The 51,432-nt window shown below is 70.9% G+C and carries 53 protein-coding genes (1 of these 53 cut by a window edge); 28 read left to right on the top strand and 25 right to left on the bottom strand.

All coding sequences use genetic code 11. From position 1 onward, the window contains the following. Positions 1-255: 255 nt before the first annotated feature. Both ACYSUO_RS24030 and ACYSUO_RS24025 read right to left on the bottom strand, forming a co-directional pair. On the bottom strand, positions 256-762 hold the full coding sequence (locus ACYSUO_RS24030; RefSeq protein WP_461778305.1) for a flavin reductase family protein: 507 nt from the start codon (positions 760-762) through the stop codon (positions 256-258). Positions 763-998: 236 nt separating this feature from the next. Further along, positions 999-1,334, bottom strand: coding sequence for a TlpA family protein disulfide reductase (locus ACYSUO_RS24025; protein WP_461778304.1), 336 nt, complete (start codon positions 1,332-1,334; stop codon positions 999-1,001). A 170-nt stretch (positions 1,335-1,504) separates the two neighbouring features. Between ACYSUO_RS24025 and ACYSUO_RS24020 the strand changes: the two genes are divergently transcribed. Next, positions 1,505-2,233: a lysophospholipid acyltransferase family protein gene (locus tag ACYSUO_RS24020; RefSeq protein WP_422405676.1), complete on the top strand. Its 729-nt coding sequence runs from the start codon at positions 1,505-1,507 to the stop codon at positions 2,231-2,233. Between the two features lies 1 nt (position 2,234). Here the strand turns inward: ACYSUO_RS24020 and ACYSUO_RS24015 are convergent, their stop codons facing one another. The 6 genes from ACYSUO_RS24015 to ACYSUO_RS23990 all read right to left on the bottom strand — a co-directional run bounded on the left by ACYSUO_RS24015 (position 2,235) and on the right by ACYSUO_RS23990 (position 8,500). Beyond that, on the bottom strand, positions 2,235-2,834 hold the full coding sequence (locus tag ACYSUO_RS24015) for a transglutaminase domain-containing protein (RefSeq protein ID WP_461778303.1): 600 nt from the start codon (positions 2,832-2,834) through the stop codon (positions 2,235-2,237). Positions 2,835-2,912: 78 nt separating this feature from the next. After that, a complete protein-coding gene (locus ACYSUO_RS24010; RefSeq protein ID WP_461778302.1) occupies positions 2,913-3,983 on the bottom strand; it encodes a threonine aldolase family protein in 1,071 nt (356 codons plus the stop codon). Next, the gene (locus ACYSUO_RS24005) at positions 3,980-4,741 is read right to left on the bottom strand and encodes an SDR family NAD(P)-dependent oxidoreductase (protein WP_461778301.1); all 762 of its coding nucleotides are present in this window, start codon (positions 4,739-4,741) and stop codon (positions 3,980-3,982) included. Before ACYSUO_RS24005 ends, ACYSUO_RS24010 begins: the two co-directional genes overlap by 4 nt. A 32-nt stretch (positions 4,742-4,773) precedes the next feature. Then, complete coding sequence (locus ACYSUO_RS24000; RefSeq protein WP_461778300.1) at positions 4,774-6,183, bottom strand: DUF6421 family protein; 1,410 nt, start codon at positions 6,181-6,183, stop codon at positions 4,774-4,776. A gap of 81 nt (positions 6,184-6,264) precedes the next feature. Further along, positions 6,265-7,287 (bottom strand): alpha/beta hydrolase, encoded by a 1,023-nt coding sequence (locus ACYSUO_RS23995; RefSeq protein ID WP_461778299.1) that lies wholly within the window; start codon positions 7,285-7,287, stop codon positions 6,265-6,267. Positions 7,288-7,369: 82 nt separating this feature from the next. Next, on the bottom strand, positions 7,370-8,500 hold the full coding sequence (locus tag ACYSUO_RS23990; protein ID WP_461778298.1) for an LLM class flavin-dependent oxidoreductase: 1,131 nt from the start codon (positions 8,498-8,500) through the stop codon (positions 7,370-7,372). 169 nt (positions 8,501-8,669) lie between these two features. Between ACYSUO_RS23990 and ACYSUO_RS23985 the strand changes: the two genes are divergently transcribed. The 4 genes from ACYSUO_RS23985 to ACYSUO_RS23970 all read left to right on the top strand — a co-directional run bounded on the left by ACYSUO_RS23985 (position 8,670) and on the right by ACYSUO_RS23970 (position 10,801). Then, positions 8,670-9,197, top strand: coding sequence for a nitrobindin family protein (locus tag ACYSUO_RS23985; RefSeq protein WP_461778297.1), 528 nt, complete (start codon positions 8,670-8,672; stop codon positions 9,195-9,197). A 40-nt stretch (positions 9,198-9,237) separates the two neighbouring features. Then, positions 9,238-9,852 carry a PadR family transcriptional regulator gene (locus tag ACYSUO_RS23980; RefSeq protein ID WP_461778296.1) on the top strand — a complete coding sequence of 205 codons (615 nt, stop codon included), beginning with the start codon at positions 9,238-9,240 and terminating at the stop codon, positions 9,850-9,852. Positions 9,853-9,929: 77 nt separating this feature from the next. Continuing rightward, positions 9,930-10,055 carry a hypothetical protein gene (locus tag ACYSUO_RS23975; RefSeq protein WP_403714593.1) on the top strand — a complete coding sequence of 42 codons (126 nt, stop codon included), beginning with the start codon at positions 9,930-9,932 and terminating at the stop codon, positions 10,053-10,055. A gap of 62 nt (positions 10,056-10,117) precedes the next feature. Further along, positions 10,118-10,801, top strand: coding sequence for a glycerophosphodiester phosphodiesterase (locus ACYSUO_RS23970; RefSeq protein WP_461778295.1), 684 nt, complete (start codon positions 10,118-10,120; stop codon positions 10,799-10,801). Between the two features lie 9 nt (positions 10,802-10,810). Here the strand turns inward: ACYSUO_RS23970 and ACYSUO_RS23965 are convergent, their stop codons facing one another. After that, positions 10,811-11,344 carry a GNAT family N-acetyltransferase gene (locus ACYSUO_RS23965; RefSeq protein WP_461778294.1) on the bottom strand — a complete coding sequence of 178 codons (534 nt, stop codon included), beginning with the start codon at positions 11,342-11,344 and terminating at the stop codon, positions 10,811-10,813. Positions 11,345-11,424: 80 nt separating this feature from the next. Here ACYSUO_RS23965 and ACYSUO_RS23960 point away from each other — a divergent pair, with 80 nt between their 5' ends. The 3 genes from ACYSUO_RS23960 to ACYSUO_RS23950 all read left to right on the top strand — a co-directional run bounded on the left by ACYSUO_RS23960 (position 11,425) and on the right by ACYSUO_RS23950 (position 15,026). Beyond that, positions 11,425-11,817, top strand: coding sequence for a VOC family protein (locus ACYSUO_RS23960; RefSeq protein ID WP_461778293.1), 393 nt, complete (start codon positions 11,425-11,427; stop codon positions 11,815-11,817). 253 nt (positions 11,818-12,070) lie between these two features. Then, positions 12,071-13,501: an NAD(P)/FAD-dependent oxidoreductase gene (locus ACYSUO_RS23955; RefSeq protein WP_461778292.1), complete on the top strand. Its 1,431-nt coding sequence runs from the start codon at positions 12,071-12,073 to the stop codon at positions 13,499-13,501. A 226-nt stretch (positions 13,502-13,727) separates the two neighbouring features. Next, positions 13,728-15,026 (top strand): hypothetical protein, encoded by a 1,299-nt coding sequence (locus ACYSUO_RS23950; RefSeq protein ID WP_461778291.1) that lies wholly within the window; start codon positions 13,728-13,730, stop codon positions 15,024-15,026. 78 nt (positions 15,027-15,104) lie between these two features. On the opposite strand, the gene ACYSUO_RS23945 is transcribed toward ACYSUO_RS23950, so the two are convergent. Then, on the bottom strand, positions 15,105-16,502 hold the full coding sequence (locus ACYSUO_RS23945; protein ID WP_461778290.1) for an MFS transporter: 1,398 nt from the start codon (positions 16,500-16,502) through the stop codon (positions 15,105-15,107). A gap of 489 nt (positions 16,503-16,991) precedes the next feature. On the opposite strand from ACYSUO_RS23945, the gene ACYSUO_RS23940 reads away from it, so the two are divergent. From ACYSUO_RS23940 to ACYSUO_RS23930, 3 genes are read left to right on the top strand one after another with little or no spacing between them, the layout of a single operon-like run. Further along, entirely contained in the window at positions 16,992-18,107 is a 1,116-nt protein-coding gene (locus ACYSUO_RS23940) for a Gfo/Idh/MocA family protein (RefSeq protein WP_461778289.1), read from the top strand. Beyond that, a complete protein-coding gene (locus ACYSUO_RS23935) occupies positions 18,104-19,045 on the top strand; it encodes a DUF6807 domain-containing protein (RefSeq protein ID WP_461778288.1) in 942 nt (313 codons plus the stop codon). Before ACYSUO_RS23940 ends, ACYSUO_RS23935 begins: the two co-directional genes overlap by 4 nt. Beyond that, positions 19,039-19,794, top strand: a complete 756-nt coding sequence (locus ACYSUO_RS23930; RefSeq protein ID WP_461778287.1) for a cupin domain-containing protein — start codon at positions 19,039-19,041, stop codon at positions 19,792-19,794. The genes ACYSUO_RS23935 and ACYSUO_RS23930 overlap by 7 nt, the downstream gene beginning before the upstream one ends. Before the next feature lie 62 nt (positions 19,795-19,856). Here the strand turns inward: ACYSUO_RS23930 and ACYSUO_RS23925 are convergent, their stop codons facing one another. Then, positions 19,857-20,393: a MarR family winged helix-turn-helix transcriptional regulator gene (locus ACYSUO_RS23925; RefSeq protein ID WP_461778286.1), complete on the bottom strand. Its 537-nt coding sequence runs from the start codon at positions 20,391-20,393 to the stop codon at positions 19,857-19,859. A gap of 56 nt (positions 20,394-20,449) precedes the next feature. Continuing rightward, positions 20,450-22,126: an FUSC family protein gene (locus ACYSUO_RS23920; RefSeq protein WP_461778285.1), complete on the bottom strand. Its 1,677-nt coding sequence runs from the start codon at positions 22,124-22,126 to the stop codon at positions 20,450-20,452. A gap of 209 nt (positions 22,127-22,335) precedes the next feature. Here ACYSUO_RS23920 and ACYSUO_RS23915 point away from each other — a divergent pair, with 209 nt between their 5' ends. The 5 genes from ACYSUO_RS23915 (at position 22,336) to ACYSUO_RS23895 (ending at position 26,441) form a co-directional block, all read left to right on the top strand. After that, positions 22,336-22,902 (top strand): DUF5134 domain-containing protein, encoded by a 567-nt coding sequence (locus ACYSUO_RS23915; protein WP_461778284.1) that lies wholly within the window; start codon positions 22,336-22,338, stop codon positions 22,900-22,902. A gap of 96 nt (positions 22,903-22,998) precedes the next feature. Then, entirely contained in the window at positions 22,999-23,934 is a 936-nt protein-coding gene (locus ACYSUO_RS23910; RefSeq protein ID WP_461778283.1) for a M56 family metallopeptidase, read from the top strand. Between the two features lie 110 nt (positions 23,935-24,044). Next, positions 24,045-24,725 carry a phosphatase PAP2 family protein gene (locus ACYSUO_RS23905; protein ID WP_461778282.1) on the top strand — a complete coding sequence of 227 codons (681 nt, stop codon included), beginning with the start codon at positions 24,045-24,047 and terminating at the stop codon, positions 24,723-24,725. A gap of 65 nt (positions 24,726-24,790) precedes the next feature. After that, complete coding sequence (locus ACYSUO_RS23900; RefSeq protein ID WP_461778281.1) at positions 24,791-25,486, top strand: HAD family hydrolase; 696 nt, start codon at positions 24,791-24,793, stop codon at positions 25,484-25,486. 238 nt (positions 25,487-25,724) lie between these two features. Next, the gene (locus ACYSUO_RS23895; RefSeq protein ID WP_461778280.1) at positions 25,725-26,441 is read left to right on the top strand and encodes a TetR/AcrR family transcriptional regulator; all 717 of its coding nucleotides are present in this window, start codon (positions 25,725-25,727) and stop codon (positions 26,439-26,441) included. Here ACYSUO_RS23895 and ACYSUO_RS23890 read toward each other — a convergent pair. Further along, positions 26,429-27,928 (bottom strand): LVIVD repeat-containing protein, encoded by a 1,500-nt coding sequence (locus ACYSUO_RS23890; protein ID WP_461778279.1) that lies wholly within the window; start codon positions 27,926-27,928, stop codon positions 26,429-26,431. The genes ACYSUO_RS23895 and ACYSUO_RS23890 overlap by 13 nt on opposite strands. Before the next feature lie 108 nt (positions 27,929-28,036). On the opposite strand from ACYSUO_RS23890, the gene ACYSUO_RS23885 reads away from it, so the two are divergent. From ACYSUO_RS23885 to ACYSUO_RS23875, 3 genes are all read left to right on the top strand, one after another. Continuing rightward, entirely contained in the window at positions 28,037-28,681 is a 645-nt protein-coding gene (locus ACYSUO_RS23885) for a DUF305 domain-containing protein (protein WP_461778278.1), read from the top strand. A gap of 80 nt (positions 28,682-28,761) precedes the next feature. Then, entirely contained in the window at positions 28,762-30,108 is a 1,347-nt protein-coding gene (locus tag ACYSUO_RS23880) for a ferredoxin--NADP reductase domain-containing protein (protein ID WP_461778277.1), read from the top strand. An 87-nt stretch (positions 30,109-30,195) separates the two neighbouring features. Beyond that, positions 30,196-31,581, top strand: coding sequence for a nucleobase:cation symporter-2 family protein (locus ACYSUO_RS23875; RefSeq protein WP_461778276.1), 1,386 nt, complete (start codon positions 30,196-30,198; stop codon positions 31,579-31,581). On the opposite strand, the gene ACYSUO_RS23870 is transcribed toward ACYSUO_RS23875, so the two are convergent. Then, positions 31,501-31,875 (bottom strand): ArsR/SmtB family transcription factor, encoded by a 375-nt coding sequence (locus ACYSUO_RS23870; RefSeq protein WP_461778275.1) that lies wholly within the window; start codon positions 31,873-31,875, stop codon positions 31,501-31,503. The genes ACYSUO_RS23875 and ACYSUO_RS23870 overlap by 81 nt on opposite strands. Before the next feature lie 199 nt (positions 31,876-32,074). Here ACYSUO_RS23870 and ACYSUO_RS23865 point away from each other — a divergent pair, with 199 nt between their 5' ends. Beyond that, entirely contained in the window at positions 32,075-33,157 is a 1,083-nt protein-coding gene (locus ACYSUO_RS23865) for an NADH:flavin oxidoreductase/NADH oxidase (RefSeq protein ID WP_461778274.1), read from the top strand. Positions 33,158-33,208: 51 nt separating this feature from the next. Here the strand turns inward: ACYSUO_RS23865 and aztD are convergent, their stop codons facing one another. From aztD to aztB, 4 genes are read right to left on the bottom strand one after another with little or no spacing between them, the layout of a single operon-like run. Then, complete coding sequence (aztD, locus tag ACYSUO_RS23860) at positions 33,209-34,408, bottom strand: zinc metallochaperone AztD (RefSeq protein WP_461778273.1); 1,200 nt, start codon at positions 34,406-34,408, stop codon at positions 33,209-33,211. A 34-nt stretch (positions 34,409-34,442) separates the two neighbouring features. Next, entirely contained in the window at positions 34,443-35,408 is a 966-nt protein-coding gene (aztC, locus tag ACYSUO_RS23855; RefSeq protein ID WP_461778272.1) for a zinc ABC transporter substrate-binding protein AztC, read from the bottom strand. Then, entirely contained in the window at positions 35,405-36,631 is a 1,227-nt protein-coding gene (locus ACYSUO_RS23850; protein WP_461778271.1) for a PQQ-binding-like beta-propeller repeat protein, read from the bottom strand. The genes aztC and ACYSUO_RS23850 overlap by 4 nt, the downstream gene beginning before the upstream one ends. Beyond that, the gene (gene aztB, locus ACYSUO_RS23845; protein WP_461778270.1) at positions 36,628-37,521 is read right to left on the bottom strand and encodes a zinc ABC transporter permease AztB; all 894 of its coding nucleotides are present in this window, start codon (positions 37,519-37,521) and stop codon (positions 36,628-36,630) included. Before aztB ends, ACYSUO_RS23850 begins: the two co-directional genes overlap by 4 nt. Before the next feature lie 14 nt (positions 37,522-37,535). Between aztB and aztA the strand changes: the two genes are divergently transcribed. After that, the gene (gene aztA, locus ACYSUO_RS23840; protein WP_461778269.1) at positions 37,536-38,279 is read left to right on the top strand and encodes a zinc ABC transporter ATP-binding protein AztA; all 744 of its coding nucleotides are present in this window, start codon (positions 37,536-37,538) and stop codon (positions 38,277-38,279) included. Positions 38,280-38,294: 15 nt separating this feature from the next. On the opposite strand, the gene ACYSUO_RS23835 is transcribed toward aztA, so the two are convergent. Then, entirely contained in the window at positions 38,295-38,795 is a 501-nt protein-coding gene (locus ACYSUO_RS23835; RefSeq protein WP_461778268.1) for a nuclear transport factor 2 family protein, read from the bottom strand. 30 nt (positions 38,796-38,825) lie between these two features. Continuing rightward, a complete protein-coding gene (locus ACYSUO_RS23830) occupies positions 38,826-39,638 on the bottom strand; it encodes a helix-turn-helix domain-containing protein (protein ID WP_461778267.1) in 813 nt (270 codons plus the stop codon). 118 nt (positions 39,639-39,756) lie between these two features. Here ACYSUO_RS23830 and ACYSUO_RS23825 point away from each other — a divergent pair, with 118 nt between their 5' ends. Both ACYSUO_RS23825 and ACYSUO_RS23820 read left to right on the top strand, forming a co-directional pair. Then, positions 39,757-40,116: a nuclear transport factor 2 family protein gene (locus ACYSUO_RS23825; protein ID WP_461778266.1), complete on the top strand. Its 360-nt coding sequence runs from the start codon at positions 39,757-39,759 to the stop codon at positions 40,114-40,116. A 27-nt stretch (positions 40,117-40,143) separates the two neighbouring features. Beyond that, on the top strand, positions 40,144-40,536 hold the full coding sequence (locus ACYSUO_RS23820; RefSeq protein ID WP_461778265.1) for a hypothetical protein: 393 nt from the start codon (positions 40,144-40,146) through the stop codon (positions 40,534-40,536). Positions 40,537-40,547: 11 nt separating this feature from the next. Here ACYSUO_RS23820 and ACYSUO_RS23815 read toward each other — a convergent pair whose 3' ends face one another. The 3 genes from ACYSUO_RS23815 to ACYSUO_RS23805 all read right to left on the bottom strand — a co-directional run bounded on the left by ACYSUO_RS23815 (position 40,548) and on the right by ACYSUO_RS23805 (position 43,086). After that, on the bottom strand, positions 40,548-41,312 hold the full coding sequence (locus ACYSUO_RS23815) for an amino acid ABC transporter ATP-binding protein (RefSeq protein ID WP_461778308.1): 765 nt from the start codon (positions 41,310-41,312) through the stop codon (positions 40,548-40,550). Positions 41,313-41,401: 89 nt separating this feature from the next. After that, entirely contained in the window at positions 41,402-42,190 is a 789-nt protein-coding gene (locus tag ACYSUO_RS23810) for an amino acid ABC transporter permease (protein WP_461778307.1), read from the bottom strand. A gap of 62 nt (positions 42,191-42,252) precedes the next feature. Further along, a complete protein-coding gene (locus tag ACYSUO_RS23805; RefSeq protein WP_461778264.1) occupies positions 42,253-43,086 on the bottom strand; it encodes a transporter substrate-binding domain-containing protein in 834 nt (277 codons plus the stop codon). 215 nt (positions 43,087-43,301) lie between these two features. Here ACYSUO_RS23805 and ACYSUO_RS23800 point away from each other — a divergent pair, with 215 nt between their 5' ends. The 4 genes from ACYSUO_RS23800 (at position 43,302) to ACYSUO_RS23785 (ending at position 46,966) form a co-directional block, all read left to right on the top strand. Further along, complete coding sequence (locus tag ACYSUO_RS23800; RefSeq protein WP_461778263.1) at positions 43,302-44,231, top strand: LysR family transcriptional regulator; 930 nt, start codon at positions 43,302-43,304, stop codon at positions 44,229-44,231. A gap of 36 nt (positions 44,232-44,267) precedes the next feature. After that, positions 44,268-44,723 (top strand): Rrf2 family transcriptional regulator, encoded by a 456-nt coding sequence (locus ACYSUO_RS23795; protein ID WP_461778262.1) that lies wholly within the window; start codon positions 44,268-44,270, stop codon positions 44,721-44,723. Positions 44,724-44,812: 89 nt separating this feature from the next. Continuing rightward, the gene (locus ACYSUO_RS23790; protein WP_461778261.1) at positions 44,813-46,009 is read left to right on the top strand and encodes a globin domain-containing protein; all 1,197 of its coding nucleotides are present in this window, start codon (positions 44,813-44,815) and stop codon (positions 46,007-46,009) included. A gap of 126 nt (positions 46,010-46,135) precedes the next feature. After that, the gene (locus ACYSUO_RS23785; RefSeq protein ID WP_461778260.1) at positions 46,136-46,966 is read left to right on the top strand and encodes a transporter substrate-binding domain-containing protein; all 831 of its coding nucleotides are present in this window, start codon (positions 46,136-46,138) and stop codon (positions 46,964-46,966) included. A gap of 12 nt (positions 46,967-46,978) precedes the next feature. Here the strand turns inward: ACYSUO_RS23785 and ACYSUO_RS23780 are convergent, their stop codons facing one another. Both ACYSUO_RS23780 and ACYSUO_RS23775 read right to left on the bottom strand, forming a co-directional pair. Then, a complete protein-coding gene (locus tag ACYSUO_RS23780; protein ID WP_461778259.1) occupies positions 46,979-48,544 on the bottom strand; it encodes a M81 family metallopeptidase in 1,566 nt (521 codons plus the stop codon). Next, positions 48,541-49,728, bottom strand: coding sequence for an ROK family protein (locus tag ACYSUO_RS23775; protein ID WP_461778258.1), 1,188 nt, complete (start codon positions 49,726-49,728; stop codon positions 48,541-48,543). Before ACYSUO_RS23775 ends, ACYSUO_RS23780 begins: the two co-directional genes overlap by 4 nt. A 263-nt stretch (positions 49,729-49,991) precedes the next feature. On the opposite strand from ACYSUO_RS23775, the gene ACYSUO_RS23770 reads away from it, so the two are divergent. After that, positions 49,992-51,432, top strand: the 5' portion of a protein-coding gene (locus ACYSUO_RS23770) for a peptide ABC transporter substrate-binding protein (protein ID WP_461778257.1). The gene runs 410 nt beyond the window's last position; 1,441 of the gene's 1,851 nt are visible here — the first part of the coding sequence; the start codon lies at positions 49,992-49,994; the stop codon falls past the right edge of the window.

Below are 51,432 nucleotides of genomic sequence, written 5' to 3'. Positions count from 1 at the left end.
GCTCTCCTACTGCAATCGTCTTTATCTGGGCGGCTGTCTTGCTACCAGCTGTACTGGCCACGCCTTTGCTGTACTGCTGCGGCTGAAAACGCCTTCTCGCAGGCAGCATATGCGCCTTGTGCGGACTCTTCCGGTCGGGGCGGCCCGCGCTCCGAACAAAAGGTTACTCGCCAGTACACCCAGCTTATGCCCACTAAGCAAGCGCTTTGAACTGTGACCTTGCCAACGCTGTGTAACCGCGCCGCACAGGAACTTTCAGTCGCGCAGCCCGTTGAAGCGGCCCTGGTGGTAGAGCAGCGGACGGCCGGCGCCCGCCGGGTCGCCGCAGAGCGCTTCCGCGAGCACGATCTGGTGGTCCCCCGCGGGCACCCGCGCGATGACCTTGCAGACGAGCCAGGCGAGCACGCCGTCGAGGATCGGCACGCCCTGGGGCCCCTCGAACCAGCGGGTGGGCTCGCCGAAGCGGTCGGCGCCGCTCTTCGCGAACGTCGCGGCGAGGTCGGCCTGGTGCTCGCCGAGTATGTGCACGCCGACGTGCTCGGCCTTGGCGACGGTGGGCCAGCTCGACGAGCCGAGGCCGATGCCGAACGAGACGACGGGGGGCGTCGCGGAGACCGAGGTGAGGGAGGTGGCGGTGAAGCCGACGGGGGCCGCACCGGGCGCGGTGACCACCGCGACGCCTGCCGCGTGCTGTCGGAAGACGGAGCGGAACAGGTCGGGGGTGGCTGCCTGGGCGGTGCGCAGGTCGGGCGTGGCCGTCATGGAGTTGTCCTTCTGGCAGGAGGGTTCGAGCAAGGGGCCGTGGCTGCGTCAGACACGCGGACAGCGGGCGCTCGAACAGCGAGCCAGGTCGACATGGACCCGCTCGACGAGAAGGAGTTCCGAAGGCATACGGTCACCCTGACGATACGTGGCGCGTGCAGTCAAGTGCGTTCCGTCATCTGGGAGATGCGTCACGCGGCGCCCACCGCCCCTCACGCGCGGCGACCATCGGCACGTCAGACCGCTTCGCCCAGCGCCGCGATCACGTCCGCCTTGCGCGGCTGCCCCGCCGCCCGGCGCACCTCGCGGCCGCGCGCGTCCAGAACGAGGACGGTCGGCGTCTTGAGGACGCCCACGTCGCGCACGAGGTCGAGGCGGGCCTCGGCGTCGATCTCCACATGGGAGACGCCGGGCACCATCGCGGCGACCTCGTCGAGGACCCGGCGGGTGGCCCGGCAGGGGGCGCAGAACGCGCTGGAGAACTGCACGAGCGTCGCCCGCTCCCCCAGCTCCTCACCCAACTGCTCGGCGTCCCACGTCTGTTCACCGACCGTCACCTGCTCCTCCTCCATTCCGCTGCTTTGTGTGCAGCGATTTCCGGCCGTTCCCGTATTCCCGGCACGTGACAAGGATCTCGTACGGTGCGGGAACCAGGACTGGTCACCCGGCCGTTGATGGGGCACGATCTGCGCAAGCCGGAAAACCTACGGCCGCGTAACTTACTGAAGGGCCAACCCCCTCCATGGCAGAGCTCGTCTACCCTCCGGTCATCGGCGCCGCCCGCACGATGTTCAAGGCGCTCGACCTGAAGATCGACCTCAAGGGCTCGGAAAACATTCCGCGTACCGGTGGAGCAGTCCTGGTCAGCAACCACATCAGCTACCTGGACTTCATCTTCGACGGCCTGGCGGCCCTGCCGCAGAAGCGTCTCGTCCGCTTCATGGCCAAGGAGTCGGTCTTCCGGCACAAGATCTCCGGCCCGCTGATGCGCGGCATGAAGCACATCCCGGTGGACCGCTCCCAGGGTGAGCACGCCTACCAGCACGCGCTGCGGTCGCTGCGCTCGGGCGAAATCATCGGCGTCTTCCCGGAGGCGACGATCTCGGAGTCGTTCACCCTCAAGAGCTTCAAGACGGGCGCCGTACGCCTGGCCCAGGAGGCCGGCGTTCCGCTGATCCCGATGGCGCTGTGGGGCACGCAGCGGCTGTGGACCAAGGGCCGTCCGAAGAACTTCAAGCGGCAGCACATCCCGATCACGGTCCGCGTCGGTGAGGCCATGGAGGCGCCGAGCGACCAGTACGCGGGAGCGATCACGCGCCGTCTGCGCACGCGCATGCAGGAGCTGCTGGAGGCCGCGCAGCGCGCCTACCCGGTGCGCCCCAAGGGGCCCGACGACACGTGGTGGATGCCGGCGCACCTGGGCGGCACCGCCCCGACCCCGGAAGAGGTCAAGGCCGCCGAAGCCGGCTGAGTCACGCCGGGAGCGCGTCCGGAAGGCGCTCCCACAGATGCGGACGGTCCGGCGCGCCGCGCAGCGCGTCGAGCACCGCCGGGTGCGGCGCGTCGTGGAGCGCCGGATAGTCCGCCTCCCCGGCCCCGACGTCCGGTATCCACGCCAACCGCTCCCCGTCCAGGGAGAATTGGGCGTCGACGCCCGGCTTGTTCCCCCGGCAGTCCTGCCGGTGCCACGCACCGCGCAGCCGTACCGCCACGAGGCCGTGCACGCACCAGCCCGTGCCCGCGTCGTGCGTCAGTCGCTGGTAGCAGAGCGCGGTCGGGATGTCCTCGGCCCGCAGCAGCGCCGCCAGCGCGTGCGCCTTCGCGTGGCAGATTCCGGTGCCCTTCTCCAGGACGTCCGACGCACGCCAGGTGACGCGCGGGTCCCCGCTGTCGGCGGAGTGCGGAATGGCGTCCCGTACGTATTCGTAGGCGGCCCGAGCGTATGCATATGAATCGGGGACGTCGCGCGCGAGGCGAGCCGCCGCCTCCCGTACGAGCGGATGATGGTGGTCGATGACGTCGTCGGCCGCCAAGTACGCGGACAGATCGGGGTTCTGCTGGATCAGCTGCATGGCACGCGAGCATAGGAATGCGGCCGACCGTAAGTCAATAGATTTACGGTCGGCCGCATACCTATGCGGGTTCGGTGGCTACCGGGCCATCTCCTCCTTGAGAGCCGCGACGAAGGAGTCGATGTCCTCCTCGCGCGTGTCGAAGGCGCACATCCAGCGCACGTCGCCGGCCGCCTCGTCCCAGAAGTAGAAGCGGTACTTCTTCATCAACCGCTCGGAGACGTCGTGCGGGAGGCGGGCGAACACGCCGTTGGCCTGCACCGGGTAGAGGATCTCGACGCCGTCGACGACGCGGGCGCCCTCGGCGAGGCGCTGGGCCATCTCGTTCGCGTGCCGGGCGTTGCGCAGCCACAGGTCCTTGGCGAACAGCGCCTCCAACTGCACCGAGATGAAGCGCATCTTGGAGGCCAGCTGCATGGACAGCTTGCGCAGGTGCTTCATGTGGCGCACGCGGTCCTGGTTGATGACGACGACGGCCTCGCCGAACAGCGCGCCGTTCTTGGTGCCGCCCAGCGACAGGATGTCGACGCCGACCGCGTTCGTGAACGTCCGCATGGGGACGTCGAGGGACGCTGCCGCGTTGGATATCCGGGAGCCGTCGAGGTGCACCGTCATGCCGCGCTCGTGGGCGTGCTCGCAGATCGCGCGGATCTCGTCGGGCGTGTAGAGCGTGCCCAGTTCGGTGGACTGCGTGATCGAGACGACCTGCGGCATCGCCCGGTGCTCGTCGTCCCAGCCGTACGCCTGCCGGTCGATCAGCTCGGGCGTGAGCTTGCCGTCCGGGGTCGGCACGGTGAGCAGCTTCAGGCCGCCCATCCGCTCGGGGGCGCCGCCCTCGTCCACGTGGATGTGCGCGGACTCGGCGCAGATCACCGCGCCCCAGCGGTCGGTGACCGCCTGGAGCGCGACGACGTTGGCGCCCGTGCCGTTGAACACCGGGAACGCCTCGGCGGTCGGACCGAAGTGGCTGCGGATGATCTGCTGGAGATGGTCCGTGTACTCGTCCCCGCCGTACGCGACCTGGTGTCCGCCGTTGGCGAGGGCGAGCGCCGCCATCACCTCCGGATGGCCTCCCGCGTAGTTGTCGCTGGCGAACCCTTGCGTGGTGGGGTCGTGATGCCGACGGGCATCGGTCTTTGCAGGGTTCACGGCTTCTCGGTCAGCCACAGACGGGTCCCGTTCAGTTCGGCGGCGGGCCGCTCCCAGACGCCGGTGATGGCCTCGGCCAGCTCCGTGACGTCCGTGAAGCCCGCGAACTTCGCGTTGGGGCGTTCGGCGCGCATCGCGTCGTGCACCAGCGCCTTGACCACCAGGATCGCAGCCGCCTGCTGCGGGCCGGCCTCGCCCCCCGCCTTGCGGAAGGAGTCGCCGAGCGCGAGCGTCCACGCCTCGGCGGCGGCCTTGGACGCGGCGTACGCGGCGTTGCCCGCGGTCGGCTTGGAGGCGCCCGCCGCGCTGATGAGCAGGTAGCGGCCGCGGTCGCTGCGGGACAGCCCGTCGTGGAACGCGAGGGACGTGTGCTGCACCGTGCGGATCAGGAGCTTTTCGAGCAGGTCCCAGTCGGCGAGGTCGGTGTCGGCGAAGGTCGCGCCGCCGCGCCAGCCGCCCACCAGGTGCACGAGGCCGTCGACGCGGCCGAAGTCCTTCTCGATGCGCCCCGCCCAGTCACGGGTGGCGTGCAGATCGAGCAGGTCGACGTTGTCGCCGATGACGGTGGCGCCGCCGTGCGCGTAGCGCGCCTCGTCGACGGCCGCCACGAGGCGCTCGGCGTCCGCGTCGGCCCCGATGACGGTGGCGCCCGCCTCCGCGAGCCGCTTGAGGGTGGCCTTGCCGGCCGGTCCGGCCGCTCCGGCCACCGCGATCACCGCACCGTCCAGCGTGTCCCTGGTCCCGTTGGTGTCGGTCATGACAGTCGCCTCCTGCTGCTGTTCGCCGTGGCTCACGCGGCCACCTTCTCGGCACGCTCCGCGGTGATCCCCTTCGTGGAAGCGATCACGGTCTTCAGCTTCTTGGAGAGGGCCTCATAAAACATGCTGAGCGGAAACTCGTCGGGAAGCACCTCGTCCACGAGTTTGCGCGGCGGCAGGGACGTGTCCAGGGCGTCGGGCCCCTTCGCCCAGGTGGAGCCCGGGTGCGGGGACAGATACGTGGACACCAGGTCGTATGCGGCGAACCAGTGCACCAGCTTCGGGCGGTCGATGCCGTCGCGGTACAGCTTCTCGATCTCGCCGCACAGCTGGTTGGTCACCTCGGGGGCGCGCTTCCAGTCGATGTGCAGCTTGTTGTCCGTCCAGCGCACCACGTCGTGCTTGTGCAGGTACGCGAAGAGCAGCTGGCCGCCGAGGCCGTCGTAGTTCTTGACGCGGTCGCCGGTGACCGGGAAGCGGAACATCCGGTCGAAGAGCACGGCGTACTGCACGTCGCGCGCCTGCGGGACGCCGTCGGCCTCCAGCTTCACGGCCTCCTTGAAGGCGGTGAGGTCGCAGCGCAGCTCTTCGAGGCCGTACATCCAGAACGGCTGGCGCTGCTTGATCATGAACGGGTCGAAGGGCAGGTCGCCGTGGCTGTGCGTACGGTCGTGGACCATGTCCCACAGGACGAACGCCTGCTGGCAGCGGTCCTGGTCGCCGACCATCGCCTCGATGTCCGCGGGCAGTTCGACGCCCAGGATGTCGACGGCGGCCTCGGTGACGCGGCGGAAGCGGGCCGCCTCGCGGTCGCAGAAGATGCCGCCCCAGGAGAAGCGCTCGGGCGCCTCGCGCACGGCGATCGTCTCCGGGAAGAGCACCGCCGAGTTCGTGTCGTACCCGGAGGTGAAGTCCTCGAAGGTGATGCCGCAGAACAGCGGGTTGTCGTAACGGGTCGCCTCCAGCTCGGCGAGCCAGTCCGGCCACACCATGCGCAGCACGACGGCTTCCAGATTGCGGTCCGGATTGCCGTTCTGCGTGTACATCGGGAAGACCACCAGGTGCTGGAGCCCGTCCCGGCGCTGCGCGGCGGGCTGGAAGGCGAGCAGCGAGTCCAGGAAGTCCGGGACCTCGAAGCCGCCCTCCGCCCAGCGGCGCAGGTCGCGCACGAGCGCCTCGTGGTACGCGGCGTCGTGCGGCAGCAGCGGGGCGAGCTCCTCGACCGCGGCTATGACACGGCCGACGATCCGCTCGGCGTCGGCCTTCGCCGGGGCGCCCTCGGCCTCGAAGTCGATCGACCCGTCCTTGCTCTGCAAGTGCCGGAACTCCTCCACGGCGTCCTTGAGCAAGGGCCAAGCCGGGTGTTCCACCACCCTGGGTCCGACCACCTGGACCGGAGAATCCGTCCCCTCCGCGCCAGCCTGCACAAGAATTTCCGTCATGTCCCAACCTCCACGGGAGAACCTCGCGTAAGAACACCGTATGCGCGCGAGGTTCTCGACCACAAGAGGGGTCTCGGGAAATTATCCTGCGTTACCCCCTTGATCACCGCTGTTTTTCCTGTGACGGGCGGTAGCCGCAATCACCTCTGCCGCGCCTGCCAAGGCCTGCCGGGAGTCCTCGAGGAGTTCGGGGAACCCGAAGAATCCGTGGAACATCCGCGGGAAATGGCCCTCCGTGACCGCGACGCCCGCGTCCCGCAGCGCCTTCCCGTACGCCCGGCCCTCGTCGCACAGCGGGTCGCAGCCGGCGGTGACGATGTGCGCGGCGGGCAGCCCGGCGAGGCTCTCCGCAAGGAGCGGCGATACGCGGGGGTGGGCGGGGTCCCCGTCCGCACCCAGGTACTGCTCGCGGAACCAGCCGCAGTGGGCGGCGGTGAGGAAGTAGCCCTCGGCGTTGGCGTCAAAAGAGCCGGACTTCTGGCGGGCGTCGGTGGCCGGGTAGACCAGGACCTGGCGCGCGATGTCGGGGCCGTCCTCGTCGCGCGCGATCTGCGCGACGACCGCGGCGAGATTTCCGCCCGCGCTGTCGCCCGCCACGGTCAACGCGCTTGGATCGGCGCCCAGTTCGGCCGCGTGGTCGGCGACCCAGCACACGGCGGCGTACGCGTCCTCGACGGCGGCGGGGAACGGGGCCTCGGGCGCCAGCCGGTAGTCGACCGATACGACGACGGCGCCCGCGTCGCGGCACAGCCGGCGGGCGGTGTGATCGTGGCTGTCGAGGTCGCAGATGACCCAGCCGCCGCCGTGGAAGAAGACGACGACGGGGCGGGGTTCCGGCGCCGCGTCCGGCTCCGGCTCCGCGTCCGGTTCCGGCAGGTACACGCGCACGGGTATCGCGGGCGCACCCGGCGGCCCGGGTATCTCCCGGTCCTCGACGGCTCCCACCACGGGCGTGGGGAACGGCGACTCGGGGGCGGCGGCGAGGATCCTGCGGGCCTCGACGGCATCGGTGACGGCACCCCCGAGGTCGGGGAACGCGGCGGCGATGGCGTCGACGAGGGGCCGGGCCTCGGGGGCGAGGCGGTCGACCGGGTCGGGGGTCATGGGCGACTCCTGGGTCGGTGTGGCGGTGGTGAGGGTGGTTGCGGTGCGGGGTGGCCGACGGATTCCTGCCCAGCGGCGGGCGTCACGCACCGTCCTCGCCGCGGAAGTGCGGGATGACCTTCTCGCCCCACTGCCGCAGCGTCTCCATGCACGCCTCCTGCGGCACCGTGCCCATCTGGATCAGGCACATGATCTCGTCGGCGCCCGCGTCGCGGAGGCGCTCGACGTAGGCGATGGCGTCGTCGGCGGTGCCGTACGCGTGGTCGGCGTTGAAGGTGGCCGTGGCGGTGGGGCGGACGGGGATGTGGTGCTCGTGGAGGCGGGCGACCACCTGCTCGGCGGCCCTGCGCATCTCCGCCGCCTCGTCGGCGCCCTCCACGACAGCCTCGTCGGGGATGCCCGCGCCGCCGTACCAGTGCCCGATGGACTGCGCGAAGAAGCGCTGGCCACGGATGCCGATGCTGCGCGCCGTCCCCCGGTCGTCGAGCACGATCGTCGGGCAGAGCACGGAGAAGTGGTCGTTGACGACCGAGGACACGAGGCGCTCCGGGGTACGGGCCGCGACCGCCGCGTCGTAGGCGCCCCGCATGTCGGCGATCGCCTCCGGGCCCGCGAACCCCATCACGAGGGCACCGACGCCGAGTTCGGCGGCCTGGCGCAGCGTCTCCGTACGGCTGCACGCGAGGAACAGCGGCGGGTGCGGGGTCTGCGCGGGGCGGGGCAGGATCGGGTGCGGATCGATGTCGAGGAGCGGGCCGTGGTGCTCCAACTCGTCCTTCTCCCACGCCTTCCCGATGATCCGCAGCGCCTCCTCGACCTCCTGCGTGGTCCGCTCCTTGTCGACCCCGCACAGCGACGTCTCCTGTGTGGTGCCGCCGCGCCCCGCCCCCAGGTCGAGCCGGCCGCCGGACAACAGGTCGAGCATCGCGGCGCGTTCGGCCACGCGCGCGGGGTGGTTGAAGTTGAACGGCATGCACACCACGCCGTGGCCGACGCGGATGCGGGAGGTGCGCGCCGCGACCCAGGTCAGGAAGATCTCCGGCGCGGACATGTGCGCGTACCACTTGAGGGAGTGGTGCTCGACCGCCCAGATCCGGTCGAAGCCCATCTCCTCGGCGAACACGGCCTGTTCGACGCTGTCGCGCAGCAGTTGGTGCTCGCGCTCGACGGTGGGGTCGGCGAGCTGGGCCTCGAAGATGACGCTGAACTTCACGGTGCCTCCCGAGCTGTCGGCGGTTTCGGTGTCATTGGCGGCATGGGCGCCGTATGACTAATAGCTATATGACGGGCCGTCAGAGAAAGGAAGGGGCACGACGCTCCGCACCGGCGGTCCGGGCACGCTCTACGCTTCCCCGGTAACCCCCTAGCCTCAGGAGCCACCCGTGTTCGACCCCGCGCCCGCACCCTCGTACCCGTACGAGGAGACCCCCGAGCCGCACCCGCTGCTCGCGCCCGTCCTCGGCCTCCTCGGCAGCTGGCACGGCCGGGGGCGGGGCGAATACCCCACCCTGGACGGCGACTTCACGTACGCGCAGGAGGTCACGTTCAGCCACGACGGCAGGCCGTTTCTGCGGTACGAGGCGCGGGCCTGGCTGATCGACGCCGATGACGCCCCCGTGCGGCCCGCCGCCCGGGAGAGCGGCTGGTGGCGGATTCAGCCCGAGGGCCGCGTCGAGGCGCTGATCACGCAGCCCACGGGGATCGCGGAGGTCATGGTCGGCGCCGCCGCCGACGGGACGGTCGAGCTCGCCACGCACACCGTGGGCCTCACGCCGACGGCCAAGCACGTCGAGGCGACGGGACGCCGTTACGCGCTCACCGACGACGACACCCTCACGTTCACCCACAACCTCGCGGCCGTCGGCCAACCGCTCCAGCACCATCTTTCGGCCCAGTTGCGCCGGAAGTAGCTCTTGCGCCCGTGACCTCCGCTGACTTCAATGCGGAGCCATGCCGACCTCGCCGCTGCCGCCGACCGCCTGGGCCGTACTCGGGCTGCTGTCCTTCCCGCCCGGCGAGCGGACCGGGTACGAGCTGAAGAAGTGGGCGGACGCGTCGCTGCGCTTCTTCTACGGCTCCCCCGCCTTCAGCCAGATCTACGCGGAGCTGCGCAGGCTGGAGCGGCTCGGCTACGCCACATCCAGGCGCTCGGGCCCGGAGGAGCCGCGCACCAAGCGCACGTACGCCATCACGCGCGCGGGCAGGGACGCGCTCGCCGCGTGGGCGGCCGACGACCGGGACCCGGCCGCCGTGTCGCTGCGGCACCCGGTGCTGCTGCGCGTATGGCTGGGGCATCTCGCCGCCCCGGGGCGGCTGCGCACGCTCGTCGAGGAGCATGTGGCGCGCACCGAGGGCGAGTTGAAGGAGCTGCGGGACGCACTCGCGCGGGCGGAGGGCGTGGAGGCGTGGGCGCACCCGCAGATCGCGCTGCGCTGGAGCGAGCGGCACCTCGCGGCCGAAGTCGAGCTCGCCCGGGGCATGTTGGCGGACCTGGACGCGCTGCCCGCCGCGCCGCGCGCGGTCCCAGAAGTCAACGCCGAGGGAGACGCGCCCACCACCGGGTGAGCGGACTCGCTCCGAGGGCGACCTGCCCGGTAGGACGGTCGGCACCCCTGTCCGTACCGCCCGGAGGCGCATCCGCCATGAGTACCCGTGCCGTCCTCGTCGCCGCCGTGATCACTGGACTGATCCTCGGTGTGGTGGGCACCAGAACCCACGACTCCGGTCCTTCTCGCAGGCACGGTTCCCTGACGCAGACGGCCCGTTAGTGTACGAGTCTGTCGCGTCCGCGCGGCAGCACAGAGCCGCAGCAGACGGAGGCGAGACGACCTTGAACTTCCTCACCATCGGGCATCGCGGAGCCATGGGTCTCGAACCCGAGAACACCCTGAGGTCCTTCGTCGCCGCCGAGCGCGGGGGACTCGACATCATCGAACTCGACCTGCACCTGAGCAAGGACGGCGCGCTCGTCGTCATGCACGACGCCGACGTCGACCGGACCACGAACGGCCACGGGCCGATCGCCGAGAAGACCCTCGACGAGATCCGCGGCCTCGACGCCGGGCGCGGCGAGCGCGTGCCGGTCTTCGAGGAGGTGCTCGACGCGGTCGGTACCCCGCTCCAGGCCGAGATCAAGGACACGGCGGCGGCGCGGGCGCTGGCCGAGGTGATGCTGCGCCGCGATCTGGTGCACCGGGTCGAGGTGATCTCGTTCCACGACGAGGCGATCACCGAGATCGCCCGGCTCGTGCCGGGCGTGCGCACGGCGCTCGTCGCCAGCCGCTACGGCACCGGTGTCGTCGAGCGGGCCGTCACGGCGGGGGCGACGACGCTGGTGCTGAACATCCGGCGGCTGACGCAGGAGATCGTCGAGCACGCCCGCAAGGCCGACCTGCGGATCATCGGCTGGGTCGTGAACACCCAGGACGATCTGCGGCTCGTGCGGGCGCTCGGCCTCGACGGCGCGACCACGGACTACCCGGAGATCAAGCGCACGGGCCGCTTCACCGCGTGACCTCTGTGCCTACGCGAGCGGCTTGACGAGCAGTTCGAACCTCAGGTCGTCGCGCTGCGGGATGCCGAAGCGCTCGTCGCCGTACGGGAAGGGGCTGAACTGTCCCGTACGGCGGTAGCCGCGGCGCTCGTACCAGGCGATGAGCTCCTCGCGGGCGTCGATCACCGTCATGTGCATCTCGCTGACGCCCCACGTCTCGCGGACCGTGCGCTCGGCCTCCGTGATGATCGTCTTGCCGAGGCCCGCGCCCTGCTGGGCGGGGCTGACGGCGAACATGCCGAAGTAGGCGTGCTCCCCGCGGTGCTCCAGCTGGCAGCAGGCGACGACCGCGCCGTCCCGCTCGACCGTGAGCAGCCGGCTGTCGGGGTCCTCGATGACCTCGAGCACGCCCTGCGGGTCGGTCCGCTGCCCCTGAAGGATGTCCGCCTCCGTGGTCCAGCCGGTCCTGCTGGAGTCCCCCCGGTAGGCCGACTCGATGAGGGCGACGAGTACGTCGACGTCCTCGGGCCCGGCGTCACGGAAGACGAGGTCGACGGTGGTCATGGGGCGGGCCTCCAGGGTGCGGGACGACGGGCGTGCGGGACGCCGTCGAGGTTAACGCGAGGGCACTACGCTGCGTCGGCATGGTTCACGTACTGAGCAGCAGGGTCCTGATCCGGCCGACCGATCCCGAGCGGTCGCGGGCGTTCTACGGGGAGGCGCTGGGCCTCGCGGTGTACCGGGAGTTCGGCACCGGGCCCGAGCGGGGCACCGTGTATTTCCTGGGCGGCGGTTTCCTGGAGGTGGCGGGCCGCTCCGCGGAGCCTCCGGTGCCGAGCCTCAAGCTGTGGATGCAGGTGGCCGATGTGCACGCGGCGCACGAGGAGCTGGCCGGGCAGGGCGTCACGGTGGTCCGGGAGCCGGTCAAAGAGCCGTGGGGCCTCGTCGAAATGTGGATCACGGACCCGGACGGCCACGAGATCGTCCTCGTAGAGGTGCCGCAGGAGCATCCGATCCGGTACCGGCCGGGGATCTGAGCCGCCCCTTGGATGCCCTCCTCGGATGCCCTCCTCGCCCGAACGGCCTAGGCCGTGGAGCCCCGCCCAGGGGGTCGTTCGGGTGCGGTGGGGCGCGGCTCGGGTGTCTCGTACAGTCCCTCCGATCGCATGCGGTGGCCCGGCCGGGGAAGCAGGATGGCGTGAGTTCGTGATTCGGGAGTGCCGAATCCGGATACGCAGGGATCGACGACGCCCACCGGTCCTACGCAGCCCACCCCAGGAGAGATCCGACATGACCACTCCGCGGAACACCAGCGCTTCCCGTACGTCGTCCGTCCCCCGGATCCTGATCATCGGCGCGGGATTCGCCGGGATGGAGTGCGCGCACAAGCTGGAGAAGGAGCTCAAGCCCGGCGAGGCGGTGCTGCGGCTCATCAGCCCCACCGCGCATCAGCTGTACCTGCCACTGCTTCCGCACGTGGCCTCCGGCGTGCTCACCCCGCAGTCCGTGGCGGTGCCGCTGCGCAGGATGCTGCGGCGCACCCAGATCGTGCCGGGCGGCGCGATCGGCGTGGACCCGCAGGCGAAGGCCGTCGTCGTACGGAAGATAAACGGCGAGGTCAGCGTCGAGCACTACGACTACCTGGTGCTCACGCCGGGCAGCGTGACGCGCCAGTTCGACATCCCGGGCCTGGACAAGTACGCGGTCGGCGTGAAGACGCTCGCCGAGGCGGCCTGGATCCGCGACCACGTGATCACGCAGCTGGACCTGGCGGCGGCCAGCTCCGACCCCGCCGAGCGCGAGGCGCGGCTCCAGTTCGTGGTGGTCGGCGGCGGCTACGCGGGCACGGAGACGGCCGCGTATCTGCAACGGCTCACGACCGCCGCGGTCAAGCGCTATCCGGGGCTCGACCCGAAGCTCATCAAGTGGCACCTGGTCGATGTGGCGCCCAAGCTCATGCCGGAGCTGGGTGAGCGGCTCGGCGACAAGGCGATGGACATCCTGGAGCGGCGCGGGCTGAACGTCTCGCTCGGGGTGTCGGTGGCCAGCGTCACCGAGGACACGGTGACGCTCACCGACGGGCGCGAGCTGCCCTGCCACACGCTGATCTGGACGGCCGGCGTCGCGCCCAGCCCGCTCGTGGCGACCCTCGGTTCGGAGACCAACCGCGGCCGGCTCGTGGTGACGCCCGAGCTGACCGTGCCAGGGCTCGACGGGGTGTTCGCCCTCGGCGACGCGGCCGCCGTCCCGGACCTCGTCAAGGGCGGCGACGCGATGTGCCCGCCGACCGCGCAGCACGCGATGCGGCAGGGCTGGGCGGCGGCCCGCAACATCCTCGCCTCGGTGCGCGGCAACCCGCTGACGCCCTACCGTCACAAGGACCTCGGCCTCGTCGTCGACCTGGGCGGCATCCAGGCCGTGTCGAAGCCGCTGGGCATCCAACTGACCGGGCTCCCCGCCCAGGTCGTGGCGCGCGGCTACCACATCGGCGCGCTGCGCACCCTGACGGCACGGTTCCGTACGGCGGCCAACTGGGCCCTCAACGCGGTCGCCGGCGACGACTTCGTCCGCACCGGCTTCCAGCGCCACCGCCCCGCGACACTCAGGGACTTCGAGATGACCGACGCGTACCTCTCCCCCGAGGAACTGCAAGAGGTGATCGCGGCACGGGTGGACGGCCGCTCGATGTCCCCCGAAAAGCCGGAACTCCCGATCACCTGACGTCAACGGGGTGCACGTCCCCGCTTCTGTTGGCCCCCTGGGCAGCCCCGGTCTCGGGGCTGCCCACGTTTTGGACCGGCCGTCAACGTTGGGGAGTTGGCTGCCCAGCGACGTGCGATCTCGAGCCCCAAGATCACGTTACACTCCCCCGCTCGCCCAGCTCGGGTGATCGTGAATTGTCATGGGGCCGCGATGCCGGCGCCGTGCGAAGGGGAGGTGTGACGTCGTGGGTGCCATCGTGTTCGGCCTGGCCATCTGGGTGCTCATCATGGTTGTGACGTCACTGTGGCAACGGTGGCGGCGCAACCGAGAGTTGAGCAAGTACGCCGAGCTGACCTCGCGACTGGGGTGGCAGCACGTCAAGGAGCCCTCGAACGGCGAAGCCGACCGGTTCCTGGGGGACGCGCCGTTTCCGGTCGGGTCCAGGAAGGGGGTGGTCTTCCAGGACTACTGCTACGGCCCCTACCGCGGGCGCGACGCGGCGGCGGTCGAGGGGCGTGTCATCTCCACCTCCATGGCCCACGGCGACATGGGCGACGGCTCCAGCGACGACAGCAGCAGCTCGACGTACGCCGTGTGGTCGGCCCAACTCCCGCACTCTGTCGGCGCGTTCATGGTGCAGCACACCGGGGCGCTGCGGCGGAAGTTCGGGGCCGGTGACGATGCGCTCATCGGGCACCCGGAGTTCGACGAGCGGTTCACCGTGCGGACGCTACAGCCGTCCGTCGCCGCCGCCGCGTTGAACGGGCCGCTCGCCGAGTTCCTGCTGGGCGACCCGCGGGCCGCGAAGTATCCGCTGCGGTTCACCGACACGGACGTGATCAGCTGGGACAAGGACGAGCAGTCGCCGAAGGAGATCGAGCCGGCGCTTGAGTTCCTGAGCGATGTCGCCGATCTGGTGGCCGCTCAGCAGCCCGTCGGTGGCGGGCAGTTGGGGCAGCGGGTCGGTGTCGGTGCCGCGGGGCCCGCGTGGGGGCCGGCGGGTGCCGGTGGCGCCCAGGTCACGGGTGGCGGCTCCGCGGTCGCGGGCGGCGACGCGGCCGCCACCGAGGAGCTGATCGCTCTGGTGCAGCAGCAGATCGCGTACTCCGGTGCGCCGTACCGGATCGAGCCCACGCAGTCGTGGTTCAACATCGTGCCGGAGCTGGCAGACCCTCGCTGGCAGGGGTGCGACGAGGTGCGGGTGTGGCGGGTGACGCCGGACGCGGACAAGCGCAGGATCACGGTCTCCTACGACTGTCACCCGCTCGACCCCGACGGGGGCATGGGCCCCAGGTCCCGGAGCGGACAGGCTGACTGGAAGGCTTTCGAGCGCGCGACGAACGCCGGGGCCACGGCGCTGGACCCGAGCCCGCACAACAAGGACTTCGGCGTCGCCGTCGTCGCGCAGGTCGGCACCAAGGCGGGGTGGCGGGGGCCACGCAACGACGCCTGGCTCGGATACATCCTGATCGGCGTCATCGCCGTGGCCGTGCTCGGCGCGCTCGCGGCAGGTCTCGCCGTGCTGCTGGGCGTGGCGCACTGACGGACCGAAGCTCGACGAAACGCTCGGCCGGGGTTTCCCGGCCGAGCGTTTCGCGCAGGCGGCGGTCGAACCGCCGCCTCACTTCCCCGCGGCGCGCAGCTCCTCGTACTCCTCCCGGGACAGCGGCTTCGCGTCCGGGCTGCCGAGCCGGTCCAGCGGGATCCGGTACGTCTCCGGGGACTTCCACGTCGCGATCGAGGCGATGACCGTGATGACGAGGCAGAGCGTGCCGATGGTGAGCGGCACGTTCGAGGAGCCGGGCGGCGCCACCAGCGTGAAGATCGTCGGCAGGAAGGCGACGATCGCCAGGCCGATGTTCTGCGCCAGCGCGAACCCGGTGACGCGGCGGGCCGCCGGGAACAGCTCCTGGAAGAAGCAGGCGAACGTGGCGTTCCAGGACTGGTAGGCGACGCCCCAGGAGAGCACCGCGAGCGCGAAGGTCAGCGGCACGTTGTTGGCGCTGACCGCCCACAGGTACGGGTAGCAGAGCAGGCCCGCCACCAGACCGCCCCCGATCATGATGGGGCGGCGGCCGAACCGGTCGGAGAGGTGGCCGAAGACCGGGACGACGAACATGCCCGCCACGTTCGCGGCGATCTGGATCCAGAGGTAGACGCTCGTGCTCATGCCGACGCCGTAGCCGGACTGCGTCGCGTAGGCGCCGCCGAACACCGAGACCGTGACGCCGATGACGTTGACGAGCGTCATGCACACCGCGCGGAGGATCTCCCGCCAGTTCTCCCGGAACGCCTCGACGAGCGGCACCTTGTGTGCCTCGGGCCCCGTCTCCTGCTGCTCCTCGAAGGTCCGGGTCTCCTCGACGCGTCGCCGGATCAGGAAGCCGGCGATGACGACCACGGCGCTGAGCACGAACGGGATGCGCCAGCCCCAGGACTTGAAGGCCTCGTCGGACAGCAGCATCGACATGGGCAGGAAGATCGCGGCACCGAGGATCTGCCCGGCGACGGTCCCGTGCAGGGCGAAGCTCGCGAGGAAGCCGCGCCTGCCGTGCGGAGCGTGCTCGATGATCATCGCGCTCGCCCCGCTCAACTCCCCCGCCACGGCGAAGCCCTGCACGAGGCGGACGAGGGTGAGGAGGATCGGGGCGATGATGCCGACCTGGCTGTACGTGGGCAGCAGCGCCACCACGAACGTGGAGACGCCCATCAGGAGCATGGCCAGGACCAGGACGTTCTTGCGGCCCTTCTTGTCTCCCCAGTGGCCGAGCACCGCCGCGCCGATGGGGCGCGCGACGTAGCCCACGGCGTAGGTGCCCAGGGACGCGAGTACGGCGATCGTCGCGTTGCCCTCCGGGAAGAAGATCCCCGGGAAGACGAGCGCCGCCGCCTGGGCGTAGATGAACCAGTCGTAGTACTCGAGGGCACTGCCGATCCAGCCGCTCGCCGCGGCCTTCCTCGACATCGCCCGCCCGGTGGCGGGCGCGTCCGCGGTACGCGACTCCTTTGACGCGGTCACGCTCATGGCTCTCCTAGGTGTGATCCGGCCACCGCACTCAGTAGAAAGCGCTTGCACGGCGTACCACCGCAGCCGTGTTTGAAACGCTCCATTAATGGCGGCTCGCCCGCGGTGACGTCGCCACTGGACGCGAGGCACGTGGTGTCCGCACTCGACAGCGGCAGGCGGTAGACCCGCAGGCGAGTCCATACGAACCCGACGTGGTCACCTGTGTCAATGGCCTCCCGAGGCTTTCCCACCGCGAGGCGGAAAGCGACTGATACGTTTCAACACCTCGGGCCATGGATGGAATTGCCACCGTCGGTACCCCTGGGCGCCCCCGGCAACGCGGGACCGGGGGCTGCGGTCGCGGGGCTCCGCCCCGGACCCCGCGCCTCAATCGCCGGCGGGGCTTCAATACCGGCCCCCTTGTCCGGACCCACGCCCCCCGCTTAGGGTCGTCCGCAACGGAAAGCGCTTTCCCCCGATAGCTCTCCGCGAGGAACCCGCATGCCAAGCCCCTCCCGCCAGGGATCCCGTCTGCGTGCCGCCGTCGTCGGCACGGGCGCGATCGTCACCGGTAGCCACCTGCCCGCCCTCACCTCCCTGCGCGACCGCGTCGAACTCGTCGCCGCCGTCGACGTGGACCAGGACCGACTCGACGGATTCCGCGCCCAGGCCGCCGAGGCCGGTTTCGCGGACGTCTCCGTGCACACCGACCTGACCGCGATGCTCGAAGAGGCGAGGCCCGATCTCGTCCTCATCGGCACCCCGCCGGTGTTCCACCGCGAACAGACCGTCGCGGCGCTGAAGTCCGGCGCCTGGGTGCTGTGCGAGAAGCCGCTCACCCTCTCCCTCGCCGAGTACGACGAGATCGCCGCCGCCGAGGAGGCCAGCGGCGCCTACGCGTCCGTCGTCTTCCAGCACCGCTACGGCTCGGGCGCCGTGCACGCCCGCTCGCTGCTCACCGAGGGCACGCTCGGCCGCCCGCTCGTCGCCCACTGCCAGACGACCTGGTACCGCAACACCGCGTACTACGAGGTCCCGTGGCGCGGTAAGTGGGTCAGCGAGGGCGGCGGCCCCGTGATGGGCCACGGCATCCACCAGTACGACCTGATGCTGCACCTGCTCGGCGAGTGGACCGAGATCCGGGCGATGGCGGCCCGCCTGGTGCACGACACGGAGAGCGAGGACGTGTCGACCGCGCTCGTCCGCTTCAAGGACGGCGCCCTCGCTACGGTCGTCAACTCCGTGCTCTCGCCCGACGAGACGAGCCGCATCCGCATCGACTGCGAGAAGGCCACCGTCGAGCTGACCCACCTGTACGGGCACGGCAACGACGACTGGCGCTACACCCCGGCCCCCGGCGCCGAGCAGCCGCCCGCGCCCACCGCCGACGTACCCAGCTCGCACACCGCGCAGCTGACCGCGCTGCTCGACGCGTACGACGCCGGCACCCGCCCGCCCGGCAGCGGCCAAAGCGCCCGCAGCACACTGGAGTTCGCCGCCGCGCTGTACAAGTCGGCGTTCACCGGTGCCACGGTCGCGGCCGGTGAGATCGGCCCCGGCGACCCGTTCTACGCCGCGATGCACGGAGACCACCCGGATTGGAGCCCGAAGCAGTGAGCAGCGCCGAGAATTCGCTCGAGGTCGTCCACACCCACGGCGACCGCGTCGTGGTGCGCTCCGCCGCGACCGGTACGGACCTCTTCTCCTACGTCTACAAGCCGGATCCGGACGCCTTCGAGGCCCGCAAGCCGTACGTGCATCCGCTGCGCACCCTGTCCGGCAACCTGGTGTCGGGCTACCGGCCCAACGACCACCGGTGGCACAAGGGCCTGCAGATGACGGCGAGCCACCTATCGGGGCAGAACTTCTGGGGCGGCAACTGCTACGTCCACGGCGAGGGTTACCTCCCGCTGCACGACCGCATCGGGTCGATGCGGCACGACGGCTTCGACGCCGTCGAGGCCGGTGCCGACGAGCTGAACCTCACCGAGCGCCTGACCTGGATCGAGAACGGCGGCGACGAGTGGGCCCGTGAGAAGCGCGGGGTGCGGGTGCACTCCGTGGATCCGGAGTCCGGTTCGTACTCGGTCGACTGGTCGATCGAGCTGACGAACACCCGCGCCGACGGCGAGGCCCTGCGTTTCGGCTCGCCGACCACGGCGGGGCGCGAGATGGCCGGATACACGGGTCTGCAGTGGCGCGGGCCGCGCGACTTCACGGGCGGCAAGGTCTTCGGGCCCCAAGGGGACGCCTCCGACAGTGAGTTGATGGGGACTCAGGGGCCGTGGCTGGCGTTCACGGGCGAGCACGACGACGTCGACGCGCACTCGACGCTGGTGTTCGAGCACGCTCCGGAGAACGGGGACGCGATCCACGCCTCGCACTGGTTCGTGCGCTCGCAGCCGATTCCGACGGTCGCGTTCTCCTGGGCGTTCTTCGAGGAGTTCGCGCTGCCGGCGGGTGAGACGTTCCGCTACCGGTATCGGATCGTGGTCGCCGACGGCGCGTGGGACAAGGAGCGGGTCGCCGCCCGTCTGAAGGAGCTCCCGTGGTGAGCCCGGACGCCTCGGGCCTCGACCGGCCGCTGCCCGGCGGGATCGGCCTCTCCCACATCTCCGCGTACGACTGGCAGGCGGCGGACGGCGTCTGCGGCGGCAGCCCGCATCTGCACCTGGTGTGCACGGAGGCGTACGTCGTGACGGGCGGGCGCGGCGCGGTGCAGACGCTGAGCCCGGACGGCTACCGGGACACGCCCCTGGAGGCCGGTTCGCTCGCGTGGTTCGAGCCGGGCACGGTGCACCGCATGGTGCAGGGCGAGGATCTGCGGATCACGGTCCTGATGCAGAACAGCGGGCTGCCGGAGGCGGGCGACGCGGTGTTCACGTTCCCGCCTGAGTACCTGGCGGACCCGGAGAAGTACGCGGCCGCGGCGGCGCTTCCCGCCCCGGCGGGTCCCGAGGCGGAGGCGGCCGCGCGCCGTCGCCGGGACCTCGCGGTCGAGGGCTACCTGCCGCTGCGCGAGGCCCTCGCGGCGGGCGACGCGGAGCCGCTGCGCGCGTTCCAGCGGGCGGCCGCGGCCCTGGTCCGCCCGCGCGTGGCCGCGTGGCGCGAGCTGTGGCGCACCGGCGCCCTGGCCGCGGCCGAGCGCACGGGCGCCCAGCTCGACGCCCTGGAGAAGGGCGACGCGGACGCCTATCTGTCCGCGTCGACCACGCACACGTCCACGCCGACGCGCCACGGCGGCTTGGGCATGTGCGGCCGGCGCGAGGAGTACGGCATCGAGGGGGCGACGGTGCCGCGCTGAGTGCGCCGCACGCATGCGAAGGGCCGCCGGTGGGACACACCTCCCCGGCGGCCCTGGTCGCTCTAGTGGGGACCGCTCCCCAGTCGCCCCTCCAGCTGAAGCAGCAACTCCCCCAGCAGAGCGCTGAGTTGCGCGTCCTTGCCCTCACCAAGACCCGAAAGGACCGCCCCCTCGTACGCGAGTTGACTCGGCAGGATCTCGTCGACGAGGGTCCGGCCCTCCTCCGTCAGGCTGAGGTGGGAGACGCGGCGGTCGCGGGTGTCGCCGCGGCGGGAGACGAAGCCGCGTTCCTGGAGCTGCTTGAGGCGCTTGGTGACGGCGGCGCCGGAGGCGAAGGTCTCGCGGGCGAGGTCGCCGGGGGTCAGTTCGCGGCCGGTCCTGCGCAGCGTACCCAGCAGGTCGAACTCGGCCCTGGTCAGGCCCGCGTGCCGCAGCGGTGCGTCCTCGGCCTGCTGGAGCAGCGCGGCGCACCGGTTGATGCGCCCGATGATCTCCATGGGGCCTGTGTCGATGTCGGGGTGCACGGTCTGCCACTGCCGTACGACGGACGACACGATGTCGAGCGGCCCCGTTGCCGCCGCGCCTTGCTGCGTGCTCATTCCTGCCTGACCGGACCTTCCTCATGGGCCGAACGCTGTGCGTCCGCCACTATCCGCTACTGCTGGGCGCCCACACCACTCGGGGAGGCGGCGACGCCCGCCTCTGCGGCCTGCCGGCGCACCGTGGCCGCGAGAGCCCGGTGCCCGGACTGTTCGGCGGCGAGCACCCGCTCCTCGGGCAGGGCGCGCTGCCACCATTCGCCGGCCGCGGTGTCGGCTGCGGCGCGTAGTTCGACGAGTGCGGCGGTGAGGCCGCGGCGGGCCGTCTCCAGCGCGGCGTGACCGGGGGCGGGCAGCGCGAGGGTGCGCTCGGCGGTCTCGCGGGCGGTGTCGCTCGCGGCGAGCGCCTGCTCGATGCCGTCCGTGGCGCGCCGGTTGGTGACGACGATGGCCGCGACGACGCCGAGCACGGCACCGACGAGGGTGTCGATGACGCGGTCACCGATCAGCTCGCCGGGCTCCTGGTAGCGGGCGAACTCGGTGACCAGCAGCGCCATCGGCGTGACGCAGAGGCTGCCCAGCCAGTAGTTGCGGGTGATGAGCGCCTCCGCCCCGAAGGCGCAGGCGAGGCAGCACAGCACGAGGGCGAGCCGGCTGGCGTGGGCGAGCGGGACGACGGCGGCGAAGACGAGGACACCGGCGATGTTGCCGACGACGCGCTGGATGCCGCGGTTCCAGGACAGCGTGAGGTTGGCCTGGTAGATCGATGCGGCGGTGACGAGGGCCCAGTAGGGGCGGCCGACGCCGAGGGCCAGCGAACCGTATCCGGCGAGGGCGCAGCCGACGAACGTACGCAGAACGATGGGCAGCAGCGGGGAGCCGGGGCCGATCCGCCGCCACAGCGAGGGCTTGCCGCCCGCGAGCTCGGCCTCGATGCCGAGGAGTTCGTCGTCCATCCCGGCGATGCGCGCGGGCCGCGGCACCGAGCCCGCGCCGCGCAGACCGCCCGCCCAGGCGCGCAGCAGGTCGGCGTCGGTGTCGCCGGGTGCCGCGATGGCGACCTCGGCGCGCAGCACGAGCCGCTCAAGGGCGCGCCGCACCTCCGTGCGGGCCCCGGTGGCGAGCAGCGACTGCCACGCGGCGTGCACGGCGGCGGCCGCCGCACCCCGGGCGGGCGCGTGCTGGGGGCGCTCGACGTACGCGGCGGCGGCGTTCAGCGCGCGGGCGGTGGCGCGGCGCTCGGGCCCGTGGGGCCGGACGAGGGCGGGGGCCATGCCCACGATCCAGGACACGGCACCGGCGGCGAGCGTCAGCGCGAGGTGGCCCGGCACCTGCCCGAGCTGCTGCGGCGCGAACAGCGTCGCGGAGCTGATGAACGTGAAGATCAGGTGTCCCGGCGGGCCGATCCGGGTGGCGTCGCACAGGCCCTTCTGCGCGGCGGCGAGCAGCGCGCCGATGGCGACGAGGACGGCCGCGGACGAGATGAGCGAGGCGGAGACCATCGCCACCGCGACGCTCGCGAGCATCCCGACGACCACCCACGCGAGGGCACGCGCGCGTGCCGCATACGGGAGGTTGTGCCCGTACAGGGCGCACAGGCTGCCCGCCATCGTGTACATCGCCAGATCGAGCCGGCCCAGGGCGAGCAGCGCCATGTTCGGTATCGCGGTGGCGACGACCACGCTGGTCGCGGGCTTGAGCCAGACGTCGGACGGCTTGTTGAGACGCAGCACTCCGGCGAGCGGGAGGCGATGGACGGCGGGGGCGCGAGGTGACGGTGGTGTGCTGCTCATAAGGAAACTTTAGCAGGTGTTTTACCTGTAAATGATTCCACGTGATCGGTCGTACAGGAGAGCCCGCAGGGGCACGCACCCCACCCGCGCGACCACCCGTGCTCCCCTGCGCCGCCATACGCCCCCGCCCGCCCGGGCATCTCCTGGACGGGACACCGACGACGAGACGTGACGACGAGACGGATCAGACGGACAAGATGGGGGACCCCGTGCACGGACCGCTCTCGGCCGCCTGGCTGCTGGTCGCGCTGTGCGCGGCGACCGGCGCGTACTGCCTGCTGCGCCTGCGCAGCGACGTCGAGGAGCAGCGCCGCACGGCCGGCGGCGAGGCCCTGATGGGATTCGGGATGGCATTGATGGCCGTCCCGGCCGCGGTACTCACGCCGCCGCACTGGGCGTGGCTGCTGTACGCGACCGTGTTCGGGGCCGCCGCGCTCCGCGCCCTGTGGGCCTCCCGGACGGGCACCCATCATCTGCACCACCTGGTGGGCACCTTCGCCATGGCCTACATGGCGGTCGCGATGGCCGTCCGCCCGGAGACGCACGCGCACCACGGCGGCGCGGGCGCCCCGGCGCTCACGGGCGCCCTCCTCCTCTACTTCACGGTCTACGTCCTGTGGTCGGGCGCCCGCCTCGTTCCCGCCACGACGACCGCGACGGCCGGGACGGCCGGGACGGGACCGGTGGCCGCCGGCTGGGGCGACCGCCCGGAACTGGCGCGGGCATGCCGACTCTCGATGGGGATCGGGATGCTCGCGATGCTGCTGACGATGTAGCGCGCCAATCCGCGCCGATCAACGAAACCGTGGCGTGCGTCACTTGACGCCCCAGGCCATACCCGTGGGTAGCGCTCGCCTCATAGGGTGACGCCCATGACGGTCCCCGTAGCACTGTTGCTGCTCGGCGCCCTTGCCGCCCTGATCGCGCCGAGGCTGCTCGCGCGCGCGAACTGGACGGAGCGGGAGCCGATCGTCGCGCTGTGGGCGTGGCAGTGCGTGGTGGCGGGCGTACTGCTGTGCTGTGCCCTGTCCATGACGTTGAGCGCGGCGGCCGCCTGGAGCGCCGTGCGCGGCCATGTGTTCGCGGCTGCGCCGCACGGGGTCGTGGATGCCTACGCGCTGCGTGCGGCGGGACCGTGGGCGGCGACCGTCGCCGTGACGCTCGCCCTCGGCGGGGCGTGGACGGCGGCGATGCTGGTGCGCGAGGTGCGCGGCGCGCGGGCGAGGCGGCGCGCGAGGCGGGTCGAACTCCTGGAGCGCGCACCGCTGTTGCCGGGCGAGGAGCCGGGCCCCGACCGCCTCGTCATCCTGGAGGGCAAGCGCCCCGACGCGTGGTGGATGTCGGGCACGACGCCCCAACTGATCATCACCACCGCGGCGTTGCAGCGCCTGAAGGGGCGCCAACTGGACGCGGTGCTCGCGCACGAGATGGGTCACGCGCGGTGGCGGCACGACTGGCTGCTGCACTGCTCGGGCGCGCTGGCCTCCGGTTTTCCGCAGGTTCCGGTGTTCGCCTCGTTCCGGGACGAGATGCACCGGCTCGTGGAGCTGGCGGCGGACGACGTCGCCTCGCGCCGCTTCGGGCGCATGAGCATCGCGCTCGCGCTGGTGGAACTCAACGAGGACCGTGGCGTCTTCGGCCCCTGCCCGACGCCGCACGCACAGGTCCCGCAGCGTGTGCACCGGCTGCTCGCGCCGCCCTCGCGCCTGACGCCCGCGCACCGGCTGCGCCTCACGGCGGCCGCCGCCCTGATCCCGCTGGTCCCTCTCCTGGTCACGTTCGTCCCCGCGCTGCGGGCGCTGGGATAGCGGGACAGCGGGATTGCGGGATTGCGGGACAGCGGGGTTGCGGGACAGCACCACGCCGATCCGTCCACCGGGATGGCCCGCGCGGCGCCCGATGGGCGAGGATCTTTCCCATGCACCCGGTACGGCTCGACTCTCCGCCCCGACGCCCCCGACCCGTCCTCGCGCTCGCCACCGCACTGGCCCTGTCCTGTGTGCTCCTGATCGTTCTGGTGGCGACCCGGTGGAGCCCGCTGATGGGCCTCGACCGCGACATCGCCCGCTCGCTGCACGGCCGGGCCCTCGCCGAGCCCGGCGTCACGCAGGTCAACCGCGTGTTGACCGACTGGGTGTGGGACCCCTGGACCATGCGGCTCCTGTGCGCGGTGATCGTGCTAGGCCTCGTCTGGCGGCTGCGGGACTGGCTGCTCGCGGGCTGGGTGGCGGCCACCTGCCTGGTCGGCACGCTGCTCCAACAGGGCCTGAAGGCGTCCGTCGACCGACCACGCCCGGTGTGGCGCGACCCGGTGGACTCGGCGCACTACGCGGCATTCCCCTCGGGACACGCGATGACGGCGACCGTGGTCTGCGCGCTCGTCCTGTGGCTGCTGCGGCGGTACGGGGCCGGGCACACGCTGTGGCGCACTGTGCTCGCGCTCGCCGTGGTGTCGGTGCTCGGCGTCGGACTGACCCGCCTGTGGCTGGGGGTGCACTGGCCGTCGGACGTGCTGGCCGGCTGGCTGCTCGGGGCGCTGACGGTGACGCTGTCCACGGCGGCGTACGGCAAGTGGGCGGCGCCCAACGCCCGCGCCTGACCCGTGTGTTCCTTGACGCGTGAGTTCCTTGACCCGCGCGTTCGGCGCGCCGGAGGATCGACGGCATGACGATCAAAGCCGTGCTGTTCGACTTCTCCGGGACGCTCTTCCGCATCGAGTCCACCGAATCCTGGCTGCGCGCCGTGCTCGACGAGCGCGAACTCACGCTGCCAGACACGGAGTTCACGCGTGCGGCCGAGGGCCTGGAGGCCGCGGGGGCGTTGCCGGGCGGCAGCACGCATCCGGTGAACGTCCCCGAACACCTCGCCGAACTCGTCGCCGTCCGTGACGTCGACGCCACGCGGCACCGCGCCGCGTACACGGGCCTGGCCCGCCAGGTGCCGCTGCCCGACGAGCGGCTCTACGACGCCCTGTACGACCGGCACATGACGCCCGCCGCCTGGCGGCCCTACCCGGACACCCGCGAGGTGCTCACCGGGCTGCGCGAGCGCGGCGTCCCGGTGGCCGTGATCAGCAACATCGGCTGGGATCCGCGCCCCGTGTTCGCCGGGCACGGCCTCGACGGGTTCGTCGACGCGTACGTCCTGTCGTACCGGCACGGCGTCACGAAACCGCATCCGCGGCTGTTCACGGCGGCCTGCGAGGAGTTGGGCGTGGCGCCCGGTGACGCGCTGATGGTGGGCGACGACCGGCACGCGGACGGCGGGGCCGCGGAGCTGGGCTGCGCGGTGCACTTCGTGGACCACCTGCCGACCGGGGCCCGACCGAACGGGCTGCGACCGGTACTCGGCCTGATCTGAGCCGCCTTCACCTGACGCGACCGTACATACGCGGCCTTCCCTGACGCGGTCGCCCCTGACGCAGCGGCACCTGACACGACGGCACCTGACGCCCCCGCACATGACCCAGCCGTATTCGGACGATCCCCCGCGTCGCCCGAATACGGCCGGCCCTCCCGCGCACACCTCGCCCAACAGGCCGGTGGCCGGGAAGCGCTGAGTATAGTTGGCTCAGAGCCAGTCAACGCAGGAGTCAAGAATGTCCCCCCGCAGCGCATCGGTCAATGAGGAGTTGCGCCGACGTTCCCGCGAACGGCTCCTGCAGGCGACGTTGGAGCTCGTCGGGGAGCGCGGGTACGACGCGACGACGCTCGGCGACATCGCGGACCGCGCCCGTTCGGCGCGCGGTCTGGTCTCCTATTACTTCCCCGGGAAGCGGCAGTTGTTGCAGTCCGCCGTGCACCGGCTGATGCACCGCACGCTTGAGGAAACACTGGAGCGGGAGCCGCGGCCCGGACTGGACGACGGGGACGAGCGGCTTGCCCGCGCCATCGACGCGATTCTCGGCCTCGCCCGCGATCAACCCGTCCTCATGCGCACGCACATGGCGGGGATCCTTCAGGCCGAGGGCTTTGTGCAGTGTCCTGAGCAGCAGCGGCTCGCGGCGCTGCTGCGCGACACCGTCGTGCGGCACGGGACGCTCGACGTCGACACGGACTATCCGCTGCTGCGCGCCCTGTTGATGGGCGCCGTGTTCTCGCTCCTGGTGCCCGGCGTGCCGATGCCGATGACGGCGCTGCGCGCCGAGCTGTTCCGCCGCTACGGCCTGGAGTGGCAGTGGGGCTTCCCGCCGGACGACGAGGATGACGCGTCGTCCGACGAGGGCCCCGCTCACAGCAGACCGGCCGATTTCTCGCGGTACTTCGAGCCGCTGTCACCGGCCGTGGGCGGCGAGCGGACCAGTCAGCCGAAGTAGTCCGGCTGCGTCTGGACGTTCAGCTCACCCAGGCGGATCTTCTTCGCCGGGTCGGTGCGGGCGTCGTTGACCTTCAGGACGTCGAAGCCCTTCGCGATGTCGTTCGAGTAGATGTAGCCGTTGTAGTAGTACGCCGACCACGAACCGCCGGTCGTCATCGCGTCCGTGGTGAGCGGGCCGCGCTCGAAGTAGCCGATCTCCTTGGGCTTCGAGGAGTCCGTGAAGTCCCAGACGGAGACGCCGCCCTGGTACCAGGCCTGCACCATGAGGTCCTTGCCCTTGACCGGGATCAGCGAGCCGTTGTGCGCGACACAGTTCTCGGTGTCGGCCTGGTGGCGCGGGATCTTGAAGTAGCTCTTGAAGACGAGCTTGCGCTTGTCGCCCTTGCCGGTGATGTCGTAGATGCCGTCGGCGCCGCGGTCCGGACCGATGGCAGCGTTGCAGGTGGCCGCGCCACCGCCGCCCAACTCGTCGGTGAAGACGACCTTGTTGGCCTTCTGGTTGAAGGTCGCCGAGTGCCAGAACGCGAAGTTGACGTTGTCCTGGACCTGGTCGATGACCTTCGGGTTCTCCGGGTCGGCGATGGAGAACAGGATGCCGTCGCCCATGCAGGCGCCCGCCGCGAGGTCCTTGGAGGGCAGCACCGTGATGTCGTGGCAGCCGGTGGTCTTGGAGACGCCCGGGTTGGTGGGCGCGCCGGGGTTGCCGCCGCCGTCCGCCCCGTCACCGGGGAAGAGCACCGGGAAGTTCACCACGGCCGCCTTCTGCGGCGCCTTGCGGGGCACCTTGATGACGGAGATGCCGTCGTGCGGCGGCTTGCAGTCCGGGAACGTCGCGCTGGGCGAGTACGAGGAGACGTACACGTAGACGTTCTTCTTCTCCGGCACCAGGGTGTGCGTGTGGGAACCGCACGCGGTCTCGACGGCGGAGACGTACTTCGGGTTCGCCTTGTCGCTGATGTCGAAGACCTTCATGCCCTCCCAGGACGACTTCTCGGTCGCCGGCTGGGTGGTGGAGGCGCAGGAGTCGTCGCTGCGGGAGCTGTCCGTGGACAGGAACAGCAGGTTCCCGGAGACGGAGATGTCGTTCTGGGAGCCCGGACACAGCACCTGGGCGACCGTCTTCGGCGCCTTCGGGTTGCTGATGTCGAAGACGCGGAAGCCGTCGTAGTTCCCGGCGAAGGCGTACTTGCCCTGGAAGGCGAGGTCCGAGTTGGTCCCCGGCAGCGCTTCCTTGGGGATGTTGGTGACGTGCTGGATGTTGTCCGAGTGGACTATCTCGTCCTGGCCGGGTATGTCGCCGGCGGATATCGCCTTCTCGACCTCGGCCTCGGTGCTCTTTGAAACGCTCTTGGGGGCCGACGACTTGTCGCCCGGGTCGGGTGTCGCCGATACGGGTCCCGCGGCGAGCAGCGCCGCGAGGAGTCCGGCCGCCGCTGTGGCAACTCCCAGGCGTCTGCGTCTCGTTCGGGGGGAGTACAGGGTCACTGTTGTCTCCTAGGGTGACGGTGACTTCGCTCGTACGTGAACGATTCACGGATCTCCCCGAGTATCGTCTTCCTCATGCACAGATCAATAGCTGGCAACGCAATCGTCATGAAAGTTGCCGCCGTCGCGCTGGTGGCGGTGTCGGCGCTGGCATTGACCGCGTGCGACTCGGGGGGCTCGGACGACGCCGACAAGGCCAACTCCCCTGCGTCCGCCGGGCCTTCGGTCATCGCGCCGGGCAAGCCGGGCGACGTGGCCGAGACCCTGTCGGCCAAGGACGCCGAGCGGCGCGGGTCGGACGACACCCCGAACTCCGCCGACGTCACGTACGCGCAAATGATGATCCCGCACCACGAGCAGGCCCTGAAGATGACCGAACTGGCGCCGAAACAGGCCAAGTCGGAGAAGATCAAGAGGCTCGCCGAGCGGATCACCGCCGCGCAGGGGCCGGAGATCGAGACGATGCGCGGCTGGCTGCACAAGTACGATCGGGACACCGAGCCCAAGGGCCACCAGGCGCACGGCGCGATGCCGGGGATGGCGACGGAGTCCCAGCTGAAGAAGTTGCGGGCCGCCCGGGGCGAGGCCTTCGACGAGCTGTTCCTGAAGCTGATGATCACGCATCACCAGGGCGCCGTGACGATGGCCACGGAGGTCAAGAGCGGCGGGAACAACGTGCAGGTGGAAGAGATGGCCGACGACGTGATCGCACAGCAGACCAGCGAGATCGACCGGATGCGCGACATGTCCTGAGCACTGCCGCGCCCCCTCCCCCACCGCGCCTCCCGGTGTCATGCTGAGACACATCAGCACCCCGGCGGAGGGAGCCTCCCGTGCCGCACATCGCTGTCGTCGGCTCGGGCCCGAGCGGGGTCTACACCGCACAGGGCCTCGTGGGGCAGGGCCGCGTCCCGGACGTCCGCGTCGACGTGCTCGACCGGCTCCCCTGCCCGTACGGGCTGGTGCGCTACGGCGTCGCCCCGGACCACGAGAAGATCAAGTCGCTGCAGAACAATCTGCGGGCGGTCCTGGAGGACGAGCGGGTCCGCTTCCTCGGCGGGGTGGAGATCGGCCCCGCACTGCCGCCCGCCAAGCTCCTGGAGCTGTACGACGCGGTGGTGTACTGCGTGGGCGCGGCGGCCGACCGGCGGCTCGGCGTGCCGGGCGAGGACCTGCCGGGCAGCTGGTCGGCGACCGACTTCGTGGCCTGGTACAGCGCCCACCCGGACGCGGTCGAAAGCGGCTTCGTACAAGGCGTGCGCACGGCCGTCGCCATCGGCGTGGGCAATGTGTCGGTGGACGTGACGCGAATGCTGGCCCGCGGCGTCCCCGAGCTCCTGCCCACCGACATGCCGCGCGCCGCCCTCGACACGCTCGCCGCGAGCGAGGTCCGGGACGTGCACATGATGGGCCGGCGCGGCCCCTCGCAGGCCCGCTTCACCACGAAGGAGCTGCGCGAGCTGGGCGGCCTCCCGGGCACCGAAGTCCTCGTCGACGAGCACGAGTTGGCGCTCGACCCGCTGTACGCCGACCCGTCCGCGCTGCCCGCCGCGCAGCGGCGCAACGTGGAGGTGCTGCGCGGCTGGGCCGCCGAGCCTCCACGGGGCGCGCGCCGCCGGATCCATCTGCGGTTCTACCTGCGCCCCACCGAACTGCTGGCGGGCGACGACGGGCGGGTGGCCGGGGTCCGCTTCGAACGGACGCGGCCCGACGGGCACGGGGGCGTCACCGGCACGGGGGGCTTCGAAGAGGTCGGCGCGGAGCTGGTGCTGCGGTCGGTGGGCTATCGCGGAGTGCCCATGGAGGGCCTGCCGTTCGACGAGAGCAGCGGCACCGTGCCGCACGAGGCGGGGCGGGTGCTGCGGGATGCGCGGGTGGCGCCGGGCGAGTACGTCGCCGGGTGGATCAAGCGCGGCCCGACCGGCGTGATCGGCACCAACCGCCCCTGCGCCAAGGAGACCGTCAGCTCACTCCTGGACGATGTCGCCGCCCTCGTACGCAGCGGGGGTGCGGCGCGTGATCCGCTGAGTGGTCTGATCGCGGCCGGGGCGCGGCCCGTGCAGTGGGACGGGTGGCGGGCGATCGAGCGGGCCGAGGCGGAGTTGGGGCGGGGGCTCGGGCGGGGCTCGGTGAAGATCCCCGACTGGGAGGGTCTGTTGGGCGCGGCGCGGGGTTCGTAGACGACTCAGCGCGGTTCGGGGGCGAGGACACGTACCGGCAACACGACGGAAATCAACAAAACGTTCAAGCTCATTACGTTCTCGTGCATGACAACGCACCCCGTGGACCAGGTCCCGCCCGCGCGCCAGTTGGCGGCGTTCGGGCTGCAGCACGTTCTCGCCATGTACGCGGGAGCGGTCGCCGTGCCGCTGATCGTGGGCGGCGCGATGAAGCTGTCGCCCGCCGATCTCGCGTATCTGATCACCGCCGACCTCCTGGTGTGCGGCATCGCGACGCTCATCCAATGCATCGGCGTGTGGCGCTTCGGCATCCGGCTGCCGATCGTGCAGGGCTGTACGTTCGCGGCCGTCTCCCCGATGGTGCTGATCGGCACGACGGGCGGCGGGCTTCCGGCGATCTACGGGGCGGTGATCGTCGCGGGCCTCGCGATGATGCTGCTCGCGCCGGTCTTCGGGCGGCTGCTGCGCTTCTTCCCGCCGCTGGTCACCGGCACGGTGATCCTGATCATCGGCCTGTCACTGCTGCCCACCGCGGGCGGCTGGGCGGCCGGCGGCGAGGGCGCGAAGGACTTCGGCGACCCGAAGAACATCGGGCTCGCGGCGCTCGTCCTGGTGCTCGTGCTCGGCGTGCAGCGGTTCGCTCCGCCGGCGCTGAGCCGGGTCGCGGTGCTCGTCGGCATCGTGGTGGGCACGGCGGTGGCGATACCCACCGGCTTCACGGACTTCTCCGCGGTCGGGGAAGCGCACTGGTTCGGGATCAGCACGCCGTTCCACTTCGGCGCCCCGGAGTTCCACGGGGCGGCGATCGTGTCGATGCTGATCGTGGCCCTGGTGACGATGACCGAGACGACGGGCGACTTCATCGCGGTCGGCGAGATGACGGGCCGGCCCGTGGACCGGCGCGCGCTCGGCGACGGACTGCGCGCCGACGGCTTCTCGACCGTCCTCGGCGGCGTCTTCAACACCTTCCCGTACACGGCGTTCGCCCAGAACGTGGGCCTCGTCGGCATGACGAAGGTACGCAGCCGCTGGGTGGTCGCCGTCTCGGGCGGCATCCTGATCCTGCTCGGGCTGCTGCCGAAGCTGGGTGCGGTGGTCGCCGCCATCCCCTCTCCGGTGCTCGGCGGCGCGGGCCTGGTGATGTTCGGGACGGTCGCGGCGAGCGGCCTGCGGACCCTGGCGAAGGTGGACTTCGAGGGCAACAGCAATCTGACCGTGGTGGCCGTCTCGGTCGCCGTCGGTCTGCTCCCGGTGGGCGTGCCGACGATCTACGAGCACTTCCCCAACTGGTTCCAGACGGTGATGGACAGCGGCATCAGCGCGGGCTGCCTGACGGCGATCGCACTGAACCTGCTGTTCAACCACCTTCCGCAGAAGGCGGGTTCGGCGCCGTCAGCTCCCGCCGAGCCGGTTCTCCTGCCGGGCAGCCGCGTCGAGCACGGCGTCGAGAAGGCCGGGGAAGAGCGCGTCTAGGTCGGTCCTGCGCAGGCCGTTGAGCTTGGCGGTCCCCCGGTAGACCTGCTCGATCACGCCGGCCTCGCGCAGCACGCGGAAGTGGTGCGTGGTGGTCGACTTCGTGACGGGCAGGTCGAAGGCCGAACAGGACAGCTCCGCCTCCGCCGAGGCCGCCATCTCCCGGACGACGGCCAGGCGCATCGGGTCGGACAGCGCGTGCAGCACCGCTTCGAGCCGGATCTCCGTACGGGCGGGGTGCGCGAGCGTGCGGCCGCCGGTGGCGGTCTCGGTGTGCGGTGCTGCGGCCGTCATGGACGACTCCCCTTTGCGGTCCGTGTGGAGCGGCGTGGTGCGGATGGCTCGATGCCTGCGATGCGGGCGTCGCCTCACGGCCATTGTACGAGAACCATCGTAGTTTGACATCCGCCGTACTACGGTGGCTATCGTACTAGGGAGGTCCTCGCCGCCATCCGCGAGGCAATTCCGCGATCCACACCGAATGGAGTCCGCCGTGAGCGCACTGTTCGAGCCCTACACCCTGCGGTCCGTGACCATCCCCAACCGCGTGTGGATGCCGCCGATGTGCCAGTACAGCGCGGCTCCCGAGGGCCCGTTCACCGGCGCTCCGAACGACTGGCACTTCCAGCACTACGGGGCGCGCGCCGCGGGCGGCACCGGCCTGATCATCGTCGAGGCGACGGCCGTCTCCCCCGAGGGCCGCATCTCGCCGCAGGACCTCGGCATCTGGAACGACACCCAGGTCGAGGCCTTCCGCCGGATCACGTCGTTCCTGAAGTCGCAGAACACGGTGCCTGGAATCCAGCTTGGTCACGCCGGCCGCAAGGCGTCGACCGACCGGCCCTGGAAGGGCGGCGCGCCGGTGGGTCCGGACGCGTACGGCTGGGAGGCCGTCGCGCCCAGCCCGGTGCCCTTCGACGAGAAGCACCCGGTCCCGGCCGAGCTGTCGGTCGAGGGCATCAAGGAGATCGTCCAGCAGTTCGTCGACGCCACCCGCCGCGCCCTGGAGGCCGGTTTCGAGGTCATCGAGCTGCACGGCGCCCACGGCTACCTCATCGGCGAGTTCCTCTCCCCGCACTCCAACAAGCGCACCGACGAGTACGGCGGCTCCTACGAGAACCGCACCCGTTTCGCCCTTGAGGTCGTGGACGCGGTCCGCGAGGTGTGGCCGGAGGAGCTGCCGCTGCTGTTCCGCATCTCCGCGACCGACTGGCTGGAGGAGGGCGAGGGCTGGACCGCCGACGACACCGTCCGGTTCGCCGCCGAGCTGCAGGCCCACGGCGTGGACCTGATCGACGTGTCGACGGGCGGCAACGCCGCGGGCGTCCGCATCCCCCTCGGCCCCGGCTACCAGGTCCCCTTCGCGGCCCGTGTCCGCAACGAGGCCGGGGTGCCGGCCGCCGCGGTCGGCCTCATCACCGAGCCCGAGCAGGCCGAGAAGATCCTCGCCAACGGTGAGGCCGACGCGATCCTCGTCGGCCGCGAGCTCCTCCGCGACCCGTCCTTCGCCCGCCACGCGGCGCGCGAGCTGGGCTCCGAGAGCCACGTCCCCGACCAGTACCACCGGTCGGTCTGAGCGAGCGTCCGTACGCCCCCGCGGTCCGCCGACCGCGGGGGCGTACGCGTGTCAGTGCCCGGCCACCGTGCCGGACAGCTCATTGGTGCTCTTCGGCAGCTTCACGGACGTGACCTTCTTGCCGGTGTCCAGGTCGATGGCGTGCAGGGCCTTCTCGCCGGGGTCGGAGACGTACGCCGTGTGGTCGCGGACGAACAGTGTGGGCCGGGGCTGCTGCCAGTCCAGGGGTTCCCGCCACTCGCCGACGGCGTCGAGCTTCTTCTCGATCTTTCCGGTGGCGGGGTCGATGACGTGGATCTTTCCGTCGGTGCCCAGGACCAGCGCCTCGCCCTCCGGCCCGCGGGCCAGCGAGCGGAACGAGTAGCTGGTCCCCAGGTCGACCAGGCGGAGCTTCTTCTTCTCCGTGTCGACGAGGGAGATACGGGTGGGGCGTTCCAGCTCGGCCTCCTCGTCGGTCTTGTAGTCGCCGAGGAGGACCGGGGAGGCGTCGCTGCCGGCCTGGTTGCCGATGCGGCCGTAGTCGTCGGGGGCGTCGATCTTGGTGAAGTCGCCGTCCTTGTAGATGAGGATGCCGTCCTCGCAGCCGACGCCGATCGCCTCGCCCTTGGCGGCGGCCTCGCCGTGCACGCCGGGGCACTTCTCGTTGCGCGCGATCTCCTTGTTGTCCTTGTCGAGGACGAGCACGCCGGTGCGTGTCTCCTTGTTGCCCAGGGTGCTGAGGAGTTCACCGTTTTCCAGCTCGATGGCCACGCCGTGGTGGGCCTCGGCCGAGGCGTAGGTGCGGCCCTTGGGCTTCGTGCCGCTGCCCAGGTCGGCGGGGTCGAAGACGTTGACCTCGCCGGTGCCGTCGGTGAAGAGCGCTGTCCTGCCCGCGTGCCGGACGACGTGGCCCGGCTCCGACCCCTTGTACGCGATGTCGGTGAAGCGCTGACCGGCAGCGTCCAGGACGCGGAAGCCGCTGTCGGTGGAGACGACGACGTGGTCCTCGTCGCCCGCGGGGTTGAGGCGGTTGAAGCCGGGCAGGTCGATCGTCTTGCTGAGCTTGAGGCTCTTGCCGTCGAGTATGTAGAGGCCGCCGTCGAAACCGGCGACCAGTGGATCCTTGACCGCGGCGGCGGGTGTGGCGCCCTTGGCCTTGGACGAGGCGGTGGTGTCGTCCTCGCTCCCGCAGGCGGTCAGCACCGTGGCGAGGGCGAGGGCGCAGGCCGTTCCCCCGAGGGCTCTCCTGCGGGTTGTCGGGGTCGTGTTCACTTGTGTTCTTCCTTCCCTGTCGAACAGTCGTGGGTCAGCGGGCCGTCAGGCCCTTGGTCATCGCCGTCGTGTTGGCGCGCATCATCCGCAGGTACGTGTCCGCGCCCTCGCCCTTGGCGGTCAGCGACTCGGAGTACAGCTTCACGACCTGGACACCGCCGCCCATCTCCTTGCGCAACACCTCGGCGAGGCGGGTGGGTTGGGAGGAGTCGGCGAAGACGGTGCGGACGCCGGCCTCGTCCATGGCCTGCGTGAGGGAGCGCAGGTCGGAGGAGCTGGGCGAGGCGAGGGTGGTGCCGCTGGGGACGACGGCGCCGACGACGCGGAGGTCGAAGCGGTCGGCGAGGTAGCCGAAGACGTGGTGGTTGGTGACGATCGCGCGCCGCTTCTCTGGGACGCGCTCGAAGGACTTCTCCATCCAGGTGCTGAGCTTCGCCAACTCCTTGTCGTAGCGGTCGGCTTGGGCGCGCACCGCGCTGTCGTCGACGCCGTCGACGTGTTCGGTGATCTGGTCGGCGATGAGGTCTGCCGCCTTGCGCATGCGGTCGGGGTCGGTCCAGAAGTGCGGGTCGGCCTGGCCGTCCCCGGCGTCGTCGCCGGTGTGGAAGGTGAGCGGGTCGACGGCCTTGCCGACCTCGAAGGTGGCGACGCCGGATTCGCGGGCTGCGTCGACGTGGCGCAGCACGTTCTCCTCCAGGCCGAGGCCGTTGTGGACGACCAGGTCGGCCCGTTCGATGTCGGCGGCCTGCCGTGCGGAGAGGCCGAAGGAGTGCGGGTCGGCGTTGGGCTTCATGAGGACGGTGACCTCGGCCTGGTCGCCCGCTATCTGCCGGGTGACGTCGCCGAGGATGTTGGTGGTGACGACGATCCGGGGCCGTTCGCCCTCGGTGGTGCAGGCGGTCGCGGTGGCGGCGGCCGCCAGGGTCAACAGGCCGAGCAGCAGGCTGCGCAGCCGTGCCGTGCCCACGCGGACGCGCTTCTTCGCCTCGTCCGCGCTCATCGGCCGGTCTCCGCCATCAGAACCGGTTCGACGTCGAGGTCGAAGGTGCGGGCGATGCGCAGGTCGTCGTTGTAGTCGACCTCGAACACCCGCTTGCCGTCGGGGTCGTTGACGTAGGCGCGGCTGCGGTCGACCTCGACGACCGGGGCGTTTCGCGTGTGCGACTTCCCGGTCAGGAGCTTCTTGGTGCGGGTGGTCTCCTCGCCGGTCTTGATGTCGTAGCCGTGCAGCCTGCCGTCGGTCTCCAGGACCAGGAGCGGCGCGCCCTCCCCCGCGGTGTTGGCGGCGACGACGGGCCCGGTCTCCACCCGCGTCCAGGCGCGCTCGCCGACGTCCAGGACCCATACGGCGTCGTCCCCGGCCCGCGCGGTCAGGGTGTCGCTGCCGGGGCGCTGCCGGAACTCGGCCGCCCGCTCACCGTCCGGCACGCCCTTCTCGTAGGGGATGGACTCGGCGGTGAACTTCCCGCTCTCCTCCCGTACGAGGAGCGCCCCGCCGGCGCAGCCGAACACCACTCCGCGGCGGGTCACGGCGTCGCCCTTCGGTTCCTCGCACTCGGTGTCCGGCGCGGCGACGCGCTTGCCCTTGCGGTCGAACACGGTGAGCTTCGCGGCGTCGCCCTTGCCGGTGAGGGCCAACAGGTGCTCTTCGTAGGGGACTACGGGCCCGTTGGCCGTGCCGGGCAGCGTCCCGGTGCGCGCGATGCCGCCCTTCTCCAGCTTGCCGCGGTCGTACAGGACGGTCCGTCCGCCCTTGTCTGTCACCGCGGTCACGGCGGCGCCGCTGCGCACCAACGCGCCTTCTCCTACGGGCAGTTCCCCTACGTCGCGGATCGCCGCGCGGTAGTAGTGGACGTGGTCGCCGTGGTCCACGGTCCAGGAGCCGCCGTCGAGGACGTGGGTGGTGCCGGATGCGTGGAGGTAGCCGAAACGGCCGTCCGTGGCGAGGTCGGCGGCGCCCGTGACCTTGTCCGTCTTCGTCACCTTGCCGGTGATGAGGTCGAGGACGCGGGTGCTTCCGCTGTCGGGGTCGTTGAGGACCAGCCGGGACTGCTGCTCGGCGCCCTCCTTCGCGCCCTCCACGTAGCCGTGCGGGGCGGCGGACGGTGAACTCGCCGCGCTTTTCTGGTCGTTGTCCTCCTGCGCGGCGCAGCCCGCGGCGAGCAGGGCGGTGAGCGCCAGTGGGACCGGGACCCACTTCGCGGCGTTGGTTCGGGCGGTCAAGACATTGCCTCCGACTTCCTTCGGTCGACTTCGAGTACGGGAGTGGGCGCGGCGCTGTCGGCGGCACGGCTCGTACGGCGGTGGCGGACGCCGGAGGCGAGGTGGGACAGGAAGAAGAGACTCACCGCGAGCGCCGAGACGGTGGCTCCGGCCGCGGTACCGAGGTGCCACGACAGGAGCAGCCCGCCGAAGGTGGCGGCGGCACCGAGGAGGGCGGCGCCCACCATGACCCCGCGCACACTGCGCGCCCAGGGCAGGGCGGCCGCAGGTGGCGCGATCAGCAGGCCGAGGACGAGCAGCGTGCCCACGATGTGGAACGAGGCGACGATCGCGAGCCCAAGGAGACCGAGCAGCACGGCGTGCGCGAGCCGCGGCCGCAGGCCCAGCGTCTGGGCCTTGCGGGCGTCGAAGGTCAGAGCGAGGAAGGCCCGGTGCCCGAGGACCGAGACGACGAGCGCCAAGAACAGGGCCACCCCCAGCACGGCGAGGTCCTGCCCGCGCACCGCGAGCACATCACCGAAGAGGAATCCGGTCAGATCCACCGCGAAGGACTGCGAGCGCGACACGATGATCACGCCGAGCGACAGCATGCCGACGAACAACAGCCCGATCCCGGTATCCCGGGACAGTCGCCGGGCCCTGCCGAGAGCGGTCACCCCCGCCGTCATCACCGCTGCGCTCGCGACCGCGCCCACCATCAGGTTGCCGCCGAACAGCGCGGCCAACGCGACACCGGGCAGCAGCCCGTGGGACATGGCGTCCCCGAGGAAGGCCATCCCCCTGAGCACCACCCAGGTCCCGGCCAGTGCGCAGATCGCCGACACCAGGATTCCGCCCCACAGGGCGCGCTGCACAAAGGCCACCTCGAACGGGGCCGTCAACCACTCCATGCGAGGACAGTACAATGAAAACCATGTTCAACAAACCGACCATCGTCCCGGCCCCACGGCAGAACCGGACCACCCGCGTCCACCTCGACGGGCTGTGCGCCGGCTACCCCGGCCGCAAGGTTCTCCATCAACTGACCACCGACATACCGGAGTTGGCGAACGTCGCGCTCGTCGGGCCGAACGGCAGCGGCAAGTCCACGCTGCTCGGAGTGGTGGCCGGTGTGATCCGCCCTACATCGGGAGAAGTGCGGCACGACGGGGAACGGCGGCCGGCGTTCGTGCCGCAGCGCGGGGCCGTCGGGGACACGCTGCCCCTGACCGTGCGCCAGACGGTGGAGATGGGGCGCTGGGGCGGGCTGGGATCCTGGCGCAGGCCGTCGCGGCGGGACGTGGCGGCGGTCGACGCGGCGCTCGACCGGCTCGGCATCGGTGACCTCGCCGGGCGTCAGTTGGGCGAGCTGTCGGGCGGGCAGCGGCAGCGCACGCTGGTCGCGCAGGGGCTGGCCCAGGAGTCCGACCTGCTGCTCCTCGACGAGCCGACCACGGGGCTCGATCCGGAGGCCCGCGACAGGATCGGGGCGCTGCTCACGGAGCTCGGGGGCGAGGGCGTGACCGTCGTACAGGCGACGCACGACCTCGAGGCCGCACGGGCGGCGGATGTCTGCCTGCTGCTGCGCGACGGACACCTCGTCGGGCAGGGATCGCCCGACGAGGTGCTCACGGAGTCGGCGCTGGCGCGGGTGTGGCAGCCGGCGTGATCTGGGGTGCGCGTCTCACCGTGCCCGATCGGCGCCACCCACGTGACCCACGTGTTCGGTGGGCCCGCCGAAAGGGAGGACCAGCGTCCGGCTCGCCATGAGCCAACGGCCGTCCACCTTGCGGAAGGTGTCCTCGTAGTGGCCGACGTTCGCGGGCAGCCGGGTCGGGACGATCGTGCCGCTCGTGTAGCCGTCGACCCGGTAGGTGGCGAAGTACGTGGTGGCCGTGGCGGTGGCCGGTGTGTCGACGGTGACCAGGATGTTCGTGCACATCCGCCGGGACAGACGGTCGGCCGGGCGGCCGCCGAAGTAGGCGCGCAGGGCCTCCCTGCCCTCGATCCTCCGACTGTCGTAGGGCCACTCCCAGACGCCGTCGGGGGTGAAGAGTTCGGAGACCGTGCCCGGGTCTCCCAAGTCGAGGCGGCGCACAAGTTCCAGGATCAGTCGCTCGCAGGCGCGTTCCGCCAAGAGGCGTTCCAGTGGGTCGAGTTCGCGCGTCGTGTCTCCCTTGGTCATCCACCAGTCCTACCAAGTGGGCCCGTCCGCCTACGAGTTCTTTTCGAAGCGGCGCCGGGTCGCGTCGTCCGCCGGCAGGAACGTCTCCAGGTGCAGCCCCTCCAGGGCGGCGTCGGCGGGCGTGGTGAGCTGCGCGGAGGTGCTGAAGAAGCGCAGCGGCGCGGCGTCCGGCACGGTGAGTTCCAGCGTGAGGACGGGGCTGCCGGTCGGGGCGGTACGGGGCACGGCGGCGAGGTGCCGGGCGGTCTCCTCGGCGAGGGCGAAGTGGCGCGGGTCGTGGGTGCGTTCGGCGCGGTGGACCAGCTGGTGGTGCAGGTGGGAGGCCCACTGCGTGAAGTTGCGGATCCGCGGGGCCAGGCCCTCCTCGTGCACGCACAGCCGGATGACGTTGATCGGGGGTTCGAGGAGCCGGGGCGCGCACCCTTCGAGGAGCGCGGCCACGCCCTCGTTGGCGTCGACGACGTCCCAGTAGGTGTCCAACAGCAGCGCCGGGTACGGCATATGGGCGTCGAGGAGCCCCCGAAGGCCGTCCATGACGACCGCGAGCGAGGCGTCCGCCAGGTCCCGGTCCCGGTAGTGCGGTGCGTAACCGCCCGCGAGGAGCAGCTGGTTGCGGGCCCGCAGCGGGACGTCGAGGTGGTCGGCCAGGTGCAGGATCATCTCGGGCGTCGGGTGCGCCCTGCCGGTCTCCACGCGGCTGAGGTGCCGGGTGGAGACCGCGGAGCGGTTGGACAGCTCCTGCTGGCTGAAGCGGCGCCGTTCGCGCCAGCCGCGCAGCAGCGGTCCGACGGCGCGGGCGTCCACGGGGTCCGCCGGGGCGATGGAGTCCACGAGGGTGCTCATGAGGGCAGCGTACGGGGGCGGGGCGCGCTCTCCATGACCTCTGAGGTCATGGAGCTTCCGTCGCCGCCCGGCCACTGTGATGGACGTCAACACACCGCATCCCACCGGAGGTTCGACCATGACCGCACAGCACGCCGCCGACGCCTACCTCGCCACCTGGAACGCGCAGGGTGAGCAGCTCACGAAGCTCATCGCCGAGCACTGGGCGCCCGACGCCACCTACACCGACCCGCTGGCCGAGGTGTCGGGCCACACCGCGCTCGCCGCGCTGATCGACGGGGTGCACCAGCAGTTCCCGGGCATGGCGTTCACGGCGGTCGGTGAAGTGGACGCGCACCACCGGCAGTTGAGGTTCCAGTGGGGCCTGGGGCCCGAGGGCGGCGAGCCGCTGGTGATCGACTTCGACGTCCTGGTGCTGGACGAGGAGGGCCGGATCCGGGACGTCCGCGGCTTCCTGGACAAGGTGCCGGCGGCCTGACACCGCGTGGACGCGGGGGCCCTTAGGGTGCTCGCGAACAGCACCGACGGGCCGCTGCCCCTCGCCGCGTTCGCGGCGGTCGCCCTTTCGGCCTTCGCGGTCACGTGGTGGGGCGCCCGCTACTGGTACGCGGCGCTGCGGGAGGCCCCGGAGCCCGGCTGGTGGCCGTGGGCTCTGCCCCCGGTCACCCTCTTCGTGATCCTCGTCGTCTCCGGCGTCCGCGCACTGCCGGCCGGGAACGACGGGGGCATCGGCCTGCTGGTGATGGCCGGGCTGCTTCTCCTCCCGGGCGTCGTAGGAGGTGTGGCGGGCCTTGTCGGGCTGCGCACGCACCGGTCGCGGGCACGCCGGTCCCCCGCCCCGGTCCCGCGCGCTCCCGAGCCGCCGCGGCGGTCCTGGGGATCGATCGACCGGGGCTGAGCGCCGGTGCACTACGCCTCCGGAGTGCCGCTCGCGTCCCCCGGGTTCACGACCCGTGCGAGGAACGAACGGGTGCGTTCCTCGCGGGGGTTGCCGAGGACCTCGTCCGGGGTTCCCTCCTCGACGACCACGCCGCCGTCCATGAACACGACGCGGTCCGCGACCTCGCGGGCGAAGCCCATCTCGTGGGTGACGACCATCATCGTCATGCCCTCGTCGGCGAGCGAACGCATCACGGCGAGCACATCGCCGACGAGTTCCGGGTCGAGCGCACTGGTCGGCTCGTCGAACAGCATCAGCTCGGGGCCCATCGACAGGGCGCGGGCGATCGCGACGCGCTGCTGCTGGCCGCCGGACAGCTGGGCGGGGTAGCTGGTCTCCTTGTCGGCGAGACCGACCCGGTCGAGGTTGGCGCGCCCCGTCCGCTCCGCCTCGGCGCGGTCCCGGCCGAGGACCCGGCGCTGCGCGATGGTGAGGTTCTCCAGGACGTTCAGGTGCGGGAAGAGGTTGAACTGCTGGAAGACCATGCCGATCCGGCGGCGTACGCGGTCGATGTCGAGGTCCGGGTCCGTGAGGTCGGCGCCCGCCACCACCACCCGCCCGGACGTGGGTTCCTCCAGCAGGTTGGTGCAGCGCAGCAGGGTGGACTTGCCGGATCCCGAGGGGCCGATGACACACACCACCTCGCCGTGCGCGACGGTGAAGTCGATGCCGCGCAGCACCTCCAGGTCGCCGAAGGACTTGTGCAGTCCCTGGATCTCGATGGCCGCGGTCATGCCGGTGTCCTCGTCCTCGGTGCCGTTCGGTGTGTCCTTGGTGCCGTTCGGTACGTCCTCGTTGCCGGTGTCGTGCGTCATGCCCGCGCTCACCTGGCCTTCGCGTGCCGCGCCTCTAGGCGGCGCACCAGATAGCCCAGGGGGACGGTGACGAGCAGATAGCACAGGCCCGCGACGAAGATGGGTGTGCTGTTGGCGGTCTCGCCCGCCAAGTCCCGGCCAAACTTGGTGAGTTCGCGGGTCTCCAGGGAGACGCCGAGGAAGAGGACCAGCGAGGAGTCCTTGAACAGCAGCACCAGCTCGTTGGTGAGCGGCGGCACGATGATGCGGAAGGCCTGCGGGATGACGATCGAGCGCATCGCCAGCGTCTGCGACATGCCGAGCGTGCGCGCGGCCTCCATCTGGCCGCGGGGGACGGCCTGGATTCCGGCCCTGATCGTCTCGGCCATGTACGCGGCGGCGACCAGGCCGAGCGCGATGGCCACTTGCCCGTACACGCCGCCGGGCAGCGCGGTGCCGGGGAAGGCGAGCGGCACGCCGACGCCGATGAAGATGAAGATCAGCAGGGCGGGCAGGCCACGGAAGAACTCGATGTAGATGGAGGCGAGCCACCGGTAGGGAGCCACCGACGACAGCCGCATCAGGGCGATGACCAGACCGAGCACGAGGCCGACACCGAACCCGGTGAGGGTGTAGATCACCGTGTTGACCAGCGCGGTCGTGATCAGGTCCGGGAACATCCGCCGGGCCACGGACGGATCGAGGAACTGGTGCTGGAGCTGCCCCCAGTCCGCGAGCGTCGCGGCGAGCACCACCGCGACACCGAGGATCACGTACTGGACGACGCGCGTCACCTTGCGTCTGCGGCGCGGCGACATGCGCTTGCGCGGTGTGGCATCACCCCCTGAACTCCCGTTCATCGGGGGCGTCTTGACGGTGCTCACTTGGCGGCACCGTCCTTCGGCATCGGCCCGATCCACTTCTCGTACAGCTTCTTGTACGTGCCGTCCTTCTTGGCCTGGCCGATCGCCTTGTTGATCGCGGCGAGCAGCTTCGGGTTGCCGCCCTTCTTCACGGCGAAGCCGTACTCCTCGCCGGTGGGCACGGTGCCGAGGAGGACGAACTTGTCCTTGACGGCGGAGTCCTTCAGCCAGTTCTGAACGACCGGGTAGTCCTGGACGATGACGTCGACCTGGCCGGTGCGCAGGCCGTTGAGCTCGGCGTCGGAGCTCTCGAAGGACTGCGGGTCGACGCCCTTGTCGTGCGCCAGGTCCTCGCCGGTGGTGGCGGCCTGGGAGCCCAGCTTCAGCTTGCCGTTCTTGATGTCGTCGAGGGTCTTCGCCTTGACGCCCTTGCGGGCGAGCAGCGCCTGGTCGGCGTCGAAGTAGGGGTCGGAGAAGTCGAGGTTCTGCTTGCGCTCGTCGGTGATCGTCATGCCCGCGGCGGCGACGTCACACAGGCCGGCGTTGAGGTCGGCGCCGGTCTTGATGGTCTCGAAGGACTTGTCGATGATGTCCTGCTTCACCCCGAGCTTCTTCGCGACGAGGTCCATCAGGGAGACGTCGAAGCCGACGACCTTGCCGTTCTTCTCCGACTGGAAGGGCGCGTACGGCAGGTGCGTGCAGGTCGTCAGCTTGCCCTTGTGGACCAGCTTCACCCCGCCCGCGGTCGTCGTGACGTCGTCGCTCTTGCTGCACGAGGTCGTCAGCGCCACGAGACAGGCCGCGACGGCGAGCGGGACACAGCGGCGGGCGAGGCGGGCGGTTGAAGTCACGGGGCTTCCCTGGGACTTGGAGGGGCGGGCGAGGCGCGGCACGGGCGGCCGAGAGCAGGTCGGTCCGGGGTGCGGGACCGGCACTGACCTCGGAAAACATGAGGTCCGGACACACTGACGCACGGGCGCGGCAAGGTCTACATCACATTTCTTTGCCCACCCCAAGAAACTCTTACCGATCTTGACTTGCGGGATGAACTCCATAGCTTGTACGCATGTTTGACTCGCGGCACATCCAGACGTTCGCCGAAGTCGTGCGGACGGGCTCCTACGCGGCGACCGCGCGGGACCTCGGGTACACGCAGCCCGCCATCAGCCAGCAGATGAAGGCGCTCGAACGCGCCGCGGGCACGCCGCTGTTCGTCAGGGCGGGGCGCGGTCTGCGGCTCACGGACGCCGGGCAGGTGCTGGCCCGGCACGCCACGGGGATCCTCAGCTCCATCGCGACGGCGCACGGCCAGTTGAAGGCGATCACGCGCCTGGAGTCGGGGCGGGTCCGCGTCTGCGCCTTCCCCGCCGCGAACGCCACGCTGCTCCCGGCGACCGTCGCCCGCGTCGCCGCGGCCCACCCGGGCGTCCGTGTCGAGCTGTTGGAGGAGGAGCCGCCCGACTCGCTGGGGGCGCTGCGCGAGGGGCGGTGCGATCTGGCGATCGCCTTCTCGGCGGGACACGGCGGCGAGGCCGCGGACGCGGACGGCGGCAGCAGGGAGGGTCTGGTCGAGTTGCCGCTGCTCGACGATCCGTTGATGGTGTTGCTCCCGGCCGGCCACGCCCTCGCGGGGAGCGGCCGCGTGGAGCTGGGCGAGCTGGAGCGGGAGCGCTGGATAGCGGGGTGCCGGCACTGCCGGGGCCACTTCGTCGCCGCCTGCGCGGAGGCGGGTTTCGCGCCGGACATCGCCTTCACCACCGACGACAACCTCGCGGTGCAGGGGCTTGTGGCCGCCGGGGCGGGGATCGCGCTGGTGCCCGGCATGACGCTGCCGCTCCTTCGGCACACCGAGGTCGTGGCCCGCCCGCTCGCTCCCGCGGGCGGGCGCCGCGTCTCGGCGTTCGTCCTCGAAGGTCACGAGACGGCGCCGGTCACCGCACTGATACTGCGGACGCTGAGCGAGGCGGCGGCGGACATGGAGCGAGCCACCACATAATTTGCCTTTCAGATGCAACATTTATAGCCTGCGCCCATGCGGTTGACGCGATTCACGGATCTCGCCCTGCGCGTACTGATGCGCCTCGCGGTCGAGGAGGGCGAACTGCCCACCACCCGCGAGGTCGCGGGCGCCATGGAGGTGCCATACACGCACACCGCGAAGGCCGTCGCCAAGCTCCAGCGGATGGGACTCGTGGAGGCGCGACGCGGCCGGGGCGGCGGACTCACGCTCACCGGGGCCGGACGGTCGACCTCCATCGGCGCACTCGTGCGGGAGCTCGAGGGGCCGGGGGACGTCGTGGACTGCGAGGGAACGACACCGTGTCCCCTGCGTTCGGCCTGCCGCCTGCGCGGGGCACTGCGCGAGGCGCAGGAGGCGTTCTTCGCGGCGCTCGACCCGCTCACCCTCACCGACCTCACCAAGGCCCCCACCGGCCCACTCCTGGTGACCCTCTCCCCCACCCCCGGAGCGGACCGACCGACCGACTGACCGACAGCGCCCGGCACCACACCACCAGGCATCAACCCACACCCTTAAATATGCATCTCAGATGCACATTAAGTCGAAGGAGTCCTGCCGTGCTCACCGACCAGTCGGCCGCCGTCGTCCGCGCCACCCTCCCCGCCGTGGGCGCCGCCACCGAGGACATCACCGGCCTCTTCTACGAGAAGCTGTTCGCGGCCCAACCCGCTTTGCTGCGCGACCTGTTCAACCGCGGCAACCAGGCCGCCGGCACCCAGCGCCAGGCGCTCGCCGGGTCGATCGCCGCGTTCGCCGGGTACCTCGTGAACCACCCGGACGACCGGCCCGACGTGATGCTGGCCCGCATCGCGCACAAGCACGCCTCCCTCGGTGTGCGCGCCGAGCAGTACCCGGTCGTGCACCGGCACCTCTTCGAGGCCATCGCCGAGGTGCTCGGCGACGCGGTCACCCCGGAGGTGGCCCAGGCCTGGGACGAGGTGTACTGGCTGATGGCGAACGCCCTCATCGCGATCGAGAAGCGGCTCTACGCGGAACAGGGCGCGGTCGACGGAGACGTCTGGCGGGAGTGGGAGGTGGTGTCGCGCGCCGAGGAGACACCCGACGTCGCGTCCTTCCTGCTGCGCCCGGCGGACGGCGCCCCCGCGCCCGCGTTCAAGGCGGGCCAGTACGTGTCCGTACAGGTCGAACTCCCGGACGGGGCACGGCAGATACGCCAGTACAGCCTGACCGGCGCGCCCGCCGCCTCGGGCCGTTCCATCGCGGTGAAGAGAGTGGACGGCGACGACAAGACGCCCGACGGCGAGGTCTCGAACCACCTGCACACGCACGTCCGCGAGGGCGACCGACTGCGAGTCTCGGCACCCTACGGCGACCTCGTCCTGACGGCCGACGAGACACCCCTGCTGCTCGCCTCCGCCGGCATCGGCTGCACCCCGATCCTCGCCATGCTGGAGGACCTGGTGGCCACACGGCACGCGGGCCCGGTCACCGTCGTGCACGCCGACCGCTCCCCCGACACCCACGCGCTGCGCACCGAACACGCGGCCCTCACGGCCAAGCTCTCCGAGGGTGCCGCCGAGTTCTGGTACGAGGAGGGGGCCCGCGCCGGCGCCCACTCGGGCCGCGCCGACCTCTCGAACGTGACCGTCCCGCCCGGCACACGCGCGTACCTGTGCGGCCCGCTGCCCTTCATGCGGGCGCTGCGCGAGCAGCTGCTGGCCAAGGGCGTGGCGGCGGCCGACATCCACTACGAGGTCTTCGGCCCGGACCTGTGGCTGGCCGCGGCGGCGTAGCGGGGTGGGGCTTGACCTGCCCATCCGCCTCGTGGACACCGCCTTCACCGGCGCGAACTCTTCTGACATGGTGTGTCGCTGGACGATCTGTTCACCCTGCAACCACCGTGCCGAGGAGTAGCCGCGATGAGCCGCCGCGCGTCCAGACAACGTGTCGTCACCCTGTCCGCCCTGGTCTGTCTGCTGGGTCTGACCGCCGCCGCGCCCGCGGCGCCGTCGGCCACCCAGCAGTCCGGCAAGAAGCAGCCGTCGAGCCTGCTCGACTCGGTGCCCAAGTCCGGTGTGCTGCGCGTGTGCACGACCGGGGACTACAAGCCGTTCACGTACAAGGGCCCGAAGGACGGGTCGTACAGCGGCATCGACATCGACATGGCGAAGGACCTGGCGAAGAGCCTCGACGCCAAGGCCCGGTTCGTGGACACCACGTGGGCGGACCTGACGACGGATCTGTCCGACGGGAAGTGCGACGTCGGTGTCGGCGGTGTCTCGATCACGCTGCCGCGCGCCCGTCAGGTGTACTTCAGCGAGCCGACCCGCGAGGACGGCAAGACGCCCATCGTGCGCTGCGCGGACAAGGACAAGTACCAGACGCTCAAGGACATCGACCAGGCGGGAACGACGGTCGTCGTCAACCCCGGTGGTACGAATGAGCAGTTCGCCCGGGCGCATCTCCAGAACGCCACCATCAAGGTCCACCCGGACAACCGCACGATCTTCGACGAGATCGTGGCGGGCCGGGCGGACGTGATGATGACGGACGCGAGCGAGACGCAGTACCAGGCGAAGGTCCATCCGGAGCTGTGCTCGGTCCACCCCGACAAGCCGTTCAGCTTCGCGGAGAAGGCGTACGCGACGCCGCGCGGCGACCGCGACTTCCACGAGTACGTCGACCATTTCGTGCACCTGGCGACGCACGACGGCACGTACAAGAAGTACGAGGCGGAGTGGCTGAGTTGAGCCCCGTACGACTCAGAGGATGACGGGTGTGAGGTCGGGGCCCGCCCCGGCCTCGTACGCGTCCTCGTCGAACGGGTACAGCGGTCGCTCCACCCGGTGGTGTCCCAGGCGCAGCAGGTCCTGGTCGACGCCGCCGGGGGTGAGCGCGAGCAGCCAGTCCGCGGCCATGTCGTGCAGCTCCGGCTCCAGGTAGCCGATCTTGACGACGACCACGTCGTACGTCCGCGGGTCGATGCCGAGGCCGCCCTCGGCCGGGCCCATGAAGTCGGCGAGCGTGTGGAACGGCTTGCGGCGCTCTACGAGGATGACGGTGAGGCCGCCGACGCGGACGGCCGCCATGTCGACACCGCGGTCGTACGCGCCGCCCTCCGCGCGGTCCTTCTGGTCGGCCGCGCGCTGCAACGCCTCGACGGTGCCGGTGAGTTCGTACGGTCCGCCGTGGTTGGCGTCGACCTTGCCGCCGACGGAAAGCGTCACCTCGGCGCCGATCCCTGCCTCGAAGCAGGCCGCCACGGCGACGGGGTCGGTGATGCCGGGGTGGACGGCCGTGACCTTCCCCGTACGGATCGCGTCGTTCTCCAGCAGCTTGCCCAGCATGTACGCGAGGTCACCCGCGCCGCCCGCGGTCGGGTTGTCGCCGGAGTCGCTGATGAGGAAGGGCCGCTTGTCGGAGGCGACCGCCTTCTCGATGCACTCCTCGGCGCCGCCGGTCGGGCCGACGAAGAGGAAGTCCTTGCGGGCGTCCCAGTAGCGGCGGGCCAGCAACTCGGCTTCCTGGGCAGCCAGTTCGGCGTTCTCGCCAGTGACGACGATGGCGGCCTTGCAGCGGGGCTCGTCGGCCCAGGCGTAGCCGACCCACATCGCCGCGTCGAGGATGCCGTCCTTCCGCTCGATGTCGGCGAGCGAGGCGTAGAGGGACTTGGCGGGCTCCAGGCGGGTGCTGGTCTTCTCGCCGGGCAGGAGGACCGGGACCTGGACCCAGGCGCGGTGCGGGCGAACGCCCTCGCGCAGGCAGTGCACGAGGTTGCGGGCGGCGCGCTCGCGGGTGTCCCAGGCGTCCTCGTGCGGGGCGAGACGGTGCGCGGTGAGCAGGTCGATGGGCTCGGCGAAGCGGCGGGAGACGTTGCCGTGCAGGTCCATGGCCGTAGAGATCATGGGGCGTGTGTCGTCGGGCGTGCCGTTGTGGTCCAGCGCGGCGCGGACCGCCTCCGTCAGGTCGCCCTCGGCGTCGGTGAGGCCGATGACGCTCATGGCGCCGTGGATGTCGTAGACGAGACCGTCGAGCGGGCCCGCCTCCCGTATGCGGGTGACGAGTTCGTTCTTGAGGATCAGGTACGACTCGGCCTCCACCGGGCCGCCGGGCAGCGAGGTCGCGTGCAGCAGCGGCACCCACTCGACCAACTCGGCGAGGTCGGAGTCGGCTTGCGTCCACGTGTAGCGGTCGAGGAGGTCCTGGCCGCGCGTCTGCCGGAAGTCGTCCGTGGTGGAGCGGTGCGGGCAGAACGTGGACGACTCGATACCGATGCCGCCGATGCCGATGCGCAGGCGGCGGCCGGTGATCGGGGTGGTGCTCGTCATGCGTGGACGCTCTCTTCCTTAAGGGCGGGGGCGGTGGACGACAGGTTGTTGTGCAGCGCCGTGAGGCCCGCGCCCAGCAGGCCCGCGTCGCGGCCCGCGGCCGTCGTGGTGATCTCCAGGTCTGCTGTGGCGAGCGGCAGACAGCGCTCGTAGAGCACGCCGCGGACGGCGGCGACGAGGGGTTCGGCGGTGGCGAGGACGCCGCCGATGGCGACGGCCCGCGGGTTGAAGAAGTTCACGACGACCGAGAGCACGGTGCCGATGTGCCGTCCCGCGGCCCGTACGAGCGTGGTGGCGACGGGATCGCCGTCGGCGACGAGCTGAAGCAGTTCGGTGGTGTTCGCCACGTCGACGCCCTGCGCCGCGAGTTCGCGGATGAGGGCGGCGCCGCTCGCGACGGTCTCCAGGCAGCCGATGTTCCCGCAGGAACAGGGCCGCTCGCCGGCCTCCTCCACGCGGACGTGGCTGATGTCTCCGGCGCTCCCGTTGGCACCGTCGTGCGGCCGGCCCGCGACGATGACGCCGCTGCCGATGCCGCGGCCGGCCTTCACGACGACCATGTGGTCGAGCTCGGGCCGGGAGGTGCGGTGCTCGCCGACCGCCATCATCGTGGCGTCGTTGGCGACGGTCACCGGCATGCCGAGCCGCTCGGCGAGGACGTCGCGCAGCGGGTAGCGGTGCCAGCCGGGCATCCGCGAGGGGCTCAGGACACGGCCGTCCGCCGGGTCGACGGGACCGGGGAAGGAGACGCCGAGCGCGCGCACGGTGCGCCCCGACTCCTTCTGCTTCGCGGCGAGTTGAGCCACTTGCCCGCACAGCCAGTCGACGGCGGACTCCGGTCCCGCGGTGATGTCGTGCGGCAGGTCGACGGCGTCGTGCACGGCCGCCCCGAGGTCGACGGCGCCGAGCCGCGCGTGCCGACTGCCGAGGTCGGCGGCGAGCGCGACGCCGCCCTGCGCCTTGACCCGCAGCAGCCGGGGCCTGCGTCCGCCGCGCGAGGCGCCCTCGCCGGACTCAGTGAGCACGCCCTGGGCCACCAGTTCCTGCACGCGCAGCGAGACGGTGGAGGGCGCGAGGCCCAGTTCCCTGACGAGGTCGGCGCGGGAGGAGGCGGCTCCGGACGAGACGAGCCGGAGTATGTGCCGAGCCGAACCCGGCTCGCCTTCGTTCGCGGTGTCCGTCATCCGGTCCCCCTGGGGTCGCACTGCGCTGCGTACTCAGCTGCGTACCCAGTTGCGTGCTTGGTTGCGTACTTACTTCGACCAGTTTGTTCGATGCCGGACCGAACACTAGCCGTACCCAAACCAAGTGCGCCAGACCCCGGGGTTTTTGGATTACTTTCCGAATGAACCTATTGACTTGTTTCGAACGGTCGACTTAGCGTTCGGGCGCCCCTCGTCGAATCTTCACACGGGGCCGCACCCCTTCCCCTTGGAGGCCCTTCGGCATGCGTTCCCTCAGGTCAAAGGCGTCCGCGGCGCTCGCCCTAGCGGCAGCGCTCGTGGCGCTCACCGGCTGCACGCACGAGGCCGGCAGCATCGCCATGGGCCGCACGGGCGGCACTCCCGTCGAGGGCGGCACGGCCACGATGGCCCTGCCGCCCGCGGCGACCCCGAACTGGATCTTCCCGATCGGCGCGCCCGGCTACGGCGGCTCCTACAACTACGCGATCCAGTCGCAGCTCTACATGCCCGTGTACGACGCCGTGCAGGAGAAGGGCGAGCTGGTCACCCACGGCCCCAGCACGCTGGGCCTCGAGCCGAAGTACAGCGACGGCAACAAGACGGTGACCATCCCGCTGCGCAAGGGCGTCAAGTGGTCCGACGGCACCGAGGTGACCGGCCGCGACCTCGAGTTCTGGTTCAATCTCGTCAAGGCGAACAAAGCCGACTGGGGCGGCTACTCGGTCGGCAACATCCCGGACAACGTCAAGAAGTTCGAGCTCGTCGGCGACCACACCGTACGGCTGCACCTCAAGCGCGCGTACAACCCGGACTGGTTCACGGCGAATCAGCTCTACTACATGCGCGCCCTGCCCCAGCACGCCTGGGACGCCAAGACCGACGGCGGCGAGGTCGGCGACTTCGACCGCACCACGAAGGGCGCCAAGGCGGTCTTCGCCCGGCTCACCCAGCACGCCAAGAGCCTCGGCTCGTACGGCACCGACCCGCTGTGGAAGACCGTCAACGGGCCGTGGAAGCTGGCCGGTTGGCGGGACAACGGGCAGGTGACGCTCGTCCCGAACGAGAAGTACACCGGCCCGAAGTCGGAGCGCCCGCACCTCGACAAGGTCGTCTTCAAGCCCTTCACCACCGCCGACTCCGAGTACAACGTGCTGCGCTCCGGCGGCGTCGACTACGGCTACATCCCGCCGTCGGTGATGGCGCAGAAGGAGAAGTTCGAGAGCAAGGGGTACCGCGTCGACCCGTGGGAGGGCTGGGCGGCCACGTACATCGTCTACAACTTCAACTCCACCCACGCGGGCCCGGAGATGAACCAGCTCTACATCCGGCAGGCGATGCAGCACCTCGTCGACCAGAAGGCGATGAGCAGGGTCATCTGGCAGGGCAGCGCGACCGAGACGCTCGGCCCGGTGCCGGTCACGCCGAAGAGCCAGTACCTGTCGAAGGAGATGGCGCACAACCAGTACCCGTTCTCCGTCTCGAAGGCCACGTCGCTGCTGTCCGCGCACGGTTGGAAGACCGTCGACGGCACGGCGCGCTGCGTCCGGCCCGGCACGGCTGACGACGAGTGCGGCAAGGGCATCGGGAAGAACGACCCGCTGGAGCTCACGCTTCTCTCGCAGTCCGGCTCGACCGAGACGACGAACATGATGCAGGAGCTCAAGTCCTCGCTCAGCAAGGCCGGCATCGACCTGACCGTACGTC

This window comes from Streptomyces sp. UC4497, assembly GCF_054871485.1.
This window is presented reverse-complemented; position numbering and strand designations above follow the sequence as displayed.

Excerpts from the sequence above, each read along its gene's own strand:
- ACYSUO_RS24030 (WP_461778305.1), bottom strand. The coding sequence starts at position 762 with ATGACGGCCACGCCCGACCTGCGCACCGCCCAGGCAGCCACCCCCGAC.
- ACYSUO_RS24025 (WP_461778304.1), bottom strand. The coding sequence starts at position 1,334 with ATGGAGGAGGAGCAGGTGACGGTCGGTGAACAGACGTGGGACGCCGAG.
- ACYSUO_RS24020 (WP_422405676.1), top strand. The coding sequence starts at position 1,505 with ATGGCAGAGCTCGTCTACCCTCCGGTCATCGGCGCCGCCCGCACGATG.
- ACYSUO_RS24015 (WP_461778303.1), bottom strand. The coding sequence starts at position 2,834 with ATGCAGCTGATCCAGCAGAACCCCGATCTGTCCGCGTACTTGGCGGCC.
- ACYSUO_RS24005 (WP_461778301.1), bottom strand. The coding sequence starts at position 4,741 with ATGACCGACACCAACGGGACCAGGGACACGCTGGACGGTGCGGTGATC.
- ACYSUO_RS24000 (WP_461778300.1), bottom strand. The coding sequence starts at position 6,183 with ATGACGGAAATTCTTGTGCAGGCTGGCGCGGAGGGGACGGATTCTCCG.
- ACYSUO_RS23995 (WP_461778299.1), bottom strand. The coding sequence starts at position 7,287 with ATGACCCCCGACCCGGTCGACCGCCTCGCCCCCGAGGCCCGGCCCCTC.
- ACYSUO_RS23980 (WP_461778296.1), top strand. The coding sequence starts at position 9,238 with ATGCCGACCTCGCCGCTGCCGCCGACCGCCTGGGCCGTACTCGGGCTG.
- ACYSUO_RS23975 (WP_403714593.1), top strand. The coding sequence starts at position 9,930 with ATGAGTACCCGTGCCGTCCTCGTCGCCGCCGTGATCACTGGACTGATC.
- ACYSUO_RS23965 (WP_461778294.1), bottom strand. The coding sequence starts at position 11,344 with ATGACCACCGTCGACCTCGTCTTCCGTGACGCCGGGCCCGAGGACGTC.
- ACYSUO_RS23960 (WP_461778293.1), top strand. The coding sequence starts at position 11,425 with ATGGTTCACGTACTGAGCAGCAGGGTCCTGATCCGGCCGACCGATCCC.
- ACYSUO_RS23955 (WP_461778292.1), top strand. The coding sequence starts at position 12,071 with ATGACCACTCCGCGGAACACCAGCGCTTCCCGTACGTCGTCCGTCCCC.
- ACYSUO_RS23940 (WP_461778289.1), top strand. The coding sequence starts at position 16,992 with ATGCCAAGCCCCTCCCGCCAGGGATCCCGTCTGCGTGCCGCCGTCGTC.
- ACYSUO_RS23925 (WP_461778286.1), bottom strand. The coding sequence starts at position 20,393 with ATGAGCACGCAGCAAGGCGCGGCGGCAACGGGGCCGCTCGACATCGTG.
- ACYSUO_RS23920 (WP_461778285.1), bottom strand. The coding sequence starts at position 22,126 with ATGAGCAGCACACCACCGTCACCTCGCGCCCCCGCCGTCCATCGCCTC.
- ACYSUO_RS23910 (WP_461778283.1), top strand. The coding sequence starts at position 22,999 with ATGACGGTCCCCGTAGCACTGTTGCTGCTCGGCGCCCTTGCCGCCCTG.
- ACYSUO_RS23905 (WP_461778282.1), top strand. The coding sequence starts at position 24,045 with ATGCACCCGGTACGGCTCGACTCTCCGCCCCGACGCCCCCGACCCGTC.
- ACYSUO_RS23900 (WP_461778281.1), top strand. The coding sequence starts at position 24,791 with ATGACGATCAAAGCCGTGCTGTTCGACTTCTCCGGGACGCTCTTCCGC.
- ACYSUO_RS23895 (WP_461778280.1), top strand. The coding sequence starts at position 25,725 with ATGTCCCCCCGCAGCGCATCGGTCAATGAGGAGTTGCGCCGACGTTCC.
- ACYSUO_RS23885 (WP_461778278.1), top strand. The coding sequence starts at position 28,037 with ATGAAAGTTGCCGCCGTCGCGCTGGTGGCGGTGTCGGCGCTGGCATTG.
- ACYSUO_RS23875 (WP_461778276.1), top strand. The coding sequence starts at position 30,196 with ATGACAACGCACCCCGTGGACCAGGTCCCGCCCGCGCGCCAGTTGGCG.
- ACYSUO_RS23870 (WP_461778275.1), bottom strand. The coding sequence starts at position 31,875 with ATGACGGCCGCAGCACCGCACACCGAGACCGCCACCGGCGGCCGCACG.
- aztC (WP_461778272.1), bottom strand. The coding sequence starts at position 35,408 with ATGAGCGCGGACGAGGCGAAGAAGCGCGTCCGCGTGGGCACGGCACGG.
- aztB (WP_461778270.1), bottom strand. The coding sequence starts at position 37,521 with ATGGAGTGGTTGACGGCCCCGTTCGAGGTGGCCTTTGTGCAGCGCGCC.
- aztA (WP_461778269.1), top strand. The coding sequence starts at position 37,536 with ATGAAAACCATGTTCAACAAACCGACCATCGTCCCGGCCCCACGGCAG.
- ACYSUO_RS23835 (WP_461778268.1), bottom strand. The coding sequence starts at position 38,795 with ATGACCAAGGGAGACACGACGCGCGAACTCGACCCACTGGAACGCCTC.
- ACYSUO_RS23830 (WP_461778267.1), bottom strand. The coding sequence starts at position 39,638 with ATGAGCACCCTCGTGGACTCCATCGCCCCGGCGGACCCCGTGGACGCC.
- ACYSUO_RS23825 (WP_461778266.1), top strand. The coding sequence starts at position 39,757 with ATGACCGCACAGCACGCCGCCGACGCCTACCTCGCCACCTGGAACGCG.
- ACYSUO_RS23815 (WP_461778308.1), bottom strand. The coding sequence starts at position 41,312 with ATGACCGCGGCCATCGAGATCCAGGGACTGCACAAGTCCTTCGGCGAC.
- ACYSUO_RS23810 (WP_461778307.1), bottom strand. The coding sequence starts at position 42,190 with ATGTCGCCGCGCCGCAGACGCAAGGTGACGCGCGTCGTCCAGTACGTG.
- ACYSUO_RS23800 (WP_461778263.1), top strand. The coding sequence starts at position 43,302 with ATGTTTGACTCGCGGCACATCCAGACGTTCGCCGAAGTCGTGCGGACG.
- ACYSUO_RS23795 (WP_461778262.1), top strand. The coding sequence starts at position 44,268 with ATGCGGTTGACGCGATTCACGGATCTCGCCCTGCGCGTACTGATGCGC.
- ACYSUO_RS23785 (WP_461778260.1), top strand. The coding sequence starts at position 46,136 with ATGAGCCGCCGCGCGTCCAGACAACGTGTCGTCACCCTGTCCGCCCTG.
- ACYSUO_RS23780 (WP_461778259.1), bottom strand. The coding sequence starts at position 48,544 with ATGACGAGCACCACCCCGATCACCGGCCGCCGCCTGCGCATCGGCATC.
- ACYSUO_RS23775 (WP_461778258.1), bottom strand. The coding sequence starts at position 49,728 with ATGACGGACACCGCGAACGAAGGCGAGCCGGGTTCGGCTCGGCACATA.